Source organism: Cerasicoccus sp. TK19100 (genome assembly GCF_027257155.1).
GTDB lineage: Bacteria > Verrucomicrobiota > Verrucomicrobiia > Opitutales > Cerasicoccaceae > Cerasicoccus > Cerasicoccus fimbriatus.
Map to the genome: position 1 here is coordinate 403,699 of NZ_JAPWDU010000001.1, position 57,671 is coordinate 461,369.

Annotated in this window: 48 protein-coding genes and 2 tRNA genes (1 of these 50 running past the window's edge); 20 read left to right on the plus strand and 30 right to left on the minus strand. The window is 55.6% G+C overall.

What is annotated here, in order from left to right; translation table 11 throughout:
• Positions 1–37 precede the first annotated feature (37 nt).
• Positions 38–679 (plus strand): carbohydrate binding domain-containing protein, encoded by a 642-nt coding sequence (locus O3S85_RS01620; RefSeq protein WP_269537335.1) that lies wholly within the window; start codon positions 38–40, stop codon positions 677–679.
• 72 nt (positions 680–751) lie between these two features.
• Here O3S85_RS01620 and O3S85_RS01625 read toward each other — a convergent pair whose 3' ends face one another.
• Entirely contained in the window at positions 752–1,822 is a 1,071-nt protein-coding gene (locus O3S85_RS01625; protein WP_269537336.1) for a LacI family DNA-binding transcriptional regulator, read from the minus strand.
• Between the two features lie 91 nt (positions 1,823–1,913).
• Between O3S85_RS01625 and O3S85_RS01630 the strand changes: the two genes are divergently transcribed.
• From O3S85_RS01630 to O3S85_RS01640, 3 genes are read left to right on the plus strand one after another with little or no spacing between them, the layout of a single operon-like run.
• Entirely contained in the window at positions 1,914–2,960 is a 1,047-nt protein-coding gene (locus O3S85_RS01630) for a hydroxyacid dehydrogenase (RefSeq protein WP_269537337.1), read from the plus strand.
• Positions 2,961–3,020: 60 nt separating this feature from the next.
• Positions 3,021–5,288 (plus strand): heparinase II/III domain-containing protein, encoded by a 2,268-nt coding sequence (locus O3S85_RS01635; RefSeq protein WP_269537338.1) that lies wholly within the window; start codon positions 3,021–3,023, stop codon positions 5,286–5,288.
• Between the two features lie 24 nt (positions 5,289–5,312).
• Positions 5,313–7,082: a sodium:solute symporter family protein gene (locus O3S85_RS01640; protein WP_269537339.1), complete on the plus strand. Its 1,770-nt coding sequence runs from the start codon at positions 5,313–5,315 to the stop codon at positions 7,080–7,082.
• Between the two features lie 10 nt (positions 7,083–7,092).
• Here the strand turns inward: O3S85_RS01640 and O3S85_RS01645 are convergent, their stop codons facing one another.
• From O3S85_RS01645 to O3S85_RS01675, 7 genes are all read right to left on the minus strand, one after another.
• Entirely contained in the window at positions 7,093–7,806 is a 714-nt protein-coding gene (locus tag O3S85_RS01645) for a hypothetical protein (RefSeq protein WP_269537340.1), read from the minus strand.
• Positions 7,806–11,303: a hypothetical protein gene (locus O3S85_RS01650; protein ID WP_269537341.1), complete on the minus strand. Its 3,498-nt coding sequence runs from the start codon at positions 11,301–11,303 to the stop codon at positions 7,806–7,808. Before O3S85_RS01650 ends, O3S85_RS01645 begins: the two co-directional genes overlap by 1 nt.
• 43 nt (positions 11,304–11,346) lie before the next feature.
• Complete coding sequence (locus O3S85_RS01655; RefSeq protein WP_269537342.1) at positions 11,347–12,690, minus strand: acetylxylan esterase; 1,344 nt, start codon at positions 12,688–12,690, stop codon at positions 11,347–11,349.
• Positions 12,690–14,018 (minus strand): trehalase family glycosidase, encoded by a 1,329-nt coding sequence (locus tag O3S85_RS01660; RefSeq protein ID WP_269537343.1) that lies wholly within the window; start codon positions 14,016–14,018, stop codon positions 12,690–12,692. Before O3S85_RS01660 ends, O3S85_RS01655 begins: the two co-directional genes overlap by 1 nt.
• Before the next feature lie 9 nt (positions 14,019–14,027).
• On the minus strand, positions 14,028–16,022 hold the full coding sequence (locus O3S85_RS01665; protein WP_269537344.1) for a heparin lyase I family protein: 1,995 nt from the start codon (positions 16,020–16,022) through the stop codon (positions 14,028–14,030).
• Between the two features lie 334 nt (positions 16,023–16,356).
• Positions 16,357–16,623 (minus strand): hypothetical protein, encoded by a 267-nt coding sequence (locus O3S85_RS01670; protein WP_269537346.1) that lies wholly within the window; start codon positions 16,621–16,623, stop codon positions 16,357–16,359.
• A gap of 166 nt (positions 16,624–16,789) precedes the next feature.
• Positions 16,790–16,867: transfer RNA gene (locus tag O3S85_RS01675), tRNA-Pro, on the minus strand.
• Positions 16,868–17,167: 300 nt separating this feature from the next.
• Between O3S85_RS01675 and O3S85_RS01680 the strand changes: the two genes are divergently transcribed.
• Positions 17,168–19,525: a PAS domain S-box protein gene (locus O3S85_RS01680; protein ID WP_269537347.1), complete on the plus strand. Its 2,358-nt coding sequence runs from the start codon at positions 17,168–17,170 to the stop codon at positions 19,523–19,525.
• A gap of 11 nt (positions 19,526–19,536) precedes the next feature.
• Here the strand turns inward: O3S85_RS01680 and galK are convergent, their stop codons facing one another.
• The 5 genes from galK to O3S85_RS01705 form a co-directional block, all read right to left on the minus strand.
• Positions 19,537–20,694, minus strand: coding sequence for a galactokinase (galK, locus tag O3S85_RS01685; RefSeq protein ID WP_269537348.1), 1,158 nt, complete (start codon positions 20,692–20,694; stop codon positions 19,537–19,539).
• A gap of 144 nt (positions 20,695–20,838) precedes the next feature.
• On the minus strand, positions 20,839–21,102 hold the full coding sequence (locus tag O3S85_RS01690) for a hypothetical protein (protein WP_269537349.1): 264 nt from the start codon (positions 21,100–21,102) through the stop codon (positions 20,839–20,841).
• Positions 21,103–21,403: 301 nt separating this feature from the next.
• Positions 21,404–21,685 carry an HU family DNA-binding protein gene (locus O3S85_RS01695; RefSeq protein WP_269537350.1) on the minus strand — a complete coding sequence of 94 codons (282 nt, stop codon included), beginning with the start codon at positions 21,683–21,685 and terminating at the stop codon, positions 21,404–21,406.
• A 361-nt stretch (positions 21,686–22,046) separates the two neighbouring features.
• Positions 22,047–22,928, minus strand: a complete 882-nt coding sequence (ygfZ, locus tag O3S85_RS01700; RefSeq protein WP_269537351.1) for a CAF17-like 4Fe-4S cluster assembly/insertion protein YgfZ — start codon at positions 22,926–22,928, stop codon at positions 22,047–22,049.
• 11 nt (positions 22,929–22,939) lie between these two features.
• Positions 22,940–23,584, minus strand: a complete 645-nt coding sequence (locus O3S85_RS01705) for a hypothetical protein (protein WP_269537353.1) — start codon at positions 23,582–23,584, stop codon at positions 22,940–22,942.
• Between the two features lie 136 nt (positions 23,585–23,720).
• Between O3S85_RS01705 and O3S85_RS01710 the strand changes: the two genes are divergently transcribed.
• The 3 genes from O3S85_RS01710 to O3S85_RS01720 all read left to right on the plus strand — a co-directional run bounded on the left by O3S85_RS01710 (position 23,721) and on the right by O3S85_RS01720 (position 27,283).
• On the plus strand, positions 23,721–24,776 hold the full coding sequence (locus tag O3S85_RS01710) for a 3-deoxy-7-phosphoheptulonate synthase (RefSeq protein WP_425499841.1): 1,056 nt from the start codon (positions 23,721–23,723) through the stop codon (positions 24,774–24,776).
• A 17-nt stretch (positions 24,777–24,793) separates the two neighbouring features.
• Positions 24,794–25,606 (plus strand): alpha/beta hydrolase, encoded by an 813-nt coding sequence (locus O3S85_RS01715; protein WP_269537355.1) that lies wholly within the window; start codon positions 24,794–24,796, stop codon positions 25,604–25,606.
• A gap of 120 nt (positions 25,607–25,726) precedes the next feature.
• Positions 25,727–27,283: a xylulokinase gene (locus tag O3S85_RS01720; protein ID WP_269537356.1), complete on the plus strand. Its 1,557-nt coding sequence runs from the start codon at positions 25,727–25,729 to the stop codon at positions 27,281–27,283.
• Between the two features lie 55 nt (positions 27,284–27,338).
• On the opposite strand, the gene O3S85_RS01725 is transcribed toward O3S85_RS01720, so the two are convergent.
• From O3S85_RS01725 to O3S85_RS01760, 8 genes are all read right to left on the minus strand, one after another.
• Positions 27,339–29,030 carry an autotransporter-associated beta strand repeat-containing protein gene (locus O3S85_RS01725; protein WP_269537357.1) on the minus strand — a complete coding sequence of 564 codons (1,692 nt, stop codon included), beginning with the start codon at positions 29,028–29,030 and terminating at the stop codon, positions 27,339–27,341.
• Between the two features lie 429 nt (positions 29,031–29,459).
• The gene (locus tag O3S85_RS01730; protein WP_269537358.1) at positions 29,460–30,371 is read right to left on the minus strand and encodes a NotI family restriction endonuclease; all 912 of its coding nucleotides are present in this window, start codon (positions 30,369–30,371) and stop codon (positions 29,460–29,462) included.
• A gap of 1 nt (position 30,372) precedes the next feature.
• Positions 30,373–31,596, minus strand: coding sequence for a DNA cytosine methyltransferase (locus O3S85_RS01735; protein WP_269537360.1), 1,224 nt, complete (start codon positions 31,594–31,596; stop codon positions 30,373–30,375).
• A gap of 198 nt (positions 31,597–31,794) precedes the next feature.
• Positions 31,795–32,115: a hypothetical protein gene (locus O3S85_RS01740; RefSeq protein ID WP_269537362.1), complete on the minus strand. Its 321-nt coding sequence runs from the start codon at positions 32,113–32,115 to the stop codon at positions 31,795–31,797.
• Positions 32,097–32,906 carry a rolling circle replication-associated protein gene (locus O3S85_RS01745; RefSeq protein ID WP_269537363.1) on the minus strand — a complete coding sequence of 270 codons (810 nt, stop codon included), beginning with the start codon at positions 32,904–32,906 and terminating at the stop codon, positions 32,097–32,099. The genes O3S85_RS01740 and O3S85_RS01745 overlap by 19 nt, the downstream gene beginning before the upstream one ends.
• On the minus strand, positions 32,903–33,337 hold the full coding sequence (locus O3S85_RS01750; RefSeq protein WP_269537364.1) for a helix-turn-helix domain-containing protein: 435 nt from the start codon (positions 33,335–33,337) through the stop codon (positions 32,903–32,905). Before O3S85_RS01750 ends, O3S85_RS01745 begins: the two co-directional genes overlap by 4 nt.
• Before the next feature lie 43 nt (positions 33,338–33,380).
• Entirely contained in the window at positions 33,381–34,166 is a 786-nt protein-coding gene (locus O3S85_RS01755) for a hypothetical protein (protein WP_269537365.1), read from the minus strand.
• A gap of 5 nt (positions 34,167–34,171) precedes the next feature.
• Positions 34,172–35,242, minus strand: coding sequence for a tyrosine-type recombinase/integrase (locus tag O3S85_RS01760; RefSeq protein WP_269537366.1), 1,071 nt, complete (start codon positions 35,240–35,242; stop codon positions 34,172–34,174).
• Positions 35,243–35,333: 91 nt separating this feature from the next.
• On the opposite strand from O3S85_RS01760, the gene O3S85_RS01765 reads away from it, so the two are divergent.
• A tRNA-Arg gene (locus O3S85_RS01765) sits at positions 35,334–35,409 on the plus strand.
• Between the two features lie 81 nt (positions 35,410–35,490).
• On the opposite strand, the gene O3S85_RS01770 is transcribed toward O3S85_RS01765, so the two are convergent.
• Entirely contained in the window at positions 35,491–35,859 is a 369-nt protein-coding gene (locus O3S85_RS01770) for a response regulator (protein WP_269537367.1), read from the minus strand.
• Positions 35,856–38,018, minus strand: a complete 2,163-nt coding sequence (amt, locus tag O3S85_RS01775; protein ID WP_269537369.1) for an ammonium transporter — start codon at positions 38,016–38,018, stop codon at positions 35,856–35,858. Before amt ends, O3S85_RS01770 begins: the two co-directional genes overlap by 4 nt.
• A gap of 219 nt (positions 38,019–38,237) precedes the next feature.
• On the opposite strand from amt, the gene O3S85_RS01780 reads away from it, so the two are divergent.
• Positions 38,238–39,509 carry an MFS transporter gene (locus O3S85_RS01780; protein WP_332107531.1) on the plus strand — a complete coding sequence of 424 codons (1,272 nt, stop codon included), beginning with the start codon at positions 38,238–38,240 and terminating at the stop codon, positions 39,507–39,509.
• Here O3S85_RS01780 and O3S85_RS01785 read toward each other — a convergent pair.
• Entirely contained in the window at positions 39,506–40,147 is a 642-nt protein-coding gene (locus tag O3S85_RS01785) for a nitroreductase family protein (protein ID WP_269537373.1), read from the minus strand. The genes O3S85_RS01780 and O3S85_RS01785 overlap by 4 nt on opposite strands.
• Before the next feature lie 104 nt (positions 40,148–40,251).
• Between O3S85_RS01785 and O3S85_RS01790 the strand changes: the two genes are divergently transcribed.
• Positions 40,252–41,997 (plus strand): mechanosensitive ion channel family protein, encoded by a 1,746-nt coding sequence (locus O3S85_RS01790; protein ID WP_269537376.1) that lies wholly within the window; start codon positions 40,252–40,254, stop codon positions 41,995–41,997.
• On the opposite strand, the gene O3S85_RS01795 is transcribed toward O3S85_RS01790, so the two are convergent.
• The 4 genes from O3S85_RS01795 to O3S85_RS01810 are packed head-to-tail and all read right to left on the minus strand — an operon-like array spanning position 41,994 to position 46,474.
• A complete protein-coding gene (locus tag O3S85_RS01795; protein ID WP_269537379.1) occupies positions 41,994–42,695 on the minus strand; it encodes an ABC transporter ATP-binding protein in 702 nt (233 codons plus the stop codon). The two genes, O3S85_RS01790 and O3S85_RS01795, sit on opposite strands and share 4 nt — an antisense overlap.
• Before the next feature lie 3 nt (positions 42,696–42,698).
• The gene (locus O3S85_RS01800; RefSeq protein ID WP_269537381.1) at positions 42,699–43,952 is read right to left on the minus strand and encodes an ABC transporter permease; all 1,254 of its coding nucleotides are present in this window, start codon (positions 43,950–43,952) and stop codon (positions 42,699–42,701) included.
• Between the two features lie 6 nt (positions 43,953–43,958).
• Positions 43,959–45,071 (minus strand): efflux RND transporter periplasmic adaptor subunit, encoded by a 1,113-nt coding sequence (locus tag O3S85_RS01805; RefSeq protein ID WP_269537384.1) that lies wholly within the window; start codon positions 45,069–45,071, stop codon positions 43,959–43,961.
• Positions 45,071–46,474 carry a TolC family protein gene (locus O3S85_RS01810; RefSeq protein WP_269537387.1) on the minus strand — a complete coding sequence of 468 codons (1,404 nt, stop codon included), beginning with the start codon at positions 46,472–46,474 and terminating at the stop codon, positions 45,071–45,073. The genes O3S85_RS01805 and O3S85_RS01810 overlap by 1 nt, the downstream gene beginning before the upstream one ends.
• A 61-nt stretch (positions 46,475–46,535) precedes the next feature.
• Between O3S85_RS01810 and O3S85_RS01815 the strand changes: the two genes are divergently transcribed.
• Complete coding sequence (locus O3S85_RS01815) at positions 46,536–47,309, plus strand: 16S rRNA (uracil(1498)-N(3))-methyltransferase (protein WP_269537390.1); 774 nt, start codon at positions 46,536–46,538, stop codon at positions 47,307–47,309.
• A gap of 44 nt (positions 47,310–47,353) precedes the next feature.
• Entirely contained in the window at positions 47,354–48,043 is a 690-nt protein-coding gene (locus O3S85_RS01820) for a glycosyltransferase family 2 protein (protein ID WP_269537393.1), read from the plus strand.
• Here the strand turns inward: O3S85_RS01820 and O3S85_RS01825 are convergent.
• Together O3S85_RS01825 and ilvB are read right to left on the minus strand one after the other, a co-directional pair.
• Positions 48,036–48,497: a GNAT family N-acetyltransferase gene (locus tag O3S85_RS01825; RefSeq protein ID WP_269537396.1), complete on the minus strand. Its 462-nt coding sequence runs from the start codon at positions 48,495–48,497 to the stop codon at positions 48,036–48,038. The genes O3S85_RS01820 and O3S85_RS01825 overlap by 8 nt on opposite strands.
• A 152-nt stretch (positions 48,498–48,649) precedes the next feature.
• Positions 48,650–50,425 carry a biosynthetic-type acetolactate synthase large subunit gene (gene ilvB / locus O3S85_RS01830; protein WP_269537398.1) on the minus strand — a complete coding sequence of 592 codons (1,776 nt, stop codon included), beginning with the start codon at positions 50,423–50,425 and terminating at the stop codon, positions 48,650–48,652.
• A 208-nt stretch (positions 50,426–50,633) separates the two neighbouring features.
• Here ilvB and O3S85_RS01835 point away from each other — a divergent pair, with 208 nt between their 5' ends.
• The 7 genes from O3S85_RS01835 to O3S85_RS01865 all read left to right on the plus strand — a co-directional run.
• Positions 50,634–50,876 (plus strand): type II toxin-antitoxin system Phd/YefM family antitoxin, encoded by a 243-nt coding sequence (locus O3S85_RS01835; RefSeq protein WP_269537401.1) that lies wholly within the window; start codon positions 50,634–50,636, stop codon positions 50,874–50,876.
• A complete protein-coding gene (locus O3S85_RS01840) occupies positions 50,873–51,136 on the plus strand; it encodes a Txe/YoeB family addiction module toxin (RefSeq protein ID WP_269537402.1) in 264 nt (87 codons plus the stop codon). Before O3S85_RS01835 ends, O3S85_RS01840 begins: the two co-directional genes overlap by 4 nt.
• On the plus strand, positions 51,136–51,816 hold the full coding sequence (locus tag O3S85_RS01845) for an NAD(P)-dependent oxidoreductase (RefSeq protein ID WP_269537404.1): 681 nt from the start codon (positions 51,136–51,138) through the stop codon (positions 51,814–51,816). The genes O3S85_RS01840 and O3S85_RS01845 overlap by 1 nt, the downstream gene beginning before the upstream one ends.
• Before the next feature lie 70 nt (positions 51,817–51,886).
• Positions 51,887–53,041 carry a hypothetical protein gene (locus tag O3S85_RS01850; RefSeq protein ID WP_269537406.1) on the plus strand — a complete coding sequence of 385 codons (1,155 nt, stop codon included), beginning with the start codon at positions 51,887–51,889 and terminating at the stop codon, positions 53,039–53,041.
• 66 nt (positions 53,042–53,107) lie between these two features.
• A complete protein-coding gene (locus O3S85_RS01855; RefSeq protein WP_269537408.1) occupies positions 53,108–53,890 on the plus strand; it encodes a TIGR00282 family metallophosphoesterase in 783 nt (260 codons plus the stop codon).
• Positions 53,891–54,034: 144 nt separating this feature from the next.
• Positions 54,035–56,206: a hypothetical protein gene (locus tag O3S85_RS01860; protein WP_269537410.1), complete on the plus strand. Its 2,172-nt coding sequence runs from the start codon at positions 54,035–54,037 to the stop codon at positions 56,204–56,206.
• Positions 56,207–56,253: 47 nt separating this feature from the next.
• Positions 56,254–57,671 carry the 5' portion of a HEAT repeat domain-containing protein gene (locus O3S85_RS01865; RefSeq protein ID WP_269537412.1) on the plus strand. The gene runs 91 nt beyond the window's last position, so only the first 1,418 of its 1,509 coding nucleotides appear in the window; the start codon lies at positions 56,254–56,256; its stop codon lies off the right edge, out of view.

Below are 57,671 nucleotides of genomic sequence, written 5' to 3' on the forward strand. Positions count from 1 at the left end.
CTTGTTACTGGGGTATTAATATAAAATATTGCTGAATATGAAATTGCTTAGCTTATTCAATGTTGCGGTGGCGGCGTCTGCTTTCGCAGTCATGACCTGTCAGGCTGAGAATTTGCTCTACAATGGTGACTTCGAAGAGAGCGAAAGCAATTGGTCATTATTCGCACCGGGGGATGCCTCCGTTAGTGGTTGTGGATGGTCGATCACCTTGGAAGATCCCCATGGCGGAACTTCGGCGGCTGTCTTGACTTCGCCCGAGGCCGTTCGCTACGGCATTGTGAACTACGTTAAAGACCAAGTGTTCATGCCGGGGCAGCGCTACCGGGTGACTGCCTGGGTTAAGGCCGGTGAAGACTTTCAGCCAAGCGTTAGCTCACCCGGCTTTCTGTTGCGCGTCACGATGTTTGCCACCGAAGTTGGTTGGGACAACGCGACCGACGGTATTCTCTATTTGGGGGCCAATGACAAGGTAATGCGTGGTAAGGACATCAGTGTATTTGATGGCCAGGTGATGCCGACCGAGTGGACGAAATTAGAGGCGGTGTTCGAAGCATCTCCCGATACGGCCAAGATGAATGTCTCGCTGTTCGTTTGGGAAGCCAGTGGAAGCTTTTATGTAGACGATGTGTCGCTTGAGTTGGTGGATGACTCAACACCTCTCACGGCGAGTATCGAATAATTTTTTGAGTATAGTATTGTCAGATGGGGGTTGGGGGATCCCCACTGATTTGAAAAGGGCCGGCAGCTAGGTTTAGCTTTGCCGGCCTTTTTTGCGCCGCTCTTTGAGCTGCGATTGTGGTAGTAAGGTTTGGCCGGGGCGCCAAGTGCCTTCCACGAGCATGCGAATCGGGGTTTCCGGAACGCCGCGCTCGCCGCGCTGCAACATACCCACGAGGAAGTCGACGGCGGTTTGCCCGATCAACTGGCCCTTCTGGTCGATGCCGGCGCGGACGTCTTTCTCACCACTTTGGCTGAGCCATGCACAGCCAATGTCTTGGGGAACGCTCAGTCCCAGCATCGCTAACATCTCGGTCGTGGGTTCATCCGTATCGCTAATGATGACATCGGGTTTGTGTTTGCCGATCCACTCGACCAGGGCGTCGCGGTCGCTTTGCTCATCGGGCACGATACAGGCTGGGATGTGCTCTCGCTCAGGGTGGCGTTGTTGGAAGCGCCAATAGCTGGAGGTGTAGGCGTTGTCTGTCTTACTATCCACATACTCATGCAGGAAGACGCCGATTCGCTGATAGCCGAGTTGAGCGAGCTCTTCCAGCGCGAGACTCATGCTGTGGTATTGGTGATTCGTCACCAAGTGGAACAGGTGCGGTGAGATGCTGTAGCCAAATGTGACGGTCGAAAATTGCTCGTAGTCGAGCTCCAGCGGATTGCCGGGGTTTTCAACGGGCGGCAGCAACAGGCCTACAATTCCACGGCTGACCAATATCTGTGAAAGCCGTTTGGGGCTTAGTTCGCTATCGCGCAGTTTGAATTCCTCCAAGGTATAGCCCAACTGCCGTGCGCGTTCAGAGGCACCGGTGAAGTAATCGTCGAACGTGGGCTGATCGCGCAGTTCATATTGGCCGCCCCAAGTGTCGATCCACGCAATCGTTGATTTGTAGTGAACCGGCAATTTGGTTTTGCGATAGGCGTTGAGCGCCGACAGGGCAGGGTCCGGTACGTAGCCCATTTTCTGCGCCAGCTCTTTGATTTTTTTGCGAACGGCTTGGGAGACGCGGGGATGATCGCGAAGTGCCAGACTGACGGTGCTATAGTGGACATCTGCGGCTTCCGCAATATCGCGGAGCGTTACCCGTGTATTCATGGTTTTATTGGAAGCCTTACCGAGAAGAGTGTCAACAGTTTGAGCATTGATTGGCTCGTTCCTGAATCCTGGCGCGGTAACAATGGCGTAAATGCCCCAGGAATCTGAATCGCAGACGACTTTACTTAACCCAATCGACTCGGCCAACACGCGTCGTATTCTCTGTGCATTAACGGATGATGAGCTCGCGCTTTTTTTTCCAAAAGGATTGCGCGTTGCGGGGGCAGAGATTCGTCGATTTGATCTTGAATCCAACACGGAAGATTTCCGCGGCAGCATTCTGGAATTCGAGCCGGAGGTGATTGTCAGCTGCTGGAATACACCGTTGCTCGAAGAAGATTGGCGGGCAGATTTTCCGTTTTTGCGCTACGTTTGCCATGCCAGTGGCTCGGTGCGTAGTCTGTTGCCGCGCTCATACATCGAGCATGGTCTGGTGGTTACGAATTGGGGGACACTGGTCGCGGCAAACGTGGCCGAGCATGCGCTGCTGTTAATTTTATCCGGTCTGCGTCGTTCATCGGAATGGCCCAGCGTGATCTCTGGTGAGCGTGAATGGCAACCTTCGCCGATTGTTACGCGCACACTGTTTGGTAAGCGCGTCGGTTTGCATGGTATGGGCAATGTCGCGCAGAACCTGATTCGTTTGCTGCAACCATTTGACGTGTGCGTTTTTGCCTATTCTGAAGGCGCGCCTGAGAAACTATATGGTGAGCATGGTGCCCAACGTTGCGACAGCTTGGAGGCGCTCTTTGCGCAAAGCGACATCCTGGTGGAGTGCGAGGCGCTCAACGAGCAAACGCAGGGCGTGGTGACCCGGGCAGTGCTTGAGCAATTGCCGGAGGGAGCCTTGTTTGTCAACGTCGGGCGTGGCGCGGTAGTTGATGAAAAAGCGTTAGCCTCGCTGGCTTCGGAAGGCCGTCTCGACGTGGCGTTGGATGTTTACCAGGAAGACCCGATTGAGCCTGATTCGCCGCTCCATCAGGTGGCGGATGCCGTGTTGTCTCCCCATATTGCCGGGCCGACTTCTGATCAATTCGCCCGCTGTGGTGAACAGGCATTACGCAACCTTACCGCCTATCTGAAAGGTGAGCCATTGGAAGCAGTGGTTACCCTTGAAATATACGACCGCGCGACATAAACCGTAGTTGCCCACCTTACTTTTGCCCGTGTCATTTGAACAAGTGACCATTGATGCTTTATGAAATTTGGTTTCCGAATTTTCTCGTGCTTTTGTTTCCTAAGCCTGACTGCTTGGGGCAGTAGCGAGGTAGGATACGTCACCCCTGAAGCGGTGGGGGAGTCATTGCGTGAGCATGCCGCGCAGTGGGAGTCGGCTGTGCAGTCACATGAGCCGCGACTATTTTATGATAATGAAAAATGGTTGTCCATCGCATCCGGCATTGAGTCCATGGCGGGGGCGCGCGCGGATTACCGTGAGCGCTTTTTTGCAGAAGCTGATCGATTGCTGAAGGAGCCCGTCCCGCAGTATTTGCCACCGGAAAAAGTGGCTGGCACCCGTGGCGATGCGCGCACACTTTACAGCGCCCGGGAAGAGCTCTGGCAGCGCGATGTGGGCAACCAAATTTATGGCTACGCCTTTGCCGTGCGCTTACGTCCGGACAACGAAAGTTATCGCGCGCGCCTACACGATCTCGTGATGGCTGCGACGCAATACCAGACTTGGGGGCGGCACGATCCGCCGATGGGGGCGAACGCCGACTTGGCGGCCGGGCACATTGGCCGAGGCATTGCATTGGCCTACGACTGGCACCGCGATTTGTTCTCCGACGACGAGCGGGCGAAGATACGGCAGACGATGGCCCGCCGCATGCCGAATCTGTTGCGCGCGCTTTACGGCGATGCCTATTGGGCGCGTGGTTACGAGGAGAACCATAACCACGTTAGCGTCACAGCGCTGGCTTACAGCGGTATCGCGTTTTATGACGAGATTCCCTCGGCCCCGATTTGGCTGGCGGCAGCGCGCTTGAATTTCATCAACGTCGGTCGTAGCATGGCGGCCGATGGCAGCTCGGTGGAGGGCGTCTCTTACTGGACTTACGGGATGGAATACATCTTGCAGTTCATCGAAGCGACGCGTCCAATCATCGATTCGGAGACGCTTTACGATTTGCCATTTTTGCAGAATGCGGCGAGCTACCGACTGATGGCGTCGACGTCCGGGCTGGGGGGTAACTTACTTTGGGGCGATGCTGTGGCGCGCGATTGGCATGGCCCGCATCACATTCTTTTTGGCCTGGCCTCGGTATACGATGATCCAGACGCGGCCTACCTCGCGGAGAATATCGCTTATCCGCTCAATGGCGGGCTCGACCAGTATGCACTGCAAATGCTTTGGGCCAGCTTGGCACCGACGCCGGAGCACGCACCGGAACAGCTGGACCATCGCCTGACGGTTAACGACATGATAACCACCCGCAGCGGATGGGCCGAAGATGATTACCTGCTCAGCATGAAGGCCGGCTATACGAACCGCAACCACAGCCACCTGGATGCTGGCGCGCTGACGCTGGCCTTCGGGGATGATTGGCTGCTGACCGCGCCGGGCTACGGCAAGGGCGGCGGCGAGAGTAATTTCTGGCAACGTCACGGCCCGCGCTGGGAGTATTTTTCCAACGCCACCGAGTCGCATGCTACGCTTTTGATAAATGGCAAGAACCAGCGTTTCGATAACGACGCCAAGGCGGTGGTGACATCATTTTTATCGGCCCCGGATTGGAGTTGGGCAACGGCGGACCTGGCGGGTGCGTATAATGACGTCAGTGACGTGCAGCGCGCGGTGCTGCACCACCGCAGCGAGTACATCCTTGTGTTCGATTACATCCGTGCGCCTTCACCGGTAGCTGTAGAGTGGCTGGCGCACTTCCGCTATGAGCCGACTGCATCAGATGGCGGGCTACTCATCAATGGCAAGAAAGGTGATTTGTTTGTCCGGTCGCTTGTCCCAGCGGAGAAGTTTTCACCGCGCGAACCAACGAAAGAAAAAGTCGACGTAAAGATGGAACGCCACCTCGGTTATGCCATTGCGCAAGAAGGCAGCGACTTGTCGTTTGCCACGCTGCTTCAACCCATTGCCAAGGGCAGTGCCGTTCAACCGCTCGAAACCAAAGTGATCGCTAGTGGGCCGGACTATTGTCAGCTCACGGTAAGCAATGGCGAGTGGACGGATATGGTTGCGTGGCAACCTGAGAAGCCGGAGCAGCCCATCATGTTGGGTGCTGCAAACCTGCAGGCCAAAGCGGTTGCCTTGCGCACCATCGATGGCGCTGTAAGTTCCCTTATCACCATGGGCGCGCAGCAGATTTCGTTTGCCGGGTTTGAATTCCAATCCAAGGAACCCCGCGACTTTGCCGCCCGGTTGGGCAGTGATGGCGTATGGGAAATTACGGCGATTGATGATCGTGATGAGCCGGTAGTTCTGACCGATGGAATGCGTGCCGGCCAATAGTGAAAGACTTGGGGATTCCCCGTTATGAAAGTTGAATACATTACCCTCGCGGTTTACCTCGGCGTCCTGTTACTGCTCGGGGGGCTGTTTGCCCGCTTTAATAAAAACCTGAGCGACTTCGTTCGCGGCGGCGCTCAGGGAACCTGGTGGATGGTCGGCACAAGCATGCTGATGAGCGGCATCAGCGCGTTTACCTTCACGGGTAATGCGGCTGCAGCCTACGAAGGCGGGCCGAGCCTGCTCATCATTTACGCGGCCAATTGCTTGGGCTTTGCCATTGGTGGATTGTTCTTGGGTAAATGGTTTCGGCAAACGCGGGCCTACACCACGGCGGATGTTGTGCGCACGCGGTTCGGCACCGCGGTGGAACAGTTTTCCGCAATCTCTGGTGTGTTCCTTGGGCCCTTCGGCGCGGCGATCCAGCTCTACGCGCTCTCATTGTTTGCGAGCACCGTACTGAAGATCGATTTGGTGACTATGCTGATTGTGATTGGCGTCATCGTGACGTTCTACTCGACGACCGGGGGTAAGTGGGCCGTCATGGCGACGGATTTTGTGCAGGCGCTGGTCATGTATTCGATAACGCTGCTGGTCTGCTTTTTGGCGCTGCGGGCTGTGGGCGGATTTAGTGGGTTCATTGACTTTTTCAGTGATCCGCGAGTCGCGGAGGATTACCGCTTTATCAATGACGCCGGTCAATTTCAGGGAGATCGCTTTACCTACCAATGGGCCGTGGTCGTGTTCTTCATGCAGATCTATTCGCAGATCAGCATGAGCGCGGCGGGGCGTTACATCGCAGCGCGCGACGGCCGCGAAGCCTCCCGCGCATCCTGGTGGGCATTTGCAACAATGGCCGTTGGCAGTGCGGTGTGGTTTATCCCGCCTATGGTCGCACGCTTCATGTTTGAGACAGAGCTGATGGGTAGTGGTCTGGATAAACCGTCGGAGAGCTCCTATGCTTTTATCGCGACGAAGCTCCTGCCTAACGGTATGCTGGGTATGCTGATTGCTGCGATGTTTGCGGCTACGATGAGTAGTATGGATTCCGGCCTCAATGCGCAGGTGGGCAACATCGCACGTAACATTGTGCCGCGTTTACGTGGTGCGTTGGGCTACAAAAATGAACTGGCGCCGAAGACCGAGATTCGCATCTGCCACCTGTCAACGATTGTGCTGGGTGCTATCATCATCACCTACGGTCTGCTGATTGCCAGCCAGACGAAGTTTGCACTCTTTGACGCCTATTTGATCCTCGGCTCAGTGATCGGTGTGCCGATGGGCTTTCCGATGTTGATGGGTCTATGGATCAAGAAGCTGCCGAAGTGGTCTTATTTCCCGATTTTTGGCGGCTGCATGCTGCCCTCGATATGGTCGTTTGGGTTGCAGCATTCAACGGGAGAAGAATGGACCATTCAAGAGCGCACGATGTGGATTTTAATCTTCGGATTGGCCGCGACGATTATTTGCCGGCTGTTCTACCGATCGACCTCGGAGCAAGCGCGTGCCGATGTAGATGAGTTCTTCGAGACAATGCACACGCCGATCGATTATGAGAAAGAAGTCGGCTCGACCAACATCGACTACGATCAGTATTTTGTGTTGGCCAAGGCGGTGTTTGGTGTGGGGGCAGCGGTGCTGTTGATTTTATTCGTGCCGAACGATTGGATGGACCGCGTGTGCATCTTGTTCGTTTCCGGATTCATCCTGGCCTCCGGCGGGCTGCTGTACTGGGGCGGCCTGCGGGCCCGTAAGCAGGTGCAGGCACTCATTGCTGAACGCGATGCTGGCCAGTAAGTGCGCTGTGCTAATTCGTCGGCTTCGGCGCGCGTTCGATAAAGTTACGCACGAGCAATTCCTCGGTCACCGGACGGTCTTCTGATGGCTCTTGATCAACGAGGACAATCGTTGAGCGCGAATTGGGAATCAGCACTTGCGGAGCACTGACGCGTAGGCTCCACTTTTCTTTGTCGAGCACGGCGGCCTGTAGCCACACTTGCAATTTGTTGGAGTAAGGGAACTGGTGAGACTCCGCGGTTTCGAGCTCGGCCACTTCATCGCCTACTTTGATCATCGCCAGGCGCGGCGAATAATTAAACACGCGCATGAAGCCCGTTGGGTGAATTTCCCAAGAGTCGTCGACGACTTTGATGTGCACTTCGTCGGTCTTCAGCGGGTTGACATGAAACAAGATTAAATACGGTCCGGTGTCATCCAACGTGAAGTCGGCGATGTCGAGCTTCTGTGGTGGATCACCGGGCTTTTCGCCGGGAACCTCACGGTAGATATCGACGCGCTGGCCGATGTCGGCCTTATACGGCGCGGAGAATCCTGTGCTGCCCGCCATGAGGCTTTTAGCTTCGCCGTCGTAATCGTAAAATACGTTAGACAGGGTTTTCCCCAGGGCCAGGGTGCGAAAGCTGGCCGAGCTGTTTGTGGTATCTTGCGCCTGAGCGCTGACGCCTGCCAGTGTGCAAAGCAGGCCGCAGAGGCATGATTTTAAACCAAGGTTGGGGCGCATTAGATTTCTTCTGGAGTGAGCCATCGAAACGAGATGATATTAAATTTACGACCGAACAACCGGTTTTGCTGATTCAAGTTGTTCAAGTTGTCTTCGGGTGAATTCGCGTCGGCGTCGATGTAATCAATTTGCCGTTGGACGACGGCTTCACACCAAGCGCGGCTTTCCGTCTCTTGGGTAAGTGGATTGATTGCCTCACCATAAGTACGGATGACGAACGTGTCCGAGCGCGCGGTTAAGGCAGAGCCAATGGCGGACAACACATCGGCCTGCGTGAGGAATTGTGGCGCGAAGGCAGACGTCGATCCATAAGGAACTTCGCCATCGGGGGTGCCTTCGTAGCCCTGCATTAGCTCCAAGTCGAATTTGTTGCCCCGGTAGTTGGGCAGATCTGCGGATGGGTGGTGGAACGGGTTGGTGCCGGAATTCCCGTAGGCAAGATCCTCACCTCTGTTTATTGCGGGCGTGCCGGACATGGTGGCGTCGATGGCAGCCTGCAGCGCGCCTTTGAAGCGTTCGTCGATAACCGTATCGGGATTGTCCGTCAGGCGACGATTGATGAAGTCAGCCAACGATACAAACGGGCCGCGGTTGCGGATTTCGGTGACGATATTTTTCGCTAGTTCGGCGATTTGCTCATCCGTTAATTGGCGATAGCCTTGCCAGGCCCAAGCCTGCGAGTTATCGACATCGGGTGCCTCTGTCGGGCGGCTGAAGCGGGGGAGGGCGGAGCCGAGTTCCACGGCGGATGATTCATCGGCAACCGGATCATATGGCAGTTGGTTGAGCCCGCCCAGAATGGCGCGCCATGCTTGCTCCGAAGTACTGTTGATATTAAAGCCGCCCTTGAGGCTGAGCCCGGAGGCGGCGAGTTCGGCATCGCGTAAATCCTCATCGTTCAAGCGACCATTTTCCGCGATACGCGGATTGGGCAACTCGGACGGAATGGGGCTTACATTGGTGTCAGTGGATATGCCGGTGCCTTCGTAGGGAATGGTCGAGACGAAGTAGCGATCCCACAGCGCTCGATTGAGCAGCCAGGATATGTCGTAGTAGGAGGTGATTTTATCACTCGGCGTGACTAGCCCGCTGGCACCATCGTAAACGACTCGCACTTCACCGCGGTTATCGAGGAAATGGTAGTCCGCCAGACTATTGCCAATGGGGTAGGCCGGATAAGTGTTGATGTAAGATAAGTTAGCGTGCTGCAACTGCCCCAGTGACATCAGCGGCATATTTTCGGAGCGAAATTCAAACAACGTAGCATCGACGATGTCCGTGACCGAATCCAAGCTAGTTCCGGCGGAAGCGCGTTTGCCGGACGTTTCGGCGTTAAAAGTCATCCATGGGCTTTCCATACCTCCGCCTGCGCTGAAGTTCGACGGGTTCACGCTGGAGTCACCCTCGGACTCTGTGATGTAGAGTGAGCGGGGGTTGCCCTGTGCGATCCAGCGCACGTCCGGAAAGATGGGGGACGAAGGAGGTGCCGCCGCAAAGTTTCTTTCCACATACATCACCGAGCTGGGCTGCACTAGGTAGTCATCGAGCGGTGCGGGGCTTTGCAGGAACTCATTGCGGTTGTTGTGGAGGTTGTTATTACTGTCTTGGGCAGGTGAGAGTCGGGTAATGGTCTGGTGCCACTGCTTATCGTTGTTGTCCGAGGTGTCGTAGCCACGTGGGGCTTGCTGCATGGCTTCACCGAAGTAAACCGCGACTTCCCCGCCGGACATGCCGAAGGAGTCCGTGACGGGGTCGACCATGCGCGAGCCGCTTACGCGGAATTGCGCGTCGACCTCGTCAGCTTCGAACCTCGCGGTGTTTGAACCGAAGTCCAGATAGACATGGCCCGCTGCGTATAGGCCGTTGGTGAGGATGTTGTTCGCCGGGCCATTGCGGTCGGCATCGTAGGCCACGCCGCTTTGGTCATTTTGCAGCGTAAAGATCAAGCTAGCACCCGGCGGTATTTCGGGGCAATCGATTTGGAAGCGCACGTAGGATTCGGTCGGGTATTGGCTCAGCGAGGCACCGGAGCCGAAGTTAACGGCTTCCTTATGCTCCCATTCCCCCGTGCCATCGTTGTAAACCTGAAGCTGATACCAGGCGCGATAGCGGCGGTTAATGCCTATTTCATAGGTGTGCGCGTTGATTGGCGTGGTGTAGGGATTCCACAACACTACCAGCGGCATCAGGGCGAGGCGAATGGGGGAGCCGGGGACCCGGGCGCTTGGTGCATAATAGCGCATGCCGAGAGAAAAATAGGTTAACACAGGCGCCACACCGACATCAGTGGTTGTGGGCACGCGCGGCTCCAGTCCGCCGGTGTTGGGCACCGTGGTTTGCACAAAAGAACGCAGAGCTCCCCAGGTGGGGACGGCAAAGGTGTCGTTGGCGTCGTCAGTATCCGGCGTAAAGATGTAATCGGTGTCGGCGGGCGTGGTGACCTCGGTGGTGAGTAATGCTGAGAGGTCTTTTTTTAATCCGCCAGCATAGCTGTCTACGAGGAGAGATTCCGAATGAATAGTGATCGCATGCGGATTGGCCCGCATGGCGTTGATCATGGCATCGGAATCATTGGTCGCCAGAAAGGAGAGCTCGTTGAGGGAGTTCAGCAGCGGCAACGCACTGGAGTTTGGGTTGAAATTATCGGCAATGAGCGTATCCGGGTCAAACCGGTCGGCACCAGCCTTGTCAATGAGTTCGATAGCCGAGCGCTGTGCGGCAACGAATGCCTTGTCGTAATTGTTGGCATCGGCCATATCGAGTGTCGCGTTGGCTTTGGCCCCTTCATCGCCAATCCACCATGCGTAGCGCCCGGTGGTAGTGGCAGCATCGCCGTCCTCAATATCAACCAGCGGGGCAGCAACGAAATCTTCAGTGGATGAGGCCGTGCCCGCACCCATGAGGAGCACCTGCGTGTCATTCGGATCGGGCTTGGCGTTGACCTGAGTCAGGTCGACTGCGCTCGTTGGTAAGAAGGAAAATGCATTGGGAGCATTGAGGATATGCCCGTCGGCGGCGACGTCGTTTTCCGGGGTGAAGTTGACGTTCTCATTGCCGCTGACCAGCCAGTTTAGGAGCACTGCCTGCGAGCCCTTGGCGTTGGCATAGCTGGTAATGGTTTCGGCAACCGTTGATGGCTTCTCGGCATAGTCGATGGGGGCAGCGTTGCCATAAACGCCGATCCAGTTGCCGTTGGCGGTGGTGGTGTTCGCCAGGGTCGCGTCGATGTTGGCGCTGGCGGTGGTGCGCTGGTCGGGGCCCGCATATTTCTGCAATTGGCCGATGGCGACGTTGAGCGCGAACAGGGCGTTTTGTCGGGCAATGGATGACTGCTTTTTCTGGGTGGAAAGCTCGGTCTCGACCCGGGTCAGTGTTGTTAAAGAAATTAACAACAGGACCATCATGGCCATGAGGAGGATCGCAATCACCAACGCGAAACCGCTGTGGCGAGCGGTGCGGGCAGCGGCCCGCTTTCGGAGTTGGTTTGGGTTTTGCATAGAGTGAAGGTCTTATTGGTTATAGACTTTATCGGCGCTAATGTCACTTCTTCAAGTGCTCCATGATGAAGCCCTCGTATTCCCGACGTAGCTGGGCAGTCGGAACGGACATTTGATGATGCCCCTGGTTGGGCACGCTGATGATGCGCTTCGGTGAAGGCAGTTGGTTATAGGCGGCAAAAATTCCGGGCGGCGGGCAAGTCGTGTCGATCAGGCCTACCGACAAGAGCATATCGGCCTTGACGCGAGCGCTGAAGTAGACGGCGTCAAAGTAGCGCATCGTGTTGACGATGGCGTCGCCCTCGGGCGTACCGGCTTCGACTTTGCCCAAGCCGGGCCAGCCGGAGGCATCGCCTGAGATGTCACACAGGCCGGGCACGATGGCAACTGCGGCGGACACTCGCTCGTCGAGTCCGGCGGCAGCGATTACCTGGCCACCGCCCTGGCTGATGCCATAGGCGATCAGGTGCTGGCCATCCCACTCCGGCTGAGCGCAGAGGAAGTCGATCGCACGCATCAGGCGTAGGAACATGCCGAGGAAATAAAAATCGTCACGGCTTTGATTGCCCAGATAGCGGTAGTCCTTCAGCTCACCTTTGGCGAGCTCGTCGTAGTATGATTGCGGTTGTCCGTTGAGCATGCCGTGGGCGTTGATGTCGATCACGATGGCGTTGTATTTTTCGGCATAGGACAAGGTTTGCACGAGGCTGGAGCGACACCAACCGCCATTGACGCCGGCAGCGTGAAATAGGATAATTGCCGGGGAACTGCCGGGCGCGGCGTCTTTTGGCGCGCTGTAGTAGCCGCGCACGGGTTCCACATCGAGGCAGGGAATTTCGACATTGGCGTAGGTAAAGCGTTCGGCGATGCGATTGATCTTATTGCGGTGGTCCGGGTTTTTGGCTTCCAGCTCAAATTGCTCCGGAGTCAGTGGCTCAATGACCGGACTCGCCGGCGAAGCGGCAAGACGCTCCTTTTGTGCGGCCCAGAACGCATCGAAATCTTCTGGTGCCGGATGCGCGGGTTGAAACTTATCCGTGCCAAAGACAACGCCAGCTTCCGCAGCCGGGCGCTTCACGTCGGGCAGGCGCACTGAGCAACGGAACCACCCTAACTCCGGCGGTGCGAAGCTAATGGCTTGATCGTCCAATTGGGAATCTAGCGGCTGCGTGGTGATGGTGTCCCAACGGTTTTGCCAAATGCGGTATTCCGCGCTATCACCAATGGCTGCTTCGTCGCGCCGGACCTGAAAGACTGCGGTCTCGCCCTCGGCGTAAATGCCGTCAGCATGGTTAACGCTTAAAGTGTATTGCGACTTCGCTGCTTGAACCGAGCCCCACGAAAGGGTGACGAGTAGGGCGGCGAGGATGGTTGTTTTGAATTGCATTACAGTGTTATCGAAAAGTTGCTTTCCGCCATGTTTTCGGAGGATTGCAGGTAGGCGACGGCGTCCACGAAAACGCCTGCAGTCCAACCCATCATGGCCGGTGGTTCTGCTGATCCATTGGCCGGTCGTTCCGTTGCGAGATTCTCGGGGTTGATCAGGTAGCCAGCTTCTTCAACGGTGCGGTGCGTGCCGTCGATTACGTTGTATTTCTCCCACAAGTCGCCGGTTTCCTCGAAGGTTTGAACGACACTGGTTATGTATTTAGCGGCAATGCGACGGGCATCGTCGTGATAGCCATAGCGGGCCAGCGCGCGGTAAACCAGATGCTGAACGCAGGCCCACGCATTGGGATAGTCCCACTGCTGAGGCTGTTTTTGCGGAACGCCGCTTGCGACGCCAAATGCATGCTCCAACTGCGGCAATACATTTCTCACGACGGCATCTGCCTGCGCCTCAGTTGCCAACCCGGCCCAGAGTGGCTGGAAGGCGGCAGCGGTTGGCTGTGCGCCGGGCGTGCCTTGCGCGAAGTCGTAGTCGGTGAAGCATTGGAGGTCTTCGTTCCAGCAAAACTTTTCAATCAATATCTGCCGGTCAGCTGCTTTTTGGTGCCATTGCCCGACCTCTTCCTCGGGAGCCCATTGCGCCAGAAGCTTTTCATAAAGCCACAGGTTGGCGTTGAGGTCGATCGGGCAAAACTCCGGGCAGCGATGATCAAAGCGGGAATTAAAGTCCCAGCCCGATTCGCATTCCGCGAGGGCCAGCCCGGTTTCGGTTAGGCAGTCCTCCGGCTGGCGATGAGCCAAGCCCAGGCGGTATTTGATGGTTTCAAAAAAGGTGAGCAACTCGTCCCGGCTGGCGTGTTGCCCATAGCGCGAAAGACCGGTGGGGGAGAGCCGCTGCGTCGTCCAGAATGCATATTCACGCTGAATCAGCGGATAAGCTTCAACGGTGAGCGTCGGGTGGTTCAGCCGTCGGGCTACGACATCCACGAGCGGTGCCAGATAGGGTGGCTGGGAGCGTGTCAGGTAGTAGGTGCGATTACCATTGGGGACGAAGCCAAAGCGATCCACCTGCGCCAGCAGATTACGGGTGTTGCTTAGCGCTAAATCGTCAAAACCGGTTTCGAGCAGACCCAATGTCGTGAAATAGGTGTCCCAGTAATAGAGCTCTTGGAAGGCCCCTTTACGGCAGGGAATCGTATACGGATGTGGCAGCCCGATCAGCGTGCCGTCGTCCTCGGGGCAATGGCGCACGGTGTCCTCCCAATGTCCGGCGATGAAATCGCGGACTTGGTTAATGCGTGCTTCACTGATGAAAATTGAGCTCATGCCAAACCTTTACGGGTTAAGAATCTCCGCTGAATCGACTATGACATCGTCGATATATAGGTGATAGCTCGCCGGCGTATCGCTGGAGCTAAAATAAACACGGTCAATGAAACTGACCGGATTGCGTAAGGCGGCACCTTGCAGGCATAGTGTTCCGTTAAGATAGATGTCGGCCAGGTCGGAGCCGGGATTGATAATCGCTTCGACCTGATGCCAGGTATTGGCCGGGATGGCACCGAGCACTATATCGCTGCCGCCTGATTGCCGATAAAGCAGGTTACCAGCGCCATCCGTGACGAGCTCGATCGCGGCGCTGTCTCCGGCTAGCACTTTCATGGCGTGTCCGTCGACAAGGCCGTTTTCACGGAACTCCCACGATACGGTCACGGGATTACTTTGCGGCACAAAGCTTTTCCAAAGACTTGGGTAGCCGCTGGTGTTTCCATCCCAGAGTTGAATGCATTTATCAGTGGCGCTGGTGATCTCACGCACGGCAACATTGGTGCTGCTGTCCAGTTTGTAAGTCCAGCTTTCCGGGCGGCTGTTGGTCGCCAATTCGTCAAAGGTCTCATGAAGCGCCGGTGTCAGGTTGGAAATAGCGATGTCATTCACGTAAAGGTGGTAGGTGTAGGACTCATCGCTTGTGCCAAACAAGATGCCGTCGAAGTAGTTTGCCGATGTTTGAAACGTAGCGCCGCTAAGGCGACGCACACCGTCGACATATACATCCGCGTGGCCTTTTGCCGGATCCACGACGAGATCGACGTCATACCATGCTCCCGTGGGAACGGCTTGCAGCACGTGATCACCATTGGCATCGCGATAGACGAGATTGCCACTGAGCGTGAGCAACTCAATCGCCGCATCGTTACCCGAGAGCAGCACCATGTGATGCCCCTCGCCAAGCAATGATCCGCCGCCAGTTTGTTTGAAACTGAAGTGGGTGTTGAACGGTGCCGTGAGCTGGGGAATGCTGCGCCATGCCTCAATTTTTCCCAACGGATTACCGTCCCAAAACTGCATAGATTTATCAGCGGTACTGGGCGTCTCGCGGACGAAGACATTGGTCGTGGAATCGTTGTCCACACTCCAACCAGTAGGCCAGGAGCCAGTGGTCATCGTGTCGTAGGTCTCGTTGAAAATTACATCGCCAAGGGTGGGCTGATGGTAGCCGGTTCCGTAGTCGCTCGGCTTGACCAGATTGAAGGCATTGGCGGGATTGCCGACGATGTAGGCAATGTCGTCGTAGAAAATTTCGCGCGTTTCGTTAGTGTCATAGTGAGTGTGGTCCCAGCAATACTGACCCCATTTTACATACGCGCCGTGGGTCATTCCCTCGTCAGTGTTCCAGGCACCGTTGCCGAGATTGATGCCGGTGTATTCGACCGTGGGCGCGGATTCAGGAGCGCCGTCATACCATGCGAGCAGAATACCCGTTTCATTGCGGGAAAGTTTGCAGTAGAGGATGAAATCGTGCCACTCGCCCTTGGTCAGGCTGGGAGCGATCGTGGAATAAACGGTAACGGTTTTGCCGCCATTTCCGTTGCCATAGGCACCCTCCAGTATGAGCGCGCCCGTTGCCTCAACACCGACGGTGATCGTGATGTTTGTCGCGGGCAGGCTTGAGTGCCACGCATGAATCTGGCCTAAGACAACGGCTTTGCCCGGAGTGGGAAAGCTCTCTGGCGCATACAGGCTAAAGCCAAACCAGCCTTCGCCCGTGATGCGCTCCAAGTGGAAGCCGGAGGAGCCCTCGACGCCTTTACTCGAGCGATTGCCGTTATAGAACTCGGAGTTCCAGACCAGGCGGTGCACTTTGTTGCCAGAGCGCGGGGAGAAGCCGATTGGTGTGATGATCTCTGAAATATTGCCAGAGATAACCTCTACATTAAAAGGAGACAGACTGACGTCCTCAAAGTCTTCATCAATAATTTGCGCATTGGCATAAATAAAACTGAGGGCGAACGATAAGCTAAGCCTAAGGATTGCGGGGATGTATTTCATGGGGATCGGGGATACTTCCACCACCTAATTACAAACCCTCTTTAGCGGCAATATTCGGCCTGCTCAAACTGTTGAGCATTGTTCAGATACCCATTGGATCAGTGGTCGAGCTTACGTAAATCAGTCCGCATCGCTCTCTGGGCTACAAAGACCAATCCAGTTCGCCCCAAAAGAAATCCAAATACTGTACTAACGTATGGGCTACGTTTGGCCTACGGCCTCTCCCCGGCGATAGCCTCAGTCGTCGTTTTTCTGAACGAATTTGATGCACAACTGACGGATGGCTTGCATGCGGTTTTGCCCTTTGGTGTTAACCGTGCGCTTTGCCGCGTATTTAAGCGCGATCAGGCAGCGATGCCATGCGATCAGGTTTTCGGCGTGACCAAATTGGCGTATTTTTCGAGCTGGTTTTTGCCGAGTTTTTGGCTTTTTCGACGAGGCTGCGACGCTCGCAGTCGTTCAGTGCGAGTTTCTTACCAGTGGTGTCGAACTGCTGTTTGAGCGCTCGATTCTCCTCATGCAGATACTCAATAACATCCTGTTGTTTTCGGTTCATCCAACCAGCCAACGTTGCTAGAATCATTCGTGCTTGCGTCTTCAAGGCAGGAATTTCTAGAGTTTTGTATAAAGGCTTACAATCAGCTTGTTCATCCTGTGCGGCGTAAGTTTGCGCCCACCACGTTGCCAATCATGTAATCTAGCATTGCTCGATGCTGGCCTGCAAACAGGGTAATAACCCTCGACGAAAGTCCGCAACTGATCCTTTATGGTCGGGCTGAGAGGATTCGAACCTCCGACCCCTACACCCCCAGTGTAGTGCGCTAACCAGACTGCGCTACAGCCCGCCAAAAAACGGAAAGGACGAAAACATGACACCTGACGCCCCTTGTCAACCTATTCTTGGCGGGAAATTCGTTGGCTTTCGCTTTAAGCCCTAAAAATAAGAAGGGGTCGACGGAAACCCCGAAACGTCGACCCCTTAACAATTGGTGACTTCGCATTAGCGGAAGCCGCCTTCGATTAAGTTTAAGCATCGCTTGTGCCAATTCTCGGGAGTTTGTCGATTTGGCCAATATTTACTCGAATTGGTTGGTGCTTTGGAGTTGGACAAACAAATTTTTTACAATAGAGTCTTAATCCTATTTATGGCCGAGATCTCATCAATCGACGCCTCGGTGCGGCTGTTGTTGGTCGGCGAGTGCGCTGAGCATTTTTCCCCAACACGAGTTGCTGGCTATACTTGCGTCAATTGCCCTGCAGAACTGGCTAGTGTTGCGAAAGCCGTTCGCAGCCAAAGGGATAGCGATTGGGTCGTGGTCGCGCCGGTTGCGCTTTTTAACGTAGATGGGGCCCGTGAAATATTTGCCTCTCTGCGAAAAAGTGCAGCGATTCTCGGTTTAGGCGAAGGAACTGAGCAAAATGCTTCATTCACTTTTTACGATGCATTATTGCCTGTAACGGCGATGGATGTGGGCACAGTCACGCTTTCGGCTTTAGCTGAGTTGGCGCGAGCACGTCGACAGTTGAAAAAGATGGAGGCGGACTTCGAGCAGCAAGTCCGGATGATGGATCAGGTGTCGATGGCTATTATTGGCACGGATCTGAGCGGTAATATCAAGGCTTGGAACAATCGCGCGGAGACGATGTTTGGCTTTGAAAGTGATGAATGTCTGGGGCAGCCGCTCAGTGCTGTTTTCCAGAAGGGCCGCTCGTCGGATTTCAACATGCACACCTTGTTGGAACCGCTGCTGATTCATGACCGCCATCAATTTGAGACAGATATCCGACGACGTAATGGCGAGTACCTGCCGATTCAAGTCTCCCTGAGCCTGGAAAAAAATAACCACGGCGACATCGTTGGCATCATTTGCTGTTGTCGGGACATCAGTTTGCGTCGTCGCGTGGAAGGCGAGCGGCGGGAAGCTTTTCAACGGATGACATTTTTCATTGAAAGCATGCCGCTGGGCTTCATTGAGTGGGATATCAATGGGGACATCCTGGCATGGAATCAGTCTTCGGAACAGATTTTCGGTTACAGTCAGCGAGAGGCAATTGGCCAGTCATTTTCAATGTTGATTGAAAAGTCCTTCACCGAAAACGCGCGTGGCATTTTTAATCAGATGCGCGAACGTAAAGGTGGAGTGCAGAGTCGCAATAACAACATAACACGCGATGGTCGGGTGATCATCTGCGACTGGACCAACTCCGCGCTCATCGATGATAAAGGCAACGTCGTTGGGTTTGCTTCGATTGTCTCTGACGTTACTGAGCAAATTCAGATCGAGGAGGAGCTAAAGGCGTCACGAGAATCCGCCTTTGCCGCGAACCGAAGTAAAGATGAATTCCTCGCGGTGATGAGCCATGAGGTGCGGACGCCAATGAACTCTATCATCGGCTTCGCTGACTTGCTCATGGAGTCACTGGAGGACGATGAGCAGGGCGAATTGGTAAACATCATTAAGGCCAATGCGTTTAACCTGCTGGAGTTGATTAATAATGTCCTGAACTACAGTCGCCTGGAGGCGGGCGAGGTCAACCTCATGCAGCAGGAGACGGATTTGATCGCGCTGTTCCATGAGATTGAGGAGGTTACACAGGCTGAAGCTAAGGAGAAGGGCTTGACGTTTGCTGTCGAGTTCATGCCGGAGACGCCGCATCAGGTCATGGCCGACCATTCGGAGTTGCGGCAGGTCTTACTCAACTTGACTGCGAATGCGTTGAAATTCACACAACGTGGGGGAGTGGTGATCACAATCAGCGCCAAGCCCTTACCGGGGGCAGATCCGTGGTCTTGGGAGCTGCTTTTCGCGGTGAAGGACACCGGAATCGGCATTGCACAGGCCGATCAGGGAAAGCTCTTCCAGTCATTCACGCAGTTGGACTCCAGCTCTACACGACGCTTCGGCGGCACGGGATTAGGGCTGGCGATTTGCCGCCGTATCGTGGAGCTTTGGTCGGGGAAGATTTGGGCAGAAAGCAATGTCGATGAAGGCTCTACGTTTTTCTTCACCCTGCCGACGACGGAGTGTCAGCGCGAAGGCCATCGCCGCAATAGCGATGTTCCATATGAGGAGATCGAGGATCATCGGTTTGCGGAAATTTTCCCTCTGCAGATACTGCTCGTGAGTAACACCAATGCGACGGTGGAAGTAGTGGAGAAGATTATGGCCAGTCTCGGCTATGAAATCGGTATTCAGCAGGACGGCATTGAAGCGATCAGCCACATGCAGGACGCTGCCTATGACATCATCTTGATCGATGATGACTTGAGTGATTTTTCGAGCGCCGAAATGCTGGAGATCATAAAGACGGGTCAAGCTGGAGCGCAGAACGAGACTGCGCACCTGATCGCTCTCATCGAGAAAGGTCCGCAGAACAAAGACTCTTCGCCGTCCGTCTCATTGCAGGTTGAGGTCGTGAACAAGCCGATCATCGCGCGCAACATTCGTATGGCGCTGCGCAAGATCGCTATTGGCCGCGACGTGGCGAAGTCCAAGCACTAAGACGAGCTGACTTAAGCGGTGACTTCAGTTCTGTGTGCGCCGGGCCCGGTTTGGGTGTGGAAAAAGGTAGCCTGCTGGCCGAATTTATCCTGATAGGCTTGGACATTTTTCTCGGCCTGCTTTTGGTCGAAGGCGGAATTCGTCACGGCCATTACGGCACCCCCAAAACCACCACCCGTCAGGCGTGCTCCCCAGACATTGTCCGTTCGGCGCAGCTCGTCAACCAGCAGGTCGAGCTCGGCGATGCTGTTTTCAAAGTTGATGCGCGAGCTGTCGTGCGATTCAAACAGCATTTTACCGACCGCGCGCATATCGCCGGATTTTAGCGCGAGCTCAACGGCGCGGACACGTTCGCACTCACCTACGATGTGGCGTGCGCGGCGGAGCAGCACATCGCCAAGTAGAGCGTGGTTTGCCTCAAGTTGCTCGGAATTCACCTGTGCCAGGCAGGTAATGTTGGGTAGCGCGGCCTGCAGCCGTTTGACCGACTCCATGCATTCGCGGTGACGCTCGCCATACAGCGAGTCTACAAGGGAGTGCTTTTTCGCGGTGTTAAAAACCCAGAAGTGTACGTCTTGGGGGAGGGGGAGGCGGTTGAATTCCTCGCGCTCGCAATCGATCTTCACCAGGCAATCGACGTCGCCAAAGGCGGACACGCCTTGGTCAAGTATACCGCATGGCATGCCAACAAAGTTGTTTTCGGCACGACGGCCTACGCGGGCCATATCGGCGCGCTCCAGTTCAAAATCGAACAGCGCGCTCATGCCATAGCCGCAGGACAGCTCGAATGCGGCGCTGCTGCTGAGGCCGGCACCCGGCGGCAAGTCGCTATCCACCGCCATATCGAAACCGTGAGGTGTTTTCATGCCGGCATCAATAAGCTCTTTCAAGACGCCGAGAGCGTAGTTGGCCCAGGAGTCTTCACCGGTAAGCGGGGTGATCGAATCGAGATTCGTGATCGTTTCGCGGTCCATTGTGGCGCTCCAGAGGTGTACTTGCCGATCGGCACGCGGTGCCAGGGCTACGGAAATGCGCCGATCCACGGAGACGCCGAGCACGGGCCCGCCATTGTAGTCGGTGTGGTTCCCGATAAATTCCAGGCGGCCCGGGGCTTGAGCGGAGACCGCTGGTTCGCGGTCAAATTTTTGGGTAAACTGCTGATTGATCACGCAACCCAAGGAATGGCTCGCTGCCGAAGTGATCAAATCAAAAAATCAACTTTTGCTAAGGGCTTTGCAGCGCTACAGAGGTTACTTGGGAACGCCAAAGGCCAACCAGCAGGTTGGCCTTGAGGCTAATTCCTGGCGTGAGTATTATTGCTCGCCTTCCGGGGGAGCGTCTTTTTTGGGCTTCTTCTCGCCCTTGATGATAATTGCTTTGTCGGTGAGGGCTTTGGCGAGTTCGTCCGCGGAGAGTGATCCGTCGCCGTTGGTGTCGTATTTCTCGATGAGGGCGGTTGCCTTTTTCTCGGCAGATTTCTGAGCTTTATCAGCCTTGTCGCCTTCTGCGTGGGCGATTGTTGCGCCAAAAATGGCAAAACTAAGGGTCAGCAGACCGAGGGTTTGAGTTAACTTCATGTCGTTTATGTTCGCCTTGCCAGCCAACACCGCAACCCGTAGCAGGCGTCATGCACTGCGACCCACGTGTGAAGGCTGGAAAGCTAAGATATATATAACCTCAAATATCTGAAATTGTTGATGCTGGAATGCAGATTTTTTCGAAATATGCGTAGCCAGCCTGGAGCGCAGGCTAATTACCAAATTTCGGCCTGGTCGCTTTGCTAAGTGCCTGATATGCAAAGACTTGATTGCTGTAGGTGCCCCAAAAAAAACCCGCGCCATGAAGCGCGGGTTTTTAAGTGAGATAATCTCGTAGGGGTTAGGCAATCAGAGCCTTGAGGCCGGTGCCGGGCTTGAACTTGACCGTCTTGGAGGCCTTGATCTTGATCTTTTCCTTAGTCTTGGGGTTGACACCCATGCGAGCGGCGCGCTTGGCGACAGTGAAGGTGCCGAAACCGATGAGCTGAACGCCCGTCTTGTCCTTCTTAAGGCCCTTCTTGATCGCATCGAGCACTGCTTCTACGGAGCGTTCGGCTGCTGCCTTGGTGGCATCCTTGCCGAGATTCTTTTGTACTTCGATGACCAGTTCTGCTTTATTCATATCTATTTAGATTAGGATTTTTGCGTTAGTATAATGGTGTTTAACCGCAGCCCTTATGACTCTTTCCGAGCATGCTCGTCAACGAAATTAGCACAAGAAAGTGCATTTTTTTTATTTTTTGAAACGGCTCTAGCCTTTTTCTGGTGGGCGATCTAGAGGATTAATCCCTTGACTCCCGCTTATCAAAAGGGTTAACAAGTGTTCCATCGCCTCAACCCGCTTTATGCCACGTTCTCGGGCGATCTGTTCGGACCGTTTCAATAGCTGGCGGGCCATCTGCCTTGCCTGCGCTTCCGGTGCCCCCAGGCGCTGGCATAGCTGCGTTAAGCTTTCTTCGTTCTGACCTGCGTCGTCATCCATTTCAAGCCGTGATTTCAGAAATAATTTTCACCGGCGCACCATCTTGCTTTGCGATGCAAAGTTGGGCGTCGTTGTTCACGTAGCGTCGCTTCAGTAAGGCTAGCCCAACGCCATCTACATGCGAGGTAATACTTCCCACCTGACGCTCTCCCGAAAAGACTGGCAGCAGACCCGTTTCACTTTGCGATGCAAAGCTTACGCGGTAGATCGCACGCTGAGCTTGCCCCATGGAGTGAAGGCGCGCCATGACTTCCTGGCCGAGATAGCAACCCTTGGTGTAGCTAACGGCGATCTTCGAAAGGTCGCCGCCTTCGTGTGGTAAATCACTGCTGCCGATGTCCTGAGGGATCGCCGGAAAGCCTGCATCGATGCGGGATGCGCGTAATGCGTCTGCGGTGGATTCTGTTGCCGAAAATCCAGTGGGGCACCAGTCGATATCCGATGGAATCAAGCAATCCAGGCTGCCCACGCCACCCATGCGACTGTGGAAAATAAGCGCGCCATCCACTTGGCTAAAGCAATTTTTTGCCGGCGAAATTTTTGCCAGTGCGTCATCGTCACCCCATAGCGTGATGAGCCGAAACTGCGCGGAAACGTCTTCAATCACCACTTCGTCAGCGATGATATTTTCCTCTACTTTGTGTTGCAAAGTTTCTGCATCACTGTGGTAGCTGATCAGAAGAAAATCTTCCGGGCCCCGCTGAAGGATGAACGCATCGTGCTGCACCTTGCCCTTGCGATCGAGGAATAGCCCGTACGTTACCGGGTTGCTTTCGCTACGGCGCAGGTCGTTGGAGAATTGACTTTGGAGATAGCTGGCTGCGTCCTCATCGGTTACGGCAAGGACGGTGGGTTGCGAAGTGTGGCACTGGAGAGTCGGCATGTAATTCGGGATTAATCAGGCTGAACAAATATCAGGGACGGCTTGCCTATGATTTGGGCGTCCTCTGGCAATACCTTGAACAGCTCGGTGATGTTGTCAAATTGTGCGGTTTCTTGGGCTTCGATGAAGTAGGACGTCCGCCAAATCATGGTTTTCTTACCTTCTATGGTCTTACTTTCCATATTTTGCTGCGTGCTGACCACCTTGAAAGTCGGGGATTTCTTGAGGCTTAGTTTTGGTTGGGGGCTATTTGCAAGAATGTGAATCAGGCCGATTTCACCCACCGGGAGCTCACTGTTTCTATTTAGAATAAGAACGCTTGTCTCCGGCGCTGGAATCACGGTGTAGGTAACGCGGTTCGAGGTGAGCTGCGAATTGCCGAAATCAACCGTGTAGGGGCCCGCGGTTTGCTGCCCGGTAGTCTCGGCTAAGAGCATGATTCTCTGTGAAAAGTTTGGGCTCTGGTTGGAAAACTTTGCCATAGGGCTTAGTTCCCCGGGATCCGGGGAAATTTCCACGTCGGTGATGACGAGTTTCGCCATAATCTGCTCACCCTTAATGAAAACATCGCTATCCAGCAACAGTTTCAGCTGAGCCTCCGCGAGTAGATTGGCGGCTGAGGCAATCAGTAAGAGCAGTATGGAAAGCGATTTCATCGGTTGGAGCAGTGGGAGGCCTCAGGGGCAGACGGCCTGGCCAAGGTTTTTGGCTTGAGTCTGGCGCTGGCATGGGCGTTGATGTCCGTTTTTTCCAAGCCTAATTCTGGCCCCAGTCAACATGCAAGTTCAGCCCGTGATTAACACGACCGACATCAATATCGAATCATTCCGCGAGTTGCCGACTCCGGAAGAGCTGCTCGCGTCCATTCCCAAGACCGACGCGCAGGCGGAATTCGTCACTGAGGCACGGCAGACCATTCACCGCATCATTTTTGGCGACGATCCTCGCCTGCTCGTGGTGGTGGGCCCGTGCTCGATCCATGACCTGGAGGCAGGCCGCGAGTATGCGCGCCGCCTGGTCAAGCTCGCGGAGGAGCTGAAGGATCGCGTATACATTGTCATGCGTGTCTATTTTGAAAAGCCGCGCACCACGGTTGGTTGGAAGGGCCTGATCATGGACCCGCAGCTTGATGGCCAGTGCGACATCCCTGAGGGCTTGCAAGTCGCGCGCAACTTCCTGCGTGAGGTGATCGACATCGGCCTGCCGACCGCCACGGAGCTGCTGGACCCGATTACGCCGCAATACATTGCCGACCTCATTTGCTGGACGGCGATTGGAGCGCGCACCACGGAGAGCCAGACCCACCGCCAGATGGCCTCAGGCCTCTCCATGCCGCTCGGCTTTAAAAACAGCACTGACGGCAGCATCGAAGCGGCGATTAATGCGATCAAGGCCGCCAGCCAGCAGCAGACATTCCTCGGAATCGGGGCCAATGGCCGCGCCTCCGCAGTCACCACCCGCGGTAACCCCAATTGCCACCTCGTCCTGCGTGGCGGTAAGGCGGGCCCCAACTATTCGGCGGACCAAGTCAAGGCTTACACGGAACAGTTAAAGTCCAAGGGTCTGATCCCGGCGGTCATGGTTGACTGTGCGCACGACAATAGCGGCAAAGACCCGGCCAAAAGCCCGGAAATTCTCGAAGAAGCCGTGCAGCAAATTCTCGATGGCAACCACTCAATGATTGGCGCAATGGTGGAGAGCAATCTGAAGCATGGCAGCCAGAAATTCCCGCAACCGCTCGAAGATTTGGAATACGGCGTCTCGATTACCGACCCATGCCTGGGCTGGGATGATACCGAGAAGGCTTTGCGCGCCGCCTACGAAAAGCTGGCCCCGCGCTTTCAGTAAATAAAACGCATTTTGCCATGACCACTGCCGACATCATTCGGTTGGGCCCTGATGACGAATGTCCGGGCGTAACGCATGAGGCCGACGTTAAGCTGCGCGAAGTGGACGGATGGACGCAGACGGCGACCATCGTCCAACCGGAAAAACCGACCGGTGGTGGCATTGCAGTTTTGATTCATGGCGGCGGTTTTAGCATGCGCAACCTTCGGCCAATGACGAACATGGGCCGTATTCTGGCCCGTGAGCTTGGCATGACCACCGTAGTGCCGATTTATCGCCTCGGTGGGGAGGGAAACCCGAGCTATCCGAAGCCAGTGGAAGACGTCGCCTTTGCCTGGGAGTGGGCGCAAGCTCACGCGGCAGAGTGGGGTGCGGATGCGGAGAAAATGGTCGCCGGCGGCTCATCGGCGGGCGGCACCTTGTCGGCTCTGGCCTTGGTTAAGGGCATGCTGCCGGGCTGCCGTGGATTGCTCGAATATTGGGGGCCGTTGGACTTCATTGCCCGCTGGTTTGACAACGGTGAGAAGCAGGGCGGCGATTTCAATTTACTGGGCGCAAATTACCCGGACAATGTGACGCTCTACCATGATGCCAGCGTGGTGACGCATGTTACGCCAGGCCTGCCGCCAGCGGTTTTCATCTACGGACGCCAAGACCAAACCGTGCATCTGCGCCAGGGAGAACTGGGCTGCTCTGCTTGGAAAAAAGCGGGCAACGAAGCCGATCTTCTCGTGCTGGATAATATTGGCCACGGTATGGTCGGTGATAACACTGGGCAAATGGTCAAGGTGGCAGATCGCTCGGTTGCCTTTGTGCACGGGCTGTTTTAGGGGTGTGGCGTCTGCGGGCCGTTGAGTGATTCTGCAAAGTTATTGCTCGTCGCCGCTATTTCAATTTGTGCGCAGTTGGTTTAAGCTATCGCCTGATCAGCTAACCCAAGACATCAGACCATGCCCCACATACTCGGACTCGACGCCTCCACGCAAAGCTTCTCGGCTTTGGTAATTGATACCGATAGCGGTGCTGTTGTCGCCGATGCGTCGGTTAACTTCGGGCAGCGATTGCCCCAGTATCAGTCGCCTAGCGGGTTTCTGCCGAATGGTGCTAACGGTGAAGTTCATACGGACCCGCTGATGTGGCTGGATGCCTTGGAGCTACTACTTGACGATTTGCGCGCTCGGTGTGACCTCTCTCAAATTGCGGCGATTTCCGGAGCAGGGCAGCAGCATGGTTCGGTATATCTAAATGATAAATGGCCAGCGTGTATTGGCGAGCTCGACGCAAACGGCAAACTAAGCGACCAAATAGCACCCTGTCTTGCTCGGTCGACCTCGCCCATTTGGATGGACACTGCCACTGGGGAGGAATGCCATGAAATTGCTGAATCCGTCGGGGGCAATGCCGAGGTGTGCGCGAAGTCTGGTTCGGTGACGATCGAGCGATTTACCGGGCCGCAGATTCGCCGGTTCTTCAAAACATCTCCTGCTGATTATGCGGCAACGGCGAGCATTCACTTGGTTAGCTCTTTTGTTTGCTCGGTGCTCTGTGGCGAGGACGCGCCGCTGGATACCGGTGATGGCGCGGGCATGAATCTGCTAAATGTCGAAAGCTGGCAATGGGACGATGATTTGCTCGATGCCACGGCACCGGGCTTACGTAATCGGCTACCATCCGTCGTGCCCGGCGCGAAGCAGGCCGGGGTTGTGTCGACGTTTTTCGTGGAAAAATTTGGCTTTCGCGTCGGGACTCCGGTGACGGTTTTTACCGGCGATAATCCCAGCAGCCTCGTTGGCATGGGCGCGAGCCAGCCGGGCAAAGTGGTGGTGTCGCTGGGGACTTCAGACACTTTTTTCGCCGCGATGCCAGGCATCGTTACCGATCCCGATGGCTGCGGTCATGTCTTTGGAAATCCGCTAGGTGGCCCGATGTCGTTACAATGTTTTGTCAATGGCTCACTGGCGCGCGAGGAGGTAAAAAATCGTTTTGGTCTGGACTGGAGTGATTTCACAGCGGCGCTGAAGTCCACCCCCGCTGGCAATGATGGTAACGTAATGTTGCCGTTTTTCCGCCCGGAGATCAGTCCGCGTTTGGATTTGGAGGCACCGGTCCTGAGCGGCGCAGAAGGCTTTATGGACTGGCGTGATCCGCGGGCCGCGGTTCGCGCATGCGTGGAAGGGCAATTTATGAATATGAAGCTCCGCAGTGCCTGGATGCGTTTGGCACCCGATGTGATCTACCTCACGGGCGGTGCTTCGCAAAACGACGCCATTGCGCAAGTGGCAGCTGACATTTTCCAGACCCGCATCGAACGGCTCACGGTGAGCGGTTCGGTGGCAATGGGGGCGGCAATGCGTGCGGCAAATGGCTGCCTGGGCATTGAGATTGCCGAACTGGAAGCAGCGTTCTGCCAACCGGAAGCTGGCAGCGAAATCCAGCCTCAGACGCTGGCCGGTAGCTACGATGAGGCGCTTGAGCAGTTCGCCCAACTGCTAAGGAGACAGAATTAAAAAGCGCCAATGCTAGATAGCATTGACGCAGAAAATTGAGCGAGTGTTGGCTCGCTTATCGTTTGCGCCGACGGATGACGAAGAGCAGCACGCCGGATGCGGCAAGTAGCGCATAAGTGCTCGGCTCGGGGACCGCAGTCAGCTCGTATATGCCCTCGCCATCGATGATGTTATAGCCAGCACCAAAACCGTCGAAGATGATTTCGCTTTGGTCCCAAATGCTGGTAAATTCGCCGGGTTCGCCACTGAAGGTCAGGTGATCGCCGCCCAGATTCCAGTTAGAGATGGTGATTGTGGAGCCATCGGTTAGCTGTGTTGGGGCGGAGCCGAAGAGCAGGGTCACGTTGTCACTGGAGCCGAAGTCGAGGGTGGAGGTTTCGCCAAAGGCACCGGCAATCGTCAGGCTTTGGATTTCCTGGGTCGTCGTTGCGTTGGTGGCCGATGTCGTGAGCACGCCAGTGCCGCCACCGGTGCGGGTTTCGGTGTAAATGTCCTGCCCGATGATACCAGTCACGAAATAGGTGGTGATACTGCCGTCCTTGTCGATGGTCAGCTCTTGGCCAACCGTCAGCTCGTCGGCAATAGCCTGTGATGATACGGTGATGTAGTTGCCATACTGTTGGGTGACAACGTTGTCAGTCACGGCTCCGCCGTCTTCGCGACCGACAATGGCAAATGTCGTTCCGCCGCCCATTGTGAGGTCTGATGTCGTGGAGAAGTAGTTCGCTGCGTCGCTGGTTTGGCTGATGCCAATTTGGGTGAAGTCGACCGTTAAGGTGCCTTCATTGATCGTAGTGCTCCCGGTGTGCGTTGCAACGCCAGCAAAAGTCTGATTGCCGGACCCGATCTTGGTGACGCTCAACGTGCCGGTAGCGCTGCTGGTATTTGCTTTATCTCGCACGCGCCCCATGAAGTTGGCCGTTGTGTCATTTGCGCCAATTGTGAGCGTGGAGTTCGTGTCCCCGCCGTTTTCGATGACTTGGTTGAAGTCCTTGTTACGCATGTTGGGCTCGTAGTAGCCCTCCACACCATTGACAGTTTCATTGAACCCGTTGAGGCGGAAAACTGAGGAGTGGGAACCTTCGCCGTTGGCCTCGATCTGGATGTTGCCGGCGCTGGCTCCGTCGGGAATTACGTTGCTGGCACCGAGGGTCAATGCGCGGATGCCACTAACCGTGCCACTGGTATAGATGCGAGTGTTGCCGCTCCAATTGTTGGAGGTGTTGGTCAGCGTAATGATCGCATTATCGCCCGCTGATCCGGAGAAGTCGATATTGAACGCGCCGCTGATCTGTCCGTTGAACGTGACGTTGGTATCCGTGGAAATATTGATGTCGTCGGACAGGATGATGTTATTGTTTACAGTCAGGTTGGGTTGCACGCTGCCGCCTGGGCGAATTGAAAAAACGGGACTCGTCGATCCATTCGCTACGAAGTTTAAAGCGCCACCAGAAAAGGTTATTTCGGGGGCGGTGCCGGTCGCGGGACCGTCGTAGCTGAAATTTAAGCGGTTGAGCAGAAACGGATCGGAGAGGTCATTGTTGCTGGTCAGGGTGGCACCATCGGCGAGACTACCGGAGTAGGTGAGAATCGTGTCTGATGCACTGACTGGGATTTGGCTCCAGTCAGTACCGGATGACCAATCGTTGCTACCGGACAATCCGGTGAATGTGTACTCAGTCGCCAAGGCGCTGGAGCACGAAAGCAGCATCAAGGCCGCTGATGCGGGTACAAGCTTTTTTGCCATATATTTGGGGTTAAGGGTAGGGGTTTTTAGGGTGATTTATCGTAGAATGAATTCTATGACGTGGTTGGTCAATAGTTAAATCAAGCCCTTGCATGCAGGAGAATTAAATTCGCATGTGCGATCCATTTGAGCGGCCATGAAGGCTGCAGATTTGCTTGCGGTGGGCGCTGGCAAACTGCATATTTGCGCGTTTTACCGGCAATTGGGGGAGTAGCTCAATGGATAGAGCAGCGGTTTTCTAACGCGAAAACAGCAAATTTTCCCACTTTTGCCCGAGTCTTCAGGCCTAATCAACTTGTTGAAATTCAGTGATTTCCGAGTTTTTGATTTTGTCCTGAATCATCCCGAAAAGGCCCATTTTTTTCAATGGGGTTACACATGTGGGTTACACAAAAGCAACGTTTTTGACCGTTGATCGATCTAATCTCGTTAGGACTCGCTGTTTAGAGCTTTTAGGATGGCCTTTTTATAAACGTTTTCCTCGGGAAGGGTGACGTTGTTGAAAGCTTCCTGAACTTTGTAAACGGTCGTTGAATGATCTGAAGTTCGTTCTAACTTCACTAGCTCGGCATCCGTCGTATTTGCTGAGTTTTTAAAGTCGTAGGCTAGGAACGAAATGGATGCAGGTTGAAGACTATATTTTACAAGCCCTTCTTTACCTCCCAGCCTAGTCATGATTTTTCTATAGACCGGTTCTGGGCAAACAAAGAACAAACCCTTCTTGCACAGTTCTTCCCTTTGTAGAACTTGGCCCTTATAAATCAGTTGAGGCAAAATTCTCTTTGAGACGTTTTCCCAATTTAAGCCAGCAGTAGTTTTTACGATTTGACGATTTTCAGTAAGAGCATGGTAGCCATTGCGGTAATTTCCGGTCGTATCAATCGTCTGAACCTCAACGGCGATAAATTCAACTAATTGCCCATTCGAATCGATCTTGGCCAGAATCCAATCAACAAAATAGCTCCCGCTTCCAGATTTTTGGGGCAGTCTCAATTCTCCTCCTTTGCGTTTGCCGAAAACGGCGACACACGCGCATTTCTTTGATTTTGCATGCGCTATCGCAAGGGGGCCTGTTACTAATTCGAGGCGCTCCTCGAAAGCCTTCAGGGCGACATCGCTTAGGATTTTGTAGTTGTCAGCATACAGCCTTATTGGGCAGCAGATGACGGGGCCAGTAGTCATCGGCTTTACGCTACAAACGCCAGAAACGATTCCATCGTTAAAAGTCTTTTCGCAGCGTTCGTTTATGATTGGACAAAGCTCCTTTTGGGCTGCGTCGACTGCGCGATCCGATTGGTCATCTGATCGATAACCAAAGAATTCATATATTGTAGATGCCATCTTAGGCTTGTTTTCTTATTTCGGAAAAACCGCTCAGAATATTTGATAGCGAGCGACCAATGGCATTTGCAAGTAAAGGTGGCACGGCATTCCCAACTTGCTCATATTGCTCTACTCTAGAGCCTAGGAAGGTAAAGGAATCTGGGAACGTTTGTATTCTTGCTGCTTCTCGGACAGTGAAAATCCGATCTTGGTTATAGTGGATATAGGCACCCCAGTGCGGATCGCATTTTGTCAAAATTGTAGATGCAAGGCCATCAGGAGAGACGCGACCATATCTCTTTGTATGATCTGACCTGCGGGCTCTCTGCATACCCTTGGGGAGCAACTCTGTCGGAATATTGGTCCAATTGCCGCCTGGTGGAATGAATTTAAGTCTTTCAAGGTTTACGTTTCCAAGCCGGGCAGACTCATGATTGGTGACTTGTGTCGAGTTTAGACGCATCAATCGCTGAAAGTCGTTTTGCGGTTGCATGCGATATTCCTTAGTCTTGGGACCTGATTCACCATTTTTAAGGACTGGTAAATCATCCAATGCGTCTTTTACGGAGACGTGTGCTTGCAACTCAATGTTCGTTGGCATCGACACGATATTGCGCCCTTCAAAATTGGAGGTGAAATTTACCCTGATTGGAGCATTATACAGAGGAGTGGGAAATGCGTCTTCAAGACACTGACTATGGTCTCGTAGGCCGACAATGATAGTCCTCCATCTAGTTTGCGGCACTCCAAAATGAGGTGCATAAAGAATTTTCACATCAGCTTTGTAGCCGCGGTCCGCCAAGCTCGAAAGAATTGATTGAAGTGTTTGACCGCCTTCAAAAGACACCAGCCCCGGAACGTTTTCAATCAGAACTGCACGCGGGAAAAACTCATCAACAAACCTCAAGAATTCTTTGAAAAGGTGATTTCTCTCGTCTTCGGTTGAGCGAGTAGGCGCATTAATCGAATATCCTTGGCATGGGGGGCCACCTGCAATGAGGGCTAATTCACCTCTTTCAACACCAAGAAGATTACGAACAGATTTTGCATCTAGGCTCCTGATGTCGCTGTTATCTACTGTCGTATGTGGATGATTTAGGCGGTAGGTCTCAGCATAACGATTGACTAGCTCATTGGCATATACGCATGAGAATCCTGCCTGTGTTAATCCCTCGGACAATCCTCCGGCACCAGCGAATAGATCAATCATCTTGAGTTCTTGGGCTGGATTAGCAGGTCTCATGGTTTTCTAGGCTTAGGATTAGCGGCGTGCAAAGTGAAAGTTAGGCTAGTCTGGCTACTTTGAATCGTCAATAATCGAGCTCAAAGTTTTATAGCGTTATGAGACATTGGACAGTTATTGACTATGTAAACAAGGAAAAAGGGCGGGTGGTGCGCGCACCCGCGCGCATCCACTCCGCCCTAAGTTCGCTTGGATTGGCTATGCAATGACTTGGCCGCGCTTGATGACGGTTCGGCCTTTGCTTGCTTCCATTGCTGATACCTGGACCGTCACCGGCTTGTAGAGGTCAAGCTTGGGGTATTCGGCTACTTGGTCGTCTTTTAGGCGAACGTCGGTTCGCTCGCGCGGGTCTAGGAATTGATCCCAGATCACGACGCCAGGTTGAGTCCCGATTTCGTGCGAAATGATGACCCGCGGGCCGCTCCCGTCTTTCATTTGGATGGCTTTGGCCGTGGAGCTGACGACGACCCCACGGACGAACAGCCCATTTTCAGTGATGTTTACTTTGTTGTTTTGCATTTTATGTATGGTTCGAGAGCCATGAAATGTGGCTCACTGGTTATCTTGATTTGCCCTCGGCCTAGGTAGCGGCCTGCCAGAGCAATGTTAAAAACGATTTCGCCGAGTAGTTGCTGATAGGGCATGGTCAGATCGTAGGTCGCAAAGCAGTCGTTCATGTCGTGGAAAACAACTTTGTGCTCCCATTTAACTAGACGCTGCTCGATGGTCAGGGCCTCGGGCTGGTCGGCATTGGCTTCCTTACTATCTCTTTTCGACTTCGGCGGATATTGTTTGCGGGGAACGGCATAGAAGTCCTTCGACGTCTGGAAAATGCGAATCCGCTCTTTCTTCAACACCCACTCGGGAATGTCTCCGCCCTTGGTGACGTACTTCAGCAGGTAATTAAAATCCTCGTTGCTGATGCGCTTGACGTTGGTTCGCCCCATTCCCCAAAGATGGTTTAACAGAGCACTAGGCAGGTAACGTTTCGTCAGAAATATGACGTGGAAGTGTGGCCAGCCGTTCTCGTGGAATTCGACTTTAACGCAGTAAGGCGAATCGAGCTGATAGCGTTTCCCATCCCATTTAACGCCTTTGCGGAGTTTATAGAACAGCTTGCGGAGTCGCTTTCGGGCGTAGTCGAATGCACTTTCGGGGCTGGAGAACTCAACTAGATTGATGGTAAAGGTCAGGAACAAAGAGCCTGAGACGTCAGGCAGGCGTGGCGTTATGTCGGCAATGACTTTGTAAATTCCGCGAGGATGAAACCACGATTTCGGGATGAATTCGGAGAGGGTCCCTGGGATCATGACGCAACCTTTCCGGCGTTGGCGGTTACGCTGTCGGGCTGACATACCAGGTCGCCGCCTTGTCCGTCCGTCGAAAGCGACCCTTGGGGGCACGCTTTCTTTCGCCGTCCGGGGCGGCTGGCTGCCCGGGCTTTCGACACGCCATGGGAGCGCGAACGCGGGCCGTTCAGGTTGTCGAGGATTTCACCGATTTGCCGAGGCGCGTTTTGGTGCGTAGTCTCGGCGGAGATCGCTTCGGATGTTTCCCGCAGGAACCGCTCAAGCTCCCAGCGTGGATACATGGGACGCCTCGTTGCCCGCGAGGGGTGGAGGAGTCCGCGTTTGGTCAGGCGATCCACCGTTGCCGGCGATTGCCCGAGGATGTCCGCCGCTTCTTCTCTGGAGTAAGCTAGGCGGGGAGGGTGGCTTGTAGTGCTTTCTGGCGTTTTCATGATGACGCCAGAATATGCCAGGAAACCTCAAATCAATCAGTTCTCAGCGTTCCCTAGCGTGAGTATCGTTTCGCCTCTTAGTCCTTGCATAAGAAACACATGTAAAACCGACTCTATTACACAGCAGCCTAAATGATTCATAAGAATGCTTGTGGTACTTTGGCCCCAAAATAGACTCAAAGACCATGTGCACGGCTTTTACTGAAGGTTGCCTTCTAAGCAGATCACCCATCAAGAGCAGCAGCATATAAACATTAGTTGCATCTGTCGGTTTCTTGAGCCTGATTTCACCAGTTTCGTCGACAGAGCCAATGACACCATACCCTTCACCATACCCAAGGAATAGCTTTTCCATTTCACTTGGCTTCTCTTTCTGAACGTACTCTTGAAATTTACCGAAGTCGAACAAACGCTCCCAGTAATCAATCTGCTTTTCGGCCTTTTCTACAATTTCTTCATCTAGCGTAAACCCACTGCAACCGATCTCCTTAGCAAGCTCATCCAATTCCTCAAACTGCTCCTCCATGGAATCCAGCATGGCCATAGCCTGACGATAAGCGCCCATAATGAATGCAGCTGATCTAACATCCCCTTCTGGTTTGAATGAATGAATGTCCTTGAACACTGTTTTTAGAAGCTTTTTCCATATCCTAAGCCTCCATCCTACCGGCCTCCTGATATTTTTGGACACATCAAACCGATCAAACTCTTTGGGCCTAAACCCCTTTTGAATAATGACGTATTCCAACTGAAACCGGATAACGCCAGCCCAATAGCAGTCGAGCCATTCGGCAGGTGAAAATGGTTTTATCTTCGTGGTCTTTGGCATTGAAACTACATACGTTTAGCCATCTCGAACGAATGCGTATCGCGCAGATGGCCGTAAGTTTTAGCGACAAGTATTCCACCGTCTTTGTGTCCGACCCAAGCCGCAATTGTTTTAAAATCCACTCCTTTTTCAATGGCGTTACTTACGAAGTAGTGGCGCATACAGTGATGAGTGAAATGGGGAAGCTCGTTTTGGGTGCAAACGGTGATGAGAGCGTTTTTGGCGTCTTTGGCGGGGACGACCGGCGTTTGCGGGGCCGGTTTACCGTTGGGAGTGTCGGCAGCCTTCCGCTCTAAGAAACCCTTGAGCGTAGGGAAAAGGGGGACGACGCGGGCCTCGTGGTTCTTGGTGCCGGTTTCCCCTCCTGTGACGACGTAGGAGCCACGCTCCCAATCGATGTCGCCCCACAGGAAGGCATTGGCTTCACCCTTGCGCATGCCAGAGTAGGCGAGTAGCTCCACCAGGTCAGCTGCGTTCCAGTAACGAATATCCATCGAGCGCAGTGATTTGATCATGGTCGCGAACTCGGCCTTGCTGGGGATCAGGATATGATTTTTGCCGAGTCGGCGGCGCTTGGTGACGGTCGCCGGATTCTCGAGGATGACGCCTTCCCGTATGGCGTAGTCGAAAATACTGATGAGCGTTTCGCGTTCATTGTTGAAGGTGGACGCGGCAATCTTAGGCGAGCGCTTTTGAACCCAGGCGTCGCAGTCGTTGCGGGTAATGCTCCGAATGGTATCCTTGCCAAAGTAGCGGTTGAGTTGGTTGATGCTGGTTTCGCGGCGTCGTGTCGAGCTTGGTTTCAAGTGTGCGGTGATCGTTGCGCGCCATTTCTCGGCAAGCTCTGCAAAAGAGATTTTCGACTTTCCGTCCGTCAGGTCCAGTCGGCTGACATCCTTGCGGAACTGGCCTAAACGACGCTTTGCAAGCTTGAGATCTTTGGTCTTCAAAGACCTGCGGATTTGCTTGCCGTTGTTTTTAACAAGAGCATAGTAGCTCCCCGATGTTTCGTGACGATACAGGCATTCAGCAACTTTTACATACGTGGATTGACTCGATTTCACGGGCTCAGGCATGCCTTGAAATCTATAGGGTTACACAATTGGGTGACAAGGGCGAATTTGTCTCGCGAAAATATATTTCTAAGTCTTTACTTATCAGTGATTTGGGGGAGTAGCTCAATGGATAGAGCAGCGGTTTTCTAAACCGTTGGTTCCGGGTTCGAGTCCCGGCTTCCCTGCCACTTTTTGGCTGGGAAAAGGATTCGTCTGCGAGTTCATGGCGCTATATCGAGCCTGGACGAAACACCGCCACAAGATGACTGCTAGGGTAAGAGGCGCTCGATCTTTTTTTGCAACTCATCGAAGTCGATGGGCTTTGTTTGAAATTCGTCGCAGCCGGCTGCTAAGGCGCGTTCGCGGTCGCCACGCATGGCGTGGGCGGTGATGGCGATGATAGGGATGGCCCGGGTCTCCGGTTTGGCGCGGAGGCGGGAAGCGACGTTCCATCCATTGATCACGGGCAGGCTCATATCGAGCAGAATCAGATCGGGCTGTAGGGTATGCGCGCGATCCAGCCCGGCTAGGCCATCACTCGCGGTAGCCACGTGGTAACCCCGGCGTTCTAGCCTGCGCCGGATCATGTCGCAGAGGGTCGGATTGTCCTCCACGACGAGAATTTGGGGCGCGTTCATGTCCGCTGGACGGAGTGTATTTTCAGTTGCTCAGCTGGTATGGGTTCTTCCGTTGGGCTCAGGTCGGCGGGTAGCGTTATGGTGAATGTCGACCCCACGCCCGGCTCTGAGGCAACCGCAATTTCCCCGCCCATGAGGTGGCAGAAGCTGCGGGTGATCGCCAAGCCCAGCCCCGTGCCGCCGTATTTGCGGGTGGTGGAGCTGTCGGCCTGGGTGAATGCCTCGAAAATATTTTGCATCTGTGCCGGCGTCATGCCGATGCCAGTGTCGCTGATTGCAAAAATGATGACCTCTCGCTCGTCTTCGTTGAGCTTGCGCGAAACGACCAGCTTGACCTCGCCCTTTTCGGTGAACTTTGTGGCGTTGGAGATCACGTTGAGTAGGCATTGCTGAAGCTTTATTTCGTCGGTAACGAGCACACCGAGATCCGCCGTGGCTTTAACGGTCAGGGTGTTGCTGTTCTCTCGAATGAGCGGCTTGACGGTTTGCGACAGGCGATTGACCAGGTCGGCGATGTCAACCGGGACCAAGTGGATCTCCAGCCTCCCGGATTCGATTTTGGAAATGTCGAGCACGCCGTTGATCAGGTGGAGCAGGTGGTTACTGGCGTCAGCAATGGTCTGTAGATCCTCGCCGTAGCCGGAGATGCCGTTGTCGCGGAGTTCCTCTTGGACGAGCTCGGTGTAGCCGGTGATGATGCCGAGCGGTGTGCGGAGCTCGTGGCTCATATTGGCGAGAAATTCGTTTTTGACGCGGTTGGCACGCTCGGCGTCGTTGCGGGCATTTTGTGCGGCAACAATTGCTTCTCCGCGGCGCTTGAATTCTTCTTCGACCTGGGCAATGACGCGGTTGTATTCGGTGGCAATTTGGCCGACCTCAGTGTGCGGCTCCACATGGACTTGGTGGTCGAAGCTGCCTGCGCGGCGTTGCTGATCCATTTCTGTAATGAGGTCTACGAGCTCAGTGCTGGCACCGTGCTCGGAGACGTTTAGCCCGGCGTGCTCTTGCTCCGGCGTTACGCGCAGTTTACGCAATGTTTTGAGCGAAAGAAAAAGCACGCCGGCGATGGAAAGGGTCCACACCAGGCAAACGAGAATGCCCAGTGATTGCGCGCCAAGCTGCTCTATGCGGCTCAGCCCGGTGCCCCAGGCTTCCGCTTCGCCAAACAAAGCCACGGATAGCGTCCCAAACGCGCCGCAAAATGCGTGGGCGGGCACGGCACCGACGGCGTCGTCGATTTTCAATTTTTCAAACCACTGCATCCCCATGAAGCAGATGATGCCGGAGATCAGCCCGACCAGTGCTGCCGAGGGCAGGGAGACGACGTTACAGCAGGCGGTGATGCCGACAAGGCCACCGATAATACCATTCATGATGGCCCAGGTCTTAGGCATGCCGTAATAGGCGTAGGCAATGAGCATGGCCGATATGCCACCAAAGCCACCCGCGATAATTGTGTTGGCAATAATGCCCGGGACGCGCTCATCAAGGGCCAGGGTGCTGCCGCCGTTAAAGCCAATCCAGCCGAACCACAGAATCAGTGTGCCGGCCGAAGCGAGGGTTAGATTATGACCCTGGATTTTAGGTTGGTTTTCCTCGAACTGGCCCAGGCGGGGGCCGATAACCAGCACACCGGCAAAGGCGACCCAGCCGCCTACGGAGTGTACGACGGTTGAGCCAGCAAAGTCGAGGAAACCGACTTTGGCCAACCAGCCAACAGGGCCTTCTTCATTAAACGCCCACGCCCAGTGACCAAACACCGGATAAACAATGCCGGAGACGATGAGCGCTACAATCAGGTAGGCGCTGAAGCGAATCCGCTCGGCCACGGCTCCGGATATAATGGTGATTGCCGTGCCGCAGAAAACTAACTGAAAAATAAAAAACGCGAGCTCCTTGGGCTGTTGTCCTGGATCGAAGAAAAAATCCGTCAGTCCGACATAGCCAGAGATAGGGCCGTCGCCAAACATGAGCCCGAAGCCGACGATCCAGAAGACTGCTGCGGAAACGCAAAAATCAGCCATGTTTTTGATGGCGACGTTGATGCTGTTCTTAGCGCGCACCAAGCCGGATTCAAGTAGGCAAAAGCCTACCTGCATTGTCATTACCATCGCTGCGGTAAGAAGAATCCAAGCAATATTTAAGCCGTCAATTTCCATGACTATGTTGTAGTCATTGCGCATCATGCAATTATCGAGCCAAGTGTTTGGGTGGTTAAGTGGATAACCCTACATTGTTGAGGTCGAAAGGTTTTTACAGCTTTTTTACACACATTTTTGGACGGCACATGTTGGTATCGCACAATTTTCTTCATGGGCACCTCAGTCCCGGGATATTCCGGAGCTTGCCTTGCGTCTTGATTTCCTTTGCCTGAGAGCGTGGGTTTGCCATCTCCCCAACCAACCAGAACGCACATTGTCGCTGGTGCCATAGGTAATGTGCTCGAGTGGTTCGACTTCGCCGCATATGGATTTTTTGCCGCGGTGATTGGTCGTCAGTTCTTTCCTGGTGCGAGCGAATCGGCTTCGCTTTTAGCAGCGTTTGGCGTGTTTGCTTCCGGCTTTTTGGCGCGTCCGGTGGGGGCTGCGTTTTTTGGGCATCTGGGGGACCGAAAGGGACGCGAGGTGGTGCTGCGCTGGTCGGTGATTTTGATGGGGCTCTCGACTTTTTGTCTGGGTGCCTTGCCCAACTACGCGACGATTGGCGTGGCGGCACCCATCCTCTTAACCGTGCTGCGCTTAGTGCAGGGCTTCTCGGTGGGCGGGGAATTTACCGGTTCGATTATTTATCTGGTCGAGCATGCTTCGCCCCGCCGCCGTGGCTTCATCGGGGTGTGGGCCTTCCTTGGGGCATTTGGCGGCATGCTGTTGGGATCGACGACCGGCGCAGTGATCAACAGCCTGTTGACGCCTGAGCAGGTGGACCAATGGGGCTGGCGGATTCCGTTTCTGGGCGGCGTGGTGATCATGGCAGCGGCGGCTTTTTTCCGGCGTCAACTCAAGCCCCGTAATGCCCCGAAGCCATGCCAGGCTTCGCCCCTCATAATGGCGGTAAAGACGGAGTGGCGCACGATGCTGCAGATCATGGGGATGTTTCTGCTAGGCAGTTCGGGCTTCTACATGTTGTTCATTTATATGACCACCTACCTGCATACGGAGTTCGGCATGGCTGAGGGCAGGGCGCTGGAAATTAACTCCATCTCCATGCTGGCGCTCATATTATTCTCGCTGGGGATGGCGTGGCTCAGTGACCGAATTGGGCGTAAGCCAGTGCTGCTGTTTTCCTCGATTGGCTGTCTGTTGTTTGCCTATCCGCTCTTTGTACTCGTCCAGATGAAGCAGCCGCTTTACACGCAGCTTGCGCAATTATGTTTTGCATTCTTCCTAAGCGGCTCGATTGGTGCCTGCACCGCAGTCATGGTGGAGACCACGCGGCAGACGTATCGGTGTTCGGCAATTTCGCTCGCGTATAATATTACCCTGGCGATCTTTGGTGGGACGACTCCCATGGTGGCCACTTGGCTAATTTCGGAATCCGGCAATGCGCTGGAGCCGGCGTTTTACCTGATGGCCTTATCTGCGATCACGGCAGTGTCGGTGTTCTTTTTGCCGGAAACCTTTCGCATCGAGCTGGACCGAGAGACTCGCTAGGTTAACCACTTGGCCCAGGATTCGATGGGCCCGCGTTTTTCACGAAGTTTGCCTGTGGCGGTTTCCACGCCGTCGGCGTCGGTGGGGAAAAGAAAGATCGCACCGAGGAGAATTTCCTTCTGCGGAATGGCGAGCCAGTCAAAGACCTGTGTTTCGCGTAACGCGCCACCGCTGGACCAGTAGCTCTCGAAACTGCGGGCTGTCGCGGCGAGTAACATGTTTTGGATCGCGGCCGATGCGGCGGCGATGTGCTCCATGTTCTCCAGGGTGGCCTCGAATGGGGCGTCTGTTGCCCCCTTGGGCGGATTGGGCAACCAGGTTACTTGGATTAGCGCCGTTGCTGCGGCAAGCATCTGCACGATCTTGGTATCGTCACCTACGTTGATGAGTTTTTGGCGGAGGCGGTGGCACGCTCCAGCGTCGAGTGCATATGCGCGCCAAGGCACAAAAGAGCTCATCTGTGAGCGGTGCTCTGTGGAGCTTGGCTTATGAAACGGTGCCCACGCACCGGCGGCGATGATTTCATTAACCAATTCGCGTGGTGTGGTCTCGGGAAGTGGTTCATTGGCGAGCACTTTCAGGGTGCGTCGTTGGCGGATGATTTCATCGAGCGCGGCAACTTTATCAGCAGATTGCATAGCGACATCTATGCACGGCTTGCTTGCCGCGTCGAGCGCTTGGCGGCAAAAGTTTACGTTTGGGGGCTTGCCTCGCGTCCGCCTTGGTAACATTTTCTCATGAGGTGAAAAGCTTATTGATACTGCTACTCGCGCTCTTGGCGACTTTTCCGCTGGTGGCGCAGGAAGATGGGCACGGGGTGCACGATAAATTTAACCTCGCTCGGATATCGAGTCCGCAGCGCACTTGGGAATCGTTGATTCACCTGACGGATATCTACTGCGAAGTCATCAAAACGGAGGGCTACACGTCGGAGAATGAGGAGCGTTTGTATAGTTTGGAAAACCAAATTACCAAGCTCTTTGACTTGCGTCAGATCGCACCCTCGGTCCGGGAAACGACGGCCATCGAAGCTGCGGTTTACCTGCGGGAAATTCTCTCGCGCTTTGAGCCTTATCCATTCGATGAACTGCCGACGCGCGGTGAAGCTTTTGCTGAAATGAAGTCCGGCGCGCCGCCGATGTGGTCGATTAACGATACGGACATCGTCATCGTCTTTGTCGATGAAGGGCCGTTCGTGGGGAGCTTCCAGTTTAGCGAACGTACCCTGGAATACGCCGATGAAATGTACGCCGTCGTCAAGTCAATGGACTATCGTGACGAGAAAATTGCCGGATTTTACGAAGCGTATTTTATGACGCCGGGTCCGTTGATTCCAAGCTCTTGGATTCGGGCTCTGCCCAAGTGGATGCTCGTGAGCGTCGCCAACCAGAGCATCTGGCAATGGATATGCCTGGTCATCGGATTCGCCTTTCTGATTTTGATCATCCTGCTGTTGTTCAACGTGCTGCTTAAGCTAAGCGCCAATTGGCTGCCGCCTTTCCGTGGGGTGTTTCGACTGCTCTTACCGCTCTTGGCCACTTGGCTGACGGCCATGCTGGTTGAGTTCCTGGACGATCACATCTTCATCACCGGCAATGTGCTGGCCGGTCTCTATTACATCGATGAAACCGTCGAGCTCATATCGCTCATGGCAGCAGTGCTCATCTTCGGCAACATGCTAGTTGGCATCATTGCACAACGGCAAAAGAAGAACCCGGTGACGATCGATACGCAACTGATTCGCTTTGCGATTCGAATACTTTCCATGCTCTTATCGGTGCTCGTGTTGATCCAGGGGCTTTCGCGAATGGGCGTTCCGCTGGCCACTGTGCTGACCGGCGCGGGTGTCACCGGTTTGGCCATTGCGCTCGCCGCGCAGGAATCACTGCGAAACATTTTTGGCAGTATGATGATCCTGCTCGATAAACCGTTTAAAGTCGGCCAGCGCATTGTCGTTCGTGGGCAGGATGGCGTGGTAGAAGAGATTGGTTTACGCTCCACACGCATTCGTCTGCTGAACGGTCACGTGGCAAGTCTTCCCAACGAAATCGTCGCCAACACCGACGTCGTCAACATCGGTGAGCGGCCCTTTATTCGTCGCTTGTTTAATGTGCGCATCGCCTACGGCACGCCGCCGGAGAAAATCGACGAAGCGCAAGCCATCATTGAGGATGTGCTGGCGGTGAAAGAAGTCGACGGTGTGAAGCAGAATGAGTCGATCAACGCCGCGGACTATCCACCGCGCGTTTTCTTCAATGACCTCAAGGACGACGCCCTGAACATCATGGTCATCTATTGGCATTTTCCACCGGATTACTGGGCCTTCATGGCGCAGGTGGGCAAGATCAACCGCGAGTTGGTGCGACGCTTTAACGAGGCGGGCATTGAGTTTGCGATGCCGACGCATACGGTTCATCTGGCCGGTGAAACCGGGCAGGAGGTCGCGCTAGATCCCGAGACCGGGACGCCGGAAGCACCGGCCGGTTAATCAATGAACTGGCCATCCTGCATGCGCAGGCAGGCGTCGGTTTTTGTGGCGAGTTCGGTGTTGTGGGTAACCATTAGAATAGCCTGGCCAGTCTCTTTGCTCAGGCGCTGAAGGAGATTGAAAATCATGTCGGAGTTCTTCGCGTCGAGGTTGCCTGTGGGTTCGTCGGCAAGGAGTAGGGCAGGGTCGTTCGCCAGCGAGCGTGCGATCGCGACGCGTTGCTGCTCACCACCGGAAAGGTGAGTGGCCAGGCGGTCGACTTTCTCGCCCAGACCAACCAGACCTAGCAGGTATTCCGCGCGTTCGCGCATCTCATCTGGTGTGCGGACTGCCAGCTTGCGCATGGGCAGCATGACGTTTTCTGCGGCGCTAAATTCCGGCAGCAAAAAGTGAAACTGGAATACAAAGCCGATGTGGCGACTGCGTGCGGCGGTGCGCTCGGCATCGGAAGCGTCGGACATCAGTTCGCCGCGAATCCAAATCTTGCCTTTGTCCTGCCGGTCGAGCAGGCCCAGCAAATACAGCATCGTGCTCTTGCCACAGCCAGACTGCCCGACCACGGAATAAGTCGTGGCCGGCTGCAACGCCAGGTTTACGCCGCGCAGCACATGCACCCGCGATTCGTCTTCGCCCAAAAAGCGGTGCAGCTCCTCGGCGCGGAGTACGGGTTGGTTGTTGGCTGGCGGTGCTTCGGACATGGCTTACATGCTGGTTCCGCGAATGATACTGCCGGGCTCCAGGGCGGCGGCGCGGCGGGCGGGAATGTAGCTCGCGATCATGACGGTGATCGCCGCCACGACAGCGGCCCACAGGTAGTGGTTGATGTCCCAGTTGACGATAAAGGAGTCGGCGGTGAAGATGCCGCGAATTTTGATAGGCAGCTTCGAGATGGCAAAGGTGACGAATGCGCCAAAGGCCCAACCACATATCGTGCCCGCGATAAGCACCAGGAAGCCCTGCCACAGAAATATGCGTGATATGTCTTGTCGCGTGTAGCCGATGGAGCGCAGGATCGCGATCTCCCGGGTCTTCTCCATCACCAGCATCGCCAGTGTGTTGAACATGCCAAGGCCGGAAATCAGGATGATGGTGGAGACCGTTATAGCCGAGGAAATGCGCAGGACATTGAACACCTGCAGCCAGGATTTCTCGCGCTCTTGCCAAGGGATTACGTTGTGCTGAAGTGTCTCCTCAAGGCGCTCGGCGACGCGGTCTGCCTGGTTGGGGTCACGCACGCCGATCTGAAAAATGGCCTCGCCAAAAGGCTTTTTGAACAAGGCCCGGGTTTCGCCGATGTGCATGAAAACGCGCTGCTTGTCGATCTGCTCGATGCCGGTCTCGAAGATACCGGCAACCTTGTAGCGGCGGGTGTCGCCCGCGTATTCAAAAAGAATGTAGTCGCCAACTTCCACGTGCATGCGCTCGGCAAACTTGCGGCCCAGCAGCACCGCGCTCGGGTTAAAGCTAAAGTCGTCGAGACTGCCCCACAGCATTTGGCGGTCGAGGTCGGTAACCTGTAGGTGGTCCTTCACCCGGATGCCAAGCACCCGGGCAATTTGTTCGCTGCTTTTGCTGATGGCGCGCGCTTCGCCTTTGAGCACTTCGGACACCGCAGTCACGTCGGAAAACTCCTCCACCGCGATGCGCAGTTTATCGGGGTATTCGATGCCGCGGATGAATTTTCGGCTGGGGTCCGTTTCAGCGATGAAGCCACTTTGCTTGCCATCTTTGTCCGCGGCTTGGATGGAAAGATCGATGTGTTGGAAGCGGTCTTCGATGCGGATCGGGCTGTCGGCACCAACAATCGTATCGATATAAAATTGCTCGAAGCCACTGGTTTGCGCCTGGGTGACGATAAAGAAACCCACGCCGAAAACAATGCCCGCTAAGCTCATGAACATGGAGCGCTTGCGGGAGACAATGAATCGAAACGCGATGGCGAAATTGGGGCTCACGGTCGCTTACTCGATGACTTCCACTTTATCGCCATGCCGGAGCTCTCTGGGATCTTCGACTACCACTTGATCGCCCTCCTGGAGGCCGCCGGTGATCTCTGCCTGCACCAGGCCAATGAAACCGGTTTCGACGATGCGCTCTTCCACGAGCTCGCCATTGACGACATACACAATGTTGCCCAGCAGTGCGCGGCGGGGGATGATCAAGGTGTTGTCGCGGCTGGCCTTGGTAACGGAGGATTCACCGGTCATGCCATCGACCAGGTCCCCGTCTTCGGCGTTGGTCAGGTTCACGAAAATGTCGCGGCGCTTGGTCTCGGCGTTCGACGTTGGCAGGAGCTGGGTGACTTCGCCGGTAAAGAGTTTGCTGCCGACGCCGAGTAGCTTGAGCGATACGGGTTGGCCGGGGCGAATGCCTGGATAGTCCTCCTCGCTGATGCTAATACGGACCAGCTTTTGATTACTCAGAATGCGCCCCAGCACGGTGGGCCCTTCCACGTAGTCTCCGGGGAAAACCTGAGCATTGATCAGCAGGCCGTCGATGGGTGCGCGGATCTCCATGTCGCTGCGTCGCTCTTCGAGTTGGCGCACTTGTTGGGTGAGCGATCGCTCGGATGCCTCCCAGTCAATGTATTGCTGGCGGACTTGGCGCTCCAGCTTGGTCACCGAACGCTCCAGCTTAATGAGCTCGGATTTCGGGAATTGCCCGATGTCGGAGAGGCGTTTGCTTTCTTCAAGCTCTTGCTTGGCGGTCTCCAGGTCGGGCTCGAGCGGTGAGCCGTTAGCAATGCGCTGTTTGACGGTTTCCAGCTCCAGCTTGATGTTCTCGATTTTAAAATCGAGGTCGCGGGTGTCTTGCTTGAAGACCACCTGATCGGCACGCACGGGCACGCCACCCAAACTAGGATCGTAGGCCGACTCGACAATGAGACCCGGTTCGCGGTTTTTCAGCTCAATATCGAGCGCTGCTTCCACGCTGACGTTACCGGAAATCGCATCCAGCGCTGTGCCGCGTTGGACGGGCACCGCCTTCACCTGCGTGCGGGAGCTGACCATGGTGAACGCCACGATGGCACCGACCACGATCAGGATAACAAGTATTTTCCAGAGGCTTTTCATTACCAGTAAAAGTCTTCGTCGTAAACGTCTTGGACTGGTTCTTCGAGCGAATGTTTCGGCGCACCGAATGGATCATCGCCAAAGATTGAGAGCAACTCAGTCGAATTCGTGAACAGGCTCAGGCGGTAGTTAACCAGCGTTAGCCGGTCGGCGAGCAGGGTGTTCTCGGCGGCAATGAGATCGCTCTCGGTCGCGGTGTTTTTCTCGCGCTCGGCTTGCACGCGCTTTACCTGGTTTTCGCTTAGTGCCACACGGCGCTCCCACAAGTTGATATCGCGCTCGATCAGCTTACGATCGCGCCTCAGGCGATCGACCTCGAGCTTATCCTTTTGGGCGATGTGCTCGGCTTGCAGCTTGAGTGCGCGTTGCTGGGCCTTGGATTGGATCTTGTCCCACTTGGTTTTGAAACCGTCGAAGATATTCCAGTTTACGCGCAGGTAAACTGCGACCACGGTGCGGTCGATGTTGTCCTGGCCCTGGGAGGCAATCTGGTCTTGGTAGGCCTCAGTAACGAAGTCGAGCAAAGGCATGTTCTGGGCGCGGATGCGTACGTATTGGGCTTCGGCAATTTTTAATTCCTGCTCCTTGTTCTTGTAAGCGAGCGAGGGGGGAGCCGAGCTGGAGATAACTTCAGCGGCCATGGAGGCCTCTTCTTGCTCCAGCTCAGTGAACCGCTGGAGCAGGCCTTGAGTGGGGCCATCGATGGGGCCTTGCCAACCAGTGGCCAGGCGAAGGTCTTCTTCGAGCATTTCGGCTTCGCTGGTGGTGCGCTCCAATTGGATGTTGGCCTCTTCGAGGGCCAGGTGGTCGTTTTCCAGTTGGTCCTGGGTGATGCGACCCGATTCCGCCTGCTGCTCGCTGCGTTCGAGGGACTGCATGTAGCGCTCGCTCTCGGCGCGGTAGTAGGCGATTTGCTCACGGGTAAAGAGCAGGCGCAGGTAAAGCGTGCGGACACGGAGGGTCAGTAGCCGGTAAGTTTCGGCGTAGTTATTTTCCGAAATGGCCTTTTGAAATTGCCCAATGTCGCGCTGGGCGTCGAGTGCGCCCCAGTGGTAGAGGTCCTGCTCCAAACGCGCGATGCCAAAGGGCTGCGTGGTGTTCTGGTAAGTTGGGTTGCTGTCGCGGAATTCACTGCGATTGGTCATTTGCAGATTCAGGTGAATCTTCGGCCACTTGGGCGACAGCTGGGCTTTTTCGTTGGCTTCGGCAGCCTGCACGCGGGCGCGGTGGATCAGCATTTCCGGGGACTCGTCTTCCATCTGTTTGAGGATGGATTCCAGCTCCGGGAAAACCGTTTCCGGCAGATGCAGTGGCTCTTCTGCCTGAATCATCGGCCCGGCCAGCAGCAGGGCCATCGCGCTCAAGACGCGCAACAATTGGTGGGTGAGTGGTGAACCGAACATGTGAAAAAACGAGTAACAAGCGGGAAGGGCGGGGGGATGGCAAACATTTTCCAAAATCACCGTGGCCGAGCCCGTGATTTATAGATTTGCCGCTCACCGATTCCGCGCAATCGTTGGCGCGGTGAATCTGATTCTTTTCAACTCTGCCCACGAGGCCAGTGAGATTTCTGCCAACGATCCGCGGGCGCGGCACATTCGCGAGGTCATCCGGTTGGGGGTGGGCGACCCGGTTTACGTCGGCGTGGTGAACGGTCCACGCGGGTTGGGAAAAATCATCGCCGATAGCGATGCGGGCCTCACTTTGGCTATCGATTGGGAGCCGGAACTGCCGATCCAGCATCCCGTTCGGTTATTGGTGGGTGTTCCGCGCCCGCAGACTGCACGGCGGGTGCTCTTTGATGCGGCTTGCCTCGGCGTGACGGGCATTGATTTCTTTCAAGCCGAAAAGGGCGAGCCCTCCTACGCCAAGAGCAAACTGTGGTCTACCGACGAATGGCGCGAACGGCTCTGGCAGGGCGCTGAGCAGGGTTTTGCCACGCAGTTGCCCGAAGTGCGGCATTTCGGAAAATTAACCGACGCGCTGGAGGAAATTGAAACACCGGGGCGGGCGGCCTTGGACGTCTATGAAGGCGTCGGTCCGCTGTCCTCCTTGGATTTGCCAGAGCAGCCAACTACGCTGGCCATCGGCGCGGAGCGGGGTTGGTCGGCTTGTGAGCGGGATCAACTGCGCGGGGCTGGTTTTCAGCTGGCGGGCCTCGGCGAGCGAGTCTTGCGCACTGAGAGTGCGTGCATTGCCGGAGTTTCCGTGCTTTTGGCGAAATGGGGCCGCATGTGATTTAGCCTCGCTTCTCAAAGCGACTGCCTATTAACGTCTTGGCAATGAAACTCAGCGTTGTGATTCCCTGCTACAACGAGCGCAGCACGATTGAGACCGTGGTGGCCGCTGTGAATGCCTCCGTCATTGAAGACAAGGAAATCATCGTCGTCGATGACTGCTCCAACGACGGGACACGCGACATCCTCAAGGAGAAGATCGAGCCTGTCGTGAGCAAGGTCGTCTACCACGAGGTTAACCAGGGGAAGGGAGCCGCGCTGCGCACGGGGTTTAAATCGGCAACGGGCGACATCGTGATCATCCAGGATGCCGACCTGGAGTATGATCCCAAGGAGTATCCCAAGCTGCTTCAGCCAATTCTCGATGGCAAAGCGGACGTTGTGTATGGCTCGCGCTTTGCTGGCGGCGAGTCTCACCGCGTGGTTTATTTCTGGCACATGATGGGCAACGAGTTCCTGACGTTTCTCTCCAACATGTTCACCAACATCAACCTCACCGATATGGAGACCTGCTACAAGGTTTTCAAAAAGGAGATCATCGACCAGATCGAGGTGGAGGAAAACCGTTTCGGCTTCGAGCCGGAGATTACGGCCAAGGTCGCCCGGATGAAAGTGCGGATCTTCGAGGTCGGCATTTCCTACTACGGCCGCACCTACGAAGAGGGCAAAAAAATCGGCTACAAGGACGGCTTCCGGGCTATTTACGCGATCTTGAAATACAATCTCTTCAAGTAGGTTTAGCAGTCGATCCGTTGAGTATTCCCTTTTGGACCGCTTCGGCTTGATTGCTAAAGATTGCCATGGCGGTGTTCATCGGCAGGAAGCCGAGTTTCTTGTAAAAGGGCTCCGCGCCCGGGTTGGCGTAGAGGATGATTTTCTTATGGTCGCGGGAGAGCTCCACGAGTTTTTCGATAATGCGTTTGCCGAGGCCTTCGCCTTGGCAATCGGGGTGGACGGCCACATCGCATATGTAGGAGCAGTCGGCGCCATCGGCCAAGGCGCGGCCCACAGCAATGATTTTTCCATCGCGGAAAACAAAGCATTTATAGCGACTGTTGCCAAAGACCAACTTGAGCGTTGCCGATGGCTTCTCGCCCAAGGGGGCAATGCGATACAGCTCCGATAGCTCGTGCCAGTCGATGGCTGCGTCATCGCATACCCAGGTAAGATCGCTGCTCTGCGTGGTCATTTCGCGAAAATATTCGCTGCTCGTATCACGTCAATGAACGCTTGAATTAACTTACGAAAAAACGCGCCCCAAACAGGGACGCGTTTCGAAAAACTTTCGTTTGTCTCACAGCCATCGGCCATTGGCCGACTCTCCGGTGCAGCGGGACGCTGCTAGTCGGTGAGGATTTCCTTGGCGGACTTCTTCTGTGGGATGAACGGCAGCACGTGCTCGGTGTAGGGCACGATGACGTCGAGCAGGAAGGGCCCGGGCGTGTTGATCATTTCTTCGATCGCTGCCTTGAGGTCTTCCTTCTTGTGGACGCGCTTGGCTGGGATGCCGAAGCCCTGAGCCACGGTGACGTAGTCCGGGTAAATGGCTTCCAGGTTGTCCGGGCCGCCGATGTTGTTCGGGTCACCAAGGATGGTGTGGCCGCGAACGCCGTCGTAGAAGCGGTCTTCCCACTGCACCACCATGCCGAGGTGCTGGTTGTTGAGGAGCAAAATCTTGGCGTTGATCTTCTCAATCTTGGCGGTGGCCATTTCCTGAACGTTCATCAGGAAGGAGCCGTCGCCGTCGATGTCGACCACGACCTTGTCCGGGTGGGCAACGGCGGCACCGAGCGCGGCCGGGTAGCCAAAGCCCATCGTACCGAGGCCAAGGGAGCTGATGAAGGTGCGCGGCTCACTGATGTGGTAATACTGCGGTGCCCACATCTGGTGCTGGCCCACGCCGGTGGCGATAATGGCCTCACCCTTGGTGACTTCGAACAGCGTCTTAATCGCGTCCTGCTGGAGGATGTGCTCGCTCGGCTTGTAGTGGAAGGGATACGGGTGATCCTTCTTCCATTGGTCAATCGTGGCGAACCACTCACTCAGGTCGGGCTTTTTGAACTGCCCGGCCTTGATGAGCTCAATCATGCGGGTCAGCGCGTATTTGACGTCGGTGTAGATCGTCTGGTGCGCGAACTTGTTCTTGTTGAACTCGCTCTTGTCGATGTCGAAGTGGATGATGTGCGCATCGGGCGCAAACTTGGAAACGGTGCCGGTGATGCGGTCATCGAAGCGGGCACCGAGAGTCACGAGGACGTCGCTGTCGCACACGGCCCAATTACCCGCCACGGTGCCATGCATGCCGAACCAGTAAAGGCTCTGGTGGTGGTCTGCAGGGAAGGCACCGAGGCCCATCAAGGTGGAGGCAACGGGCGCACCGGTCAGCTCGGCAAATTCACGCAGCTCGGGAGTCGACTCCGAGGAGATGATGCCGCCGCCGATGTAAAGCGCGGGTTGCTTGCTGGTTTCCAGCTTCTTGAGGACTTGGAGCAGCTCTTCGTCCGAGGCGTGGGGAACCGGGATCATGCCGGGGATTTCCACTTCCGCCGGGAAAACGGGCTCCCAGATTTTTTGCTGAACGTCCTTGGGAATATCGATCACGACCGGGCCAGGGCGGCCGGTGGTGGCGATTTCAAAGGCTTTCTTGACGATCATGGGCAGCTCTTCGGCCTCGAGGACGAGGAAGCTGTGCTTTACGATCGGCAGGGTCATGCCGAAAAAGTCGGTCTCCTGGAAGGCGCTCTTGCCAATGAACTCCTGGAACACCTGGCCAGTAATGGCGATCAGAGGGATCGAGTCCATGTAGGCATCGGCAATGCAGGTGACGAGGTTGGTCGCGCCGGGGCCGGAGGTGGCCATACAAACGCCGGCCTTGCCAGTGGAGCGGGCATAGCCGTGCGCCATGAAGCCGCCGCCTTGTTCGTGGCGAGGGAGAATGGTGCGGATGTTCTTGGCGCGGGTCAGGGCTTGGTGCAATTCCATCGAAGCGCCGCCCGGATATGCGAAGACGACGTCGACACCCTCACGCTCAAGGCAAGCGACAAGCACGTCAGCACCTTTCATGGCGGGACCTTGCTCATCCTGTGGCGGGAAGTTAACGACTGATTCGGTTTTCATTGTCTTCGATGTGTTTGGGTTATTTTCGGTGATGGAAAACCCTCCATGCTTGCCACCAGAGCAGCAAACGCAATCCCAAAGCGGGAAATCGGGCTTTTAGGGCGCGGGAAGTTAGATGGGGCGGGGAGCCCGGGCAAGGATATTATTGTGCATAAACTGTAACACGCCATCGCTTGACAGGCGCACGTAATTCCGCACGCTTTAAGCCATGAAATCGATAACGGCAACTTCGGCGCGTTCTGACCTGTATCGCCTGATCGATACGGCCAACGACACGCATGAGCCGGTTCAGATCACTGGTAAGCGCGGCAGTGCCGTTTTGGTTGCGGAGGAAGATTGGCGGGCTATTCAGGAAACGCTGCACTTGCTGAGCGTTCCCGGGATGCGCGAGTCGATCATCGAAGGCATGCGTGAACCGGTTGACGAATGCAGCCGGGAGATTGACCTGTGAGCTACACGCTGGTCTACACCCGGCAGGCGCGAAAGGACGCCAAAAAGCTGAAAGGCACGCCATTGGCGGAAAAAGCCAAAGAATTGTTGGCCGTCATCGCGGAAAATCCCTTTGTCGAACCGCCGCCTTATGAATCATTGGTAGGCGACTTGAAAGGTGCCTACTCGCGGCGTATTAACATCCAGCACCGCTTGGTTTATCAGGTGCTTGAAGAAGCAAAAACCGTCAAAGTCCTGCGTCTTTGGACGCACTATGAGTAATGAAAAAAGTCTGCATCGTTGGTGCCTCGGGGAAGCTCGGGCAATACATGATCACGCATTGCCTGGAGCGGGGCTATGAAGTCGTCGGCGTGTGCCGGCCGGAGAGCGTGGGCAAGCTCGATGCGGTTAAGGAACGCATTACCATCATTCCGGGCCGGACTAATGACCGCGCGGTGATCGAAAAAGCGGTTGCTGGCTGCGACGGCGTGCTGGTGGTGCTGGTGCCGTGGGGCGTGGATGATTATTCCTCGGGCACGGCGCAGGCGGTGATGGATTTTGCCGAGCCTGGCGCACGGCTGATTTTCTCCTGCGGCTGGCACATTACCAAGGATGGTAAGGACCAGTTTTCCTTGCTCTTCAGAGTGTTCATCGCGGTTGTCACTTGGGGGGCGCGGCTGGTGAAATTTGCGGACATCAATGACCAAGTCGAGGCCTGCCGTCGCATCTTTGCCAGTGACACGCGTTGGACCGTTGTGCGCGGCAGTGATTTGGAGGAGGGCGAGAGCGAGGGGCTGCCGGTCTGGTCGCCGCACGTAGGCGACGCCATTCTCAAGAGTAACCGCACGCGCCGCATCGACTTCGCGTTGTTCATGGTCGCCGCGCTGGAGGACGATTCGCTGATCCACGAAGCCCCGGCGATTGTCAGTTGTCAATCGGCGTCGGCGCTGGCGCATCGTTGAGGCTGGGTTGAATGCCTCGCCTCGGTATGAAGTGCTTGCACTAGTTTGACCTGTGTCCTAGATCAATACGATGCGTTTACTGGTATTGGTTTTGTTTGCGGCGTTGGTTGCGCAGACTTCGTTTGGCGAAAAGCCTTTGCACATCGACACGGTGGTCATCCCGTCGAGGAATCACACCCGCATGCAGCCGGAGATCTTCTACGCCTTCAATTCGGCGACTCGGGAATACACACCCGACATGAAGATGACCTTCACGCTGTTCAATCCGTTTCAGGCGCGGTTTGCGGGGAAGTCCGCTGAGTCCCAGAAGGAGCTGCTCAGCCTGTTGCGCAACAGCGTGCCAGAAGTCATCGAGATCAAGCAGGACAATCCCAAGAGCACCGACCTGCACACGCTCATTCTGGAATACATTATGGCGCATCCGGAGTCGAACTTGGCGAAGACTTACCGCGCCATTGAGGACTTCATGGCCGACCACCAGTTTTTGGTCATCGAATCCAGCGACACTTACGGTGCGCATCCGATGTTTTACAAGGCGGACGTTACCACGATCGACACCCCGGATGGTGCGAACGAAATGGACATCATCGAGACGATTTACGGGTTATTCTTTATCGATGCAGCTTTTGCTCAGGATAAGCTCGTCTGGGGCACCTGCCATGGGTCGCAAATCGGCTACATCCATTCCGGAGGCCAGCTTGGGCGGCTGTTTGAATTCAAAGACGGTGGCTACGGCGACACGGAGCTAAAGGTGAAAAAAGCCCCCGGATGCCCGGTGCAGGAGGAGACATGGCGCATTGGCAAGCATCTCTACACGCAAGACAAGGGCTCGAACTACAAGGACTACAAAACCATGCTCTACCCAGTGCCGGATGAGTTCGCCCAGGGCAAAGACATGGAGGGCAAATTCATTAACAAAGACTTCCAGCACTCGCTGGCCTTGGTGGAGCCAATACCGCAAGATATCGAGGTCATTTCTTATCATCCTCTCTCGAACTACGAGCAACTCGTCGCCGAGGGTGGAGCAGAGGCTAACCCGGATTTTGCTGAGGCGCTTAAGGACCAAAAAATCGTCGATGCATACAAATATAAGACGATGATCGGCACGCAATACCACCCGCAGTATACCTACGACGATTACGACACCGACGTCGTTTTTGAATACCTGGTAGAGCGCCTGCACGACCAATACGCCGAGGACGTGCCAACGGCCATTGCGCAGTAGCGTAGTCTAATGGGGTGGGGCTAACTTTACCCTTTAAACTTTTTCTTCCGCGTGCGTGCATGGGGCATGCGAATTTTATTCATCGGCGATATCGTCGGAAAGCCCGGGCGCAACTTTGTCAAAGCCCAGCTCAAGGTGCTCCGGGAGGAGCTGGAACTCGACTTCGTCGTCGCCAATGGTGAGAACGCTGCCGCCGGTTCCGGCATCACTGGAGCCATCGCGGGGGAGATCCTTGATGCGGGGGTAGACGGCATTACGCTGGGCGACCACGTGTGGGACCAGCGCGGATTTGTGGATGAAATTGACTCGTTGCGCAGCGTCTGCCGTCCGGCGAATTTACCCGCGGAAAACCCCGGCCGCACGCACCTCATTTTAGAAAGCAACGGCTTCAAGCTGGGCGTCTTCACCGTGCTCGGTCGGACCTTTATGAAGACCAATGCGGACTGCCCGTTCCGCTGCGCCGACCACCAAATCGGCGAGCTGCACGCCCAGTGCGACGCGATCCTGGCCGAAATCCACGCCGAAACGACCTCAGAAAAAGTCGCCATGGGCTGGTATCTCGACGGACGCGCGCAAATGGTTGTGGGCACGCACACGCACATCCCTACAGGTGACGCGACGATCCTTACACGGGGCACTGCCTACCACACGGACGCTGGCATGACGGGCCCCTACGAGAGCATTCTGGGCCGCGAAATCCAGCCCATCGTCCTGCGCTTCCTCGACGGGCTGCCCCGCGTTTGGCCGGTGGCGAGCAACGACGTGCGAATTTGCGGAACTTTGGTGGATATCGATGTCGAACAAGGCATCGCCACCAAGTGCGAGCAGTTCACCCTGCGCGCCCGCTAGGCGAAGTTTGAACTACGAATATCGCCGATGGACGCAGATGCGGTTACTTTTGTTGGAGATTGCAGGGATAATGCAATTCACGGTTTGAAATCTGCGCCCATCTGCGCCATTCGTAGTGAATAATTTGTTTCTAAATCCTTTTCTATGACCGGCTTCGACACCCCATTCCCCGTAATTGCCATTGTACTGGCGGGGCTGGCGGCTATTGGTTGGACGCTTTGGAAAAGGCCGGTAGTCGCGCCGAATTCCGCTTGGGGGCTGGCTGCTTTGCGCGCGGTCGGGGCGATGTTGATCACGTTGCTCCTGCTCAATCCTTTTGTGTCGCGGGACTACCCGGACGCCAGCCAGTTCGCCGTCGCGGTGGTGGGAGACGTTTCCCGCAGCATGGAAACAGCCGACCTGCCCGATAGCCAGACCCGCCTGAGCCTTCTGCAAAACGAGCTGGCACCGGACACTTCGGGCAATCTCTGGGCACGCCTGGCCGAGCAATATGTCCTCGAGCCCTCCACGATTGCCGCTGATTGGCTGGCAGGGGCCGACTGGGCTCCACGCAACGGCGACACCGCCCTCGGCAACGGGCTTAACCAATTGCTTAACAGCCGCTCACCCGACAATGCTCAACTGGGCGGCGCATTGCTGCTCAGCGACGGCATCAATTTACAAGGTGAGCGCCTGCCCGATGCAGCCATTGCCTGGCGTGATGCCGGGGTGCCGGTCACGGTAGTGGGCATTGGCGAGCCGACGCCGCCGGGCGACATCGCGCTGAAGTTTACCAACGCGCCGGAGTCCGCCGCACTCGGCGATCCGCTGGAGCTGCAAGTCGCGCTGAACAACTACTTTGGCGAGGCGCGCAATGTGGAGGTCCAGCTGTTTGCTGAAGACCGGCTCGTGGAGACGCAGGCCGTCCAATTGCCCGCCGGAGAGGAGAGCCAGTTGACCTTTTCGCACGTCCCCGAGGCTCCGGGCCTGCAGGTGTTTCGCGCGATGCTCAAGCAGCCGGCCACGGGCGATTTTAACCGCGCCAACGACTTGGATTACGCTGCGGTCGACATCACCATGCCGAAGAATCAGAGCTTGTTTTACCTCTCGGCGCGCTTGGGGCCGTTTTGGCGCTACTTGCAACAAGCTCTGGGCGAAGACGACCAATTACAACGCCAATGCGTGATCCAAACGGGCCCAGAGCGCTTCTTTCGCCAGGGATTCGGCGAGGAGGATGCGATGGACGAAAGCACAGCGGGCTTCCCCGAAAGCGCAGAGGAATTTTTCCCGCATGCCGTGCTGGTGGTCGACATTTCCGCCGTGAGTGCGATGACGCCCGAGGCCCGCGAAGGCCTGCGCGAATACCTGCTGCGGCGAGGCGGGGGCGTGCTCTTTATGGGCGACCCTAACGCGATGCCGGACGATTTAAAACCGCTCTTGCCCGTCCGCGATGGTGAGCTGGGCCGCGTTCTTAAGCGCACGCCCATCGAGCTGGCGGCGCAGCCGGTGTTTCGCGACGCGGATGCCGGAGTGCTCTCGATGCCGCCTGGGCCGTATTTGCCCGAGGAGACGCTTTTCTTCCAACCCGCTGATCTGAGCCTGGGCGTGCGCGTGGCGGCAGAAACGGAGTCGCCGGGCTTGCCGGTGTTAACGGTCCATGCCTACGGTGCTGGCCGCGTAGCCTACCTCGGTACGGAGAGCACTTGGCGCTGGGCGCTCACCAGCGACCGCGAGCAGGAGCAGCACACCGCTTTTTGGCAACAGCTGATCGCCTGGCTGGCCACGGGTGGCAAGCCGCGCATCGAGCTGCCGATCCAGGGCGAGGTGGTTGACTTGGGCGGCCCGGTCGCGCTCGATATCGATGTGCGCGGCAGTGATTTTCGTCCATCGGAAGATGCCCGGATTCGCGCGACGATTACCGCGCCCAATGGCGATGTGCTGCCCGAAGTGGACCTGTTGCCGGAGTCGGCGGACCCCGGTCGCTTTGCGGGAGAGGCGCTGCTGGAGTCGCCCGGCGAATACCGCGTCGACTACGCGATTGAATTTCCTGACGGAGAGACGCTCCAGCACACAGCCTATTTTGCGGCACACCGTGCGGGCCGTGAAGACGAGGATTTACGCTTCCGTGAGACAGCCTTGCGGGACTTGGCGCGGATCACCGGCGGCGAATATTTTAGCTGGGAGCAGATCGGCGAAATCGACGAGCTGATACTCTCGGACGCCGTGCCACTGCGCGAAGAGCGCACCTACTGGACGCGGAACGCGGCATTTCTTCTGGCCATTTTGCTGGTATTTGGCATTGAATGGTTCTGGCGCCGCAGCCTTGGTTTGCGATGATTTTTTGGAAACAACAGCGATTGAAAAAAGCTTTGCCATGGGCGGCCATGGCTTTGGCTGCGCCACTTTTTGCGCAAAGTAATGGCTTTGACCGCTCCATGCTGCCGCCGGAGCTGCTGCCACAGCCGCGACTTTCCGCCCAGGAGCAGGAGACGATTAACCGCGCGATGCAGGACCTGCAATCGGACAATCCCGAGATTCGCGCCGGGGCCGCCATGCTGCTGGGCAAATATCATGCGCCAGTCGCCAAGGCCGCGGTTATCGACGCGCTGGACGACCCTAGCGCCCGCGTGCGCCGCGCGGCATTGGTCTCGATTGCGGAGTGGCGCCATGGCCTGCCGTCGGACGCCGTGGAGCCGATCCTGATGCACATTGCCGATGAGGATGTGGAGGTCCGCCGGATGGTTTCCTCGATGTCGCCCCAGCTGATGAGCATTTGGCGCACGTCGCGCATGATTCGGCCCGATCTGAAAAACCGGCCAATGAATCCCGCCGTGCGCGAGGCGCTGCAACGCGCTTTTCAGGACGAAGACGCCGTCGTGCGGCGCAACATGCTGATCAATTTCAACAACCTCAATCTGCGCATCGAGCCCGAGGTGTTTATTGCGCTGCTCAGCGATCCCGACCGGGGTGTCCGCCTGGATGCCATCCCGCTCGCCATTGCTTACGCCGAGCCCCGTGATTGGCAGGCACCGGCGCAGAAAATCGTGGAGGGCGATGACGCGACCGCGCTGCAGCGATTGACCGCCGAGCTGGGCCGCCGGGGTTCCGAAGAGGGGCTGGAGCTGCTGCAACAAATTGCTGCCAGCGACAATACCGAGATCGCCGCCGAGGCGCATCTGGCTTTGTTCCGCTGGACGGGTGCGCCTTATGAGCTGGACTGGCTGATCAAGGCGCTCGCTGCCGACCGCCTTTCGCAAGACCAGGGGCAGCGGCTGATCCAATCGCTGCGCGGCTATCGTGAACTCGCCACACCGCTGGCACCGACTTTAACAGAACTGAAAAGTTCCGTGCTGCGCGCCGAAGCAGTCCGGCTTTTTCTCAACCTGAATCTGGCTGAGCAATACCCGGAAATTACGCAGCGCTTGTTGAGTGATTCGAGCCAGGAAATCCGCACGATGGCGGTAACGCATTTTTACGCACGTGCGGACTTGGTGACCGATGACTTGGTGGTCTCGCTGCTCGATAATCCGTATCCGGATGTGCGAGCATCGATGGTGCAACTCGCGATTCGGCAACCACCGGAGCAGGCGGAAAACATGCTCTTCGACCTGATGCTGGATGAATCCGTCGATGTGCGCATTGCGGCGATGGAGGCGATCAGCGCCATGCAATTCGAGGGGTGGACGGATGTCGTTGCCGCTTCGTTGGAAGACCCCGATCTGGCCATGCAGCGCAGCGCGGTGGTGATACTTTTGCGCGAAAGGCAGTTCCCGCGCCGGACCGAAATCCTGCGCGGCTACAT

Excerpts from the sequence above, each read along its gene's own strand:
- O3S85_RS01620 (WP_269537335.1), top strand. The coding sequence starts at position 38 with ATGAAATTGCTTAGCTTATTCAATGTTGCGGTGGCGGCGTCTGCTTTC.
- O3S85_RS01625 (WP_269537336.1), bottom strand. The coding sequence starts at position 1,822 with ATGAATACACGGGTAACGCTCCGCGATATTGCGGAAGCCGCAGATGTC.
- O3S85_RS01630 (WP_269537337.1), top strand. The coding sequence starts at position 1,914 with ATGCCCCAGGAATCTGAATCGCAGACGACTTTACTTAACCCAATCGAC.
- O3S85_RS01635 (WP_269537338.1), top strand. The coding sequence starts at position 3,021 with ATGAAATTTGGTTTCCGAATTTTCTCGTGCTTTTGTTTCCTAAGCCTG.
- O3S85_RS01640 (WP_269537339.1), top strand. The coding sequence starts at position 5,313 with ATGAAAGTTGAATACATTACCCTCGCGGTTTACCTCGGCGTCCTGTTA.
- O3S85_RS01645 (WP_269537340.1), bottom strand. The coding sequence starts at position 7,806 with ATGCGCCCCAACCTTGGTTTAAAATCATGCCTCTGCGGCCTGCTTTGC.
- O3S85_RS01650 (WP_269537341.1), bottom strand. The coding sequence starts at position 11,303 with ATGCAAAACCCAAACCAACTCCGAAAGCGGGCCGCTGCCCGCACCGCT.
- O3S85_RS01655 (WP_269537342.1), bottom strand. The coding sequence starts at position 12,690 with ATGCAATTCAAAACAACCATCCTCGCCGCCCTACTCGTCACCCTTTCG.
- O3S85_RS01660 (WP_269537343.1), bottom strand. The coding sequence starts at position 14,018 with ATGAGCTCAATTTTCATCAGTGAAGCACGCATTAACCAAGTCCGCGAT.
- O3S85_RS01665 (WP_269537344.1), bottom strand. The coding sequence starts at position 16,022 with ATGAAATACATCCCCGCAATCCTTAGGCTTAGCTTATCGTTCGCCCTC.
- O3S85_RS01680 (WP_269537347.1), top strand. The coding sequence starts at position 17,168 with ATGGCCGAGATCTCATCAATCGACGCCTCGGTGCGGCTGTTGTTGGTC.
- O3S85_RS01690 (WP_269537349.1), bottom strand. The coding sequence starts at position 21,102 with ATGAAGTTAACTCAAACCCTCGGTCTGCTGACCCTTAGTTTTGCCATT.
- O3S85_RS01695 (WP_269537350.1), bottom strand. The coding sequence starts at position 21,685 with ATGAATAAAGCAGAACTGGTCATCGAAGTACAAAAGAATCTCGGCAAG.
- ygfZ (WP_269537351.1), bottom strand. The coding sequence starts at position 22,928 with ATGCCGACTCTCCAGTGCCACACTTCGCAACCCACCGTCCTTGCCGTA.
- O3S85_RS01705 (WP_269537353.1), bottom strand. The coding sequence starts at position 23,584 with ATGAAATCGCTTTCCATACTGCTCTTACTGATTGCCTCAGCCGCCAAT.
- O3S85_RS01715 (WP_269537355.1), top strand. The coding sequence starts at position 24,794 with ATGACCACTGCCGACATCATTCGGTTGGGCCCTGATGACGAATGTCCG.
- O3S85_RS01720 (WP_269537356.1), top strand. The coding sequence starts at position 25,727 with ATGCCCCACATACTCGGACTCGACGCCTCCACGCAAAGCTTCTCGGCT.
- O3S85_RS01725 (WP_269537357.1), bottom strand. The coding sequence starts at position 29,030 with ATGGCAAAAAAGCTTGTACCCGCATCAGCGGCCTTGATGCTGCTTTCG.
- O3S85_RS01730 (WP_269537358.1), bottom strand. The coding sequence starts at position 30,371 with ATGGCATCTACAATATATGAATTCTTTGGTTATCGATCAGATGACCAA.
- O3S85_RS01735 (WP_269537360.1), bottom strand. The coding sequence starts at position 31,596 with ATGAGACCTGCTAATCCAGCCCAAGAACTCAAGATGATTGATCTATTC.
- O3S85_RS01740 (WP_269537362.1), bottom strand. The coding sequence starts at position 32,115 with ATGCAAAACAACAAAGTAAACATCACTGAAAATGGGCTGTTCGTCCGT.
- O3S85_RS01745 (WP_269537363.1), bottom strand. The coding sequence starts at position 32,906 with ATGATCCCAGGGACCCTCTCCGAATTCATCCCGAAATCGTGGTTTCAT.
- O3S85_RS01750 (WP_269537364.1), bottom strand. The coding sequence starts at position 33,337 with ATGAAAACGCCAGAAAGCACTACAAGCCACCCTCCCCGCCTAGCTTAC.
- O3S85_RS01755 (WP_269537365.1), bottom strand. The coding sequence starts at position 34,166 with ATGCCAAAGACCACGAAGATAAAACCATTTTCACCTGCCGAATGGCTC.
- O3S85_RS01760 (WP_269537366.1), bottom strand. The coding sequence starts at position 35,242 with ATGCCTGAGCCCGTGAAATCGAGTCAATCCACGTATGTAAAAGTTGCT.
- O3S85_RS01770 (WP_269537367.1), bottom strand. The coding sequence starts at position 35,859 with ATGAACGCGCCCCAAATTCTCGTCGTGGAGGACAATCCGACCCTCTGC.
- amt (WP_269537369.1), bottom strand. The coding sequence starts at position 38,018 with ATGGAAATTGACGGCTTAAATATTGCTTGGATTCTTCTTACCGCAGCG.
- O3S85_RS01785 (WP_269537373.1), bottom strand. The coding sequence starts at position 40,147 with ATGCAATCTGCTGATAAAGTTGCCGCGCTCGATGAAATCATCCGCCAA.
- O3S85_RS01795 (WP_269537379.1), bottom strand. The coding sequence starts at position 42,695 with ATGTCCGAAGCACCGCCAGCCAACAACCAACCCGTACTCCGCGCCGAG.
- O3S85_RS01805 (WP_269537384.1), bottom strand. The coding sequence starts at position 45,071 with ATGAAAAGCCTCTGGAAAATACTTGTTATCCTGATCGTGGTCGGTGCC.
- O3S85_RS01810 (WP_269537387.1), bottom strand. The coding sequence starts at position 46,474 with ATGTTCGGTTCACCACTCACCCACCAATTGTTGCGCGTCTTGAGCGCG.
- O3S85_RS01820 (WP_269537393.1), top strand. The coding sequence starts at position 47,354 with ATGAAACTCAGCGTTGTGATTCCCTGCTACAACGAGCGCAGCACGATT.
- O3S85_RS01825 (WP_269537396.1), bottom strand. The coding sequence starts at position 48,497 with ATGACCACGCAGAGCAGCGATCTTACCTGGGTATGCGATGACGCAGCC.
- ilvB (WP_269537398.1), bottom strand. The coding sequence starts at position 50,425 with ATGAAAACCGAATCAGTCGTTAACTTCCCGCCACAGGATGAGCAAGGT.
- O3S85_RS01835 (WP_269537401.1), top strand. The coding sequence starts at position 50,634 with ATGAAATCGATAACGGCAACTTCGGCGCGTTCTGACCTGTATCGCCTG.
- O3S85_RS01845 (WP_269537404.1), top strand. The coding sequence starts at position 51,136 with ATGAAAAAAGTCTGCATCGTTGGTGCCTCGGGGAAGCTCGGGCAATAC.
- O3S85_RS01850 (WP_269537406.1), top strand. The coding sequence starts at position 51,887 with ATGCGTTTACTGGTATTGGTTTTGTTTGCGGCGTTGGTTGCGCAGACT.
- O3S85_RS01855 (WP_269537408.1), top strand. The coding sequence starts at position 53,108 with ATGCGAATTTTATTCATCGGCGATATCGTCGGAAAGCCCGGGCGCAAC.
- O3S85_RS01860 (WP_269537410.1), top strand. The coding sequence starts at position 54,035 with ATGACCGGCTTCGACACCCCATTCCCCGTAATTGCCATTGTACTGGCG.